This window comes from Treponema parvum (assembly GCF_017893945.1).
Taxonomy (GTDB): Bacteria; Spirochaetota; Spirochaetia; order Treponematales; family Treponemataceae; genus Treponema_D; species Treponema_D parvum_A.
Genome location: NZ_CP054257.1, coordinates 2303862 through 2361532 on the forward strand (window position 1 = coordinate 2303862; position 57671 = coordinate 2361532).

Consider the following 57671-nt stretch of genomic DNA (forward strand, 5'->3'; position numbering starts at 1 on the left):
TCGTTTGAATCCTCTTTAGCCATGGCGATAGCCGTAGGCCCTTTGAGGAATTCCGAAACATTTTCAATTTTAAGACTGTCAAATGCAATCTTTGCAAAATTATTTTTTACGACTTTGAACTGAGAATCTTTTTCACGGAGCTTACCGCGCAACGCTGAAATCTGTTCAACCGTAAGACCGCGATAATCCGTAAAAATAAAATCATTATAGCCTTCAAACGTCTTTTTTGCAGACTCGATCGCCTCAGTCTTTGCAGGCTGAACTTTCTTTGCCCTCATAGCCATAATCACTCTCCTTCCTTATAGTCGACCCATACACCGGGGCTCATAGTCGAACTTACGGAAACGCTCTGAATAAAACCGGCCTTTGCGTCAGAAGGCTTTTTGCGCCAGATTTCGCCTAAAAGCGCCGTGATGTTTTCCGCAAGCTTAGCCGTGTCCATAGAACTCTTACCTACGGCAATGTGAACTACGCCGCCCTTGTCGGCACGGTATTCGGTGCGGCCTTTTTTAAGTTCGCCGATCGCTTGAACGATGTCGTTCGTTACCGTTCCCGTCTTGGGATTAGGCATAAGCCCCTTGCGTCCGAGAACCATACCCAAGCGTCCCACATCTTTCATCATGTCGGGAGTAGCTACGGCAACGTCAAAATCGAGCCAGCCGTCCTTAACCTTATCGATATATTCCTGAGCTCCGGCGTAGGCCGCTCCTGCGTCCAAAGCTTCTTTGGCGCGGTCTTCTTTACAGAACACAAGAACCTTTTTTTCGGCTTTAAACTGATTGGGGAAAACCAGCGTATCCCGAACTGTCTGACCTTTGCCCAAGCGAAGCGAAACGTGCGCCTCTACCGTTTCATCAAATTTTGCGTATCTCAACTCGCCGACTATCTTACAAGCATCGGAAACCGGATATTTTTTTGTAAGATCGTGCTTTGTAAGTGACGCGCGATATTTTTTTCCGTGTTTCATATCAGTGCTCCACCTCTACACCCATACTGCGGGCAGTACCGGCGATAATTTTTTTTGCCGCTTCGATATCGTTCGCATTGATGTCGGGCATCTTTGTTTTTGCGATCTCTTCAAGATCTTTTTTAGAAAGAGTTCCAACTTTGTCGCGAAGGGGATTACCTGAAGCCTTTTCCAGCTTTAACGCTCTTTTGATCAAAACCGCCGCCGGCGGAGTTTTCAAAATAAACGTAAAAGACTTGTCTTGATAGACGGTGATAACGACGGGAATCACAAGCCCTTTTTCCATGGACTTGGTTCTGTCATTAAATTCCTGTACGAATTTAGGCGCATTCACACCGTGAGGGCCCAAAGCGGGACCGATCGGCGGAGCGGGCGTCGCAGAACCTGCAGGACACTGCAGTTTAATGACAGCCGTCACCTTTTTTACAGCCATATATAACTCCTTAAATTGGTATGAATGAATTTAAGATCCCTAACGGGATCCGTCCTTCACTCTAGCGAAACACCTATGTCCGACGGACTTGTGTTTCTCCCAAAATTCGGAAAACGGAATTTCATTCCGTTCTTCAATTTTCAAATCAAACTTTTTCCGCCTGCAAAAGGCTCACTTCAACCGGCGTAGCGCGCCCGAAAATCTGCACCATGACGCGAAGACGGTCTTTTTCGGAATTTACTTCTTCGATCGTGCCGGTAAAGGTTGCAAAAGGGCCGTCCGTAATTTTCACTTGGTCGCCCACGGCAAAACTCTGTTTAACATGAACGGGTTTTTCGCCTTTGATTTCACCGGCCTTTTGAAGCAGATTTTTTGCCTCATCCCCTGAAATAGGCCTGGGGCGCACATCGGGGGGCGTCCCGACAAAGCCGGTCACTCCCTGAACGCGGCGGATTTTGGAACATATGTTTTTCCAGCCGAGATCGGGCAAATCCATTTCCAGCATTATGTAGCCGGGTAAAAATTTATTGCTGCGGGAACGTTTTTTACCGTCTTTTATTTCGACGATCTCTTCAACGGGAACTTTTACATTTGTAAGGACCGCGGGATCTATCTCTTTTGCTTCGAGCATAGACCTGAGCGTGCGTTCTATTTTTCCCTCATAGCCGGTATACGTATGAAGTATATACCATTGTTTAGACATTAATACCCCTATCTCATCACTGCGCGGAATGCAGCCGAAAACCCGGCATCAAGCACGCCCAATAATACTGCAATAATAATCGTAGAGATGATCACAACTTTTACAGAAGCGGTAACATCATCACGGCTGGGCCACACAACTTTTTTAAGCTCTGCGACGCATTCACGTAAAAAACCGCCTACCTTTGCTGCCATATTTTTCCTCAAAAATAAAAAAAATAACAGGCCAGGAAGGACTCGAACCCTCGACACTCGGTTTTGGAGACCGATGCTCTACCAACTGAACTACTGACCTAGGATATATAATCCGCCTTTTGGAAAATTTCCGACGGGCGAACAAATTCAATCTCTATCGTATTTTAACTTCTTTGTGCAAGGTGTGTTTACGCGTAGAAGGACAGTATTTCATCAATTCAAGTTTGCCCTGCAAGTTTTTACGGTTTTTTGTTGTTGTATAGTTGATCCGTTTGCAATCGGTGCATTGCAATCCTATGATCTCTACTGCACCTTTCTTTTTGCTAGCCATAAGCTTCTCCTAAAAAAAATTGATCTTGCGCTCAGCCCCCGTGCGGAATCGAACCGCAGACCTTAACCTTACCATGGTTACGCTCTACCGACTGAGCTACAAGGGCAAACTATTTGGGTTGTCTGAAAAATATACAAAAGACGCTCTCTTATGTCAAGGCTTAAACCGCGCTATCATAAATTGCCTCAAAAACACGTTAAAACACGGTGGTGCAAATCAATATACGGCGGGCAAAACGGTTCACGGCGCACGCCTGGGGCATCGCTCGCGCATACCCAAAAACATAGCGCGCTTTATCCTTAAAGCGCGCTGCATCCCGTCACATAAAACGTCTATCAATCGAGAACGGAATATTATTCCCTAATAGAGACAATAATGTTTAAGTCGCCCTTGATTGGAGCGGCGGGCGAAGAAGCCAAAGCGGCGCCTACCGAAGAACCGGCGGAAGAAGTTGTAGCCTTCGCTTCTCCGGACGATGCGGACGTTGTAGACCCGCCCACCGAAACGGCGGCGGCGGCGGCGACCTGAGACGGAGGAGTGACAGTTCCCGTAGAAGAAACTTCGGCGCTGGTTCCTTCACCTACGGCTACGGCCTTTACGCCGTCCGACGGAGCCGTGCTCACGGAACTCATAACGTCGCCGCCGCCTTCTGCTTCAGGAGCGTCCGCAACTACGGAACTCTGCTGCTGCGAAGGGGGCGTCGGCCATACAGCCCAAGTGCTTCTGGTGCTGTAAACCGTTCCGTCGGAAACGACTCTTCCTTCTGTACCGCGGACGGAAGCCGTCGCAACGGGACTGCGCACCGAAAAGCCCACGCGCTTGTTTTCAGCCGCCCTAACGTTCGCTCTGACGCTTCCCGTATCAAGGAACATCTGCGAAGCTTCGTTTCCGTCTTTTTCCGCAAGCTGTTCGATAGTTATGCGGGAAAGAGGCTCCACTACAAAAACGGAATTTCCGAATTTTATATTCGCTTCGGATTTAAATCCCGTAGAAATGACGTCGCCTTTTTTGATGGAATCTCCGGCCGCCAGAGATTTCCAAGCAGCGCCGTCTTTTACCTGAACTTTGCCGGTTGCGGAAATAACTTTTCCTTCCGTATTCTTGCCGGCGGCCGGAACTGCTTTAGTATCCGCCGCAAAGGCTGTTCCCGCAAAAAATATTCCCAAAACCACGGCAAAAACCGCATTAAAATTCGCTTTTAACATATTTTCCTCCTGGCATTAGAACGACAATGCCGTCTTAAACGTAAATTCAAACGTAGAATTTCCCGATTCCGGAATATATTGCGCTGCGGAACCTGAAAACTGTAAATCGCTTAGAGCCTGCCATAAAACCGTAAATTTCCACTGGGTGCCGTCATAATCGGCGCTCTTTGTCGCGATAAAAAACGAATCCAGAGAGCCCGTTACAAGCAGAGCATCCAGCGGTTTAACCGTAACCATAGGCCCTATTTTTAAAAGATCTTCCCATGTGTGTCCGGCGACGGAAGCGGTAGCCGGTGTAAAAGTCCTAAAGCCCCCCAAAGATCCCTTGTCGCCTGAAGCAAAAGTTCCGTTCAAACTGACCGACGACGAATAAAATCCGGGATACATCATTAGAGAAAACTTTGACAGATTGGACGTTTCCCAATCATTATCCGAATCGAGGCGGCTCACTCCGAATGTCGATGAAAGAATATAAAAAACCTTGCCTTTTACCGGACCGTTTGAAACCGCCGTAAAATACATACGGTTATAAGAATTTTCCATATCGAACGCGCCTAAAAATTCAAAACCCAGCGTTTGCGACTTAAAAATATTCGGGAGCGTGACGGCGGTTTCAAGGATCGCATAAGGATCTTCGCGAACATAAAAATCTTTTTTATCGATCCCGTCGGAGGACTGCATATTGTACAAGGTGGACTTGGCATTTAAAAGCCCCGTATATCCGCCGTAAAAGGTAACTTCCGCAGCCTGCGTTTTTAAATTTGCCATTACGCCGTCAGCCGCCTGAGAAAACACCGTAGCCGACGCATCTGAAATCGCAAATCGCCCGAAATCAAAAACCCCGGATTTAAAAATTCCGAAAAGCTTGTCGGGAAATTCTTTTACAAATTCGGCTTTAAACAGCGACAGATCCAGAACGTCGTCCGTCTTGTCGGTAGAATTGATCCACCTATAATTGTAGTAACCTTCCGCGATAAAATAATTGAGGCCGTCTTCCGACAACGGGATCCTAAGCCACGCGGAAGTATTGAAATCGTTTTTAAGACCGTCTTTAAATTTTTTATCTTCCGTGAAAGTCGACTTTACTTCATCGGAAACGATAGCCCCGTAATCAATTGAAAACACGCTTCCTGCCAAGAGTGCAAACAAAGCGGCGGTAAAAATTCTTTTTTTCATAGCGACCCCTCACTTTCCGCTATTTCGGAGCAGCGCATAAAAATTCTAAGAGCTTCGCGGCCGGAAACTTTTTTTTCAGGATCGTCCGTTCTGGAAAGCAGTTTTCTGGCCTGTAATTCACGGAATGCGTAGCGGTCGGAATGAGTAAGAGAGTACAACAGGCCGCCTTTTATGTTCCACGCTTTAAGACAAAGAGCCGAAAACCGTTTCAAATCGACAGTGTCGTCAGGAGCCGCGGTCACAGACCAAATTCCTTCCTTTTCAAGCTGCGACAGAGCATCTTCGCCGGACGCGTCGTCGTTTATAAGCCCACGCCATGAAGCTGCAAAATAAGCGGCCTGTGCAAAAGTAATTTCTTTTGCAGAGATCGTTTCCGTCATTTTTTCGGCAGACTGTGCAAAAAGGGTAAAATATGCGCCGCAAAAAAGAACCGTAAAAAACAGCATAATCCTTTTCATAATCATCGCACTCCATACTAATTTGTTTAATTTAAAATGACAACACCTCTTTCAGTTTACACCATTATATATTATAGTAAAGAATATGAGTAAACGCAAGAATAGTTCGAATTTTAAATCGCCTGATATCATCGTTGCACTTTGTACAATAATAGTAATAGGCTTTTTGACCCTTATCAACGTATTTGAAAAGATCGAATACAGACTTTACGACGTTATGCTTAAATTCAAGCCCGCGCCGCAAATGCAAGACAAGATGATGCTTGTAAACATTGACGACGAATCGCTTGAACAGATGGGCGCATGGCCGTGGACACGCGACGTTCTTGCAGACGCGCTTATAAGGATGAGGGAACTCGGAGCTTACAGCGCAACGTTCGATATCGAATATCTTTCTCCGTCTCAGATGGGAATAAATCCTTCCATAACTACGACTATACCTGAAAATTTTTCCGAAAACCGAAAAGAGCTTTTGTCGCTCATATACGAACTGTCCGATTCCGTTTCTAAGGGGAAAATTTCATTAAAGGAACTCCCCGATATGACGGACATGCTCGTAAACGAATACATAGATCCCCAACTTGAAACGCTTGAAAGGTCGGTCACGGAGGGCGTTTTCCGTGACAACGACGATTATTTTTCCAAGGCGATCCGATTTTTCGGCAATACGTGGCTTACGATCAACGCGCGCGAAGTTCTCATCCAGGTGGATGAAAAGCTCAAAGATTTTGCAAAAGAGCGTTTTTTGCTTTCGGACGTTACGGATCCCGCCGGGCTTATAGCCGCGGGAAATAAATATCAGGAAAAGGAAGACGATCAAAAAGCGGGGTTTTCACCCGCTCTGTATGAATTTCTTAAAAACGCCCGCGGAGCAGGTTTTACTAACGTCGTCGTAGACTCCGACGGTTCGAGACGGCGGGTGGAATTGTTGCAGGAAAGAGACGGCAAATACATCGCCCAGCTTCTATTCGCTCCTATGCTCAACATGCTCGACACTCAGAGCCTTGTGCGCACAAAAAGGCATCTCATAATAAAAAATGCTCTTTTTCCCGGCGAAACAAAACGGCGCGACATAAAGATTCCCTTGGACAAACACGGCCGCATGCTCATAAACTGGGTAAAGCAGCTTTTTAACGAAAGAGACGGCCACACAGGCGAGCTGGTATATTTTAAAGGCGAACCTGTATATTTTTTAAAATACCTTGACGACTTGGAAAAAAGCTTTACGAACAACCTCCGCACCCTTCTGGATTCCCCTCTTCGCTATGAAAACGGAAAATACTTGGACTATTACGACGGCGCAAAATATCTTTTACAGACATATTCGGAACTTGAACATCTAAAGGCTGAAATCTTTAACGAAACCGCAGACGCTTCCGGGAAAGAACTTACCGCCGAAGATTCTTTAGCCGATCCGAGAATTGAACAGCTTTTTGAAGGACGCAGCATTTTCTTTGAAGAATGCGGACAGTTATTCGACGGCTCATATGAAAAACAGATAATCGACTTTCTTGAAAGCTACCGGACTGAAAAAACAAGCGAAGCGATCGATCAAAACATAGACTGGTTTAAAAACACTTTTGAAGTTTTAAAAACCGATTACGACGAATATCAGCTTACGTTCAAACTTAAAAAAGAAAAATACAACGGATCTTTTTGTCTCATAGGAAATTCGGCTTCGGGCACTACGGATCTCGGCGTTACGCCGTTCGAGCGGCTGTTTCCGAACGTAGGCACGCACGCAAACATATTCAATACGATAATGACCGGCCAGATGATCACACCGCTTAGCTGGGGCTACGGATTTGCAGTGTCGGCGATCTTGCTTATCATAATAATATTTGCAAGCCGTAAAGCGAAGGCTTTTATGCAAAGCCTCATAGGCATAGGCGGATGCATTATTTTTCCGCTTATCAGTTTTTCGATGTTTTCGTTAAAACTGTATTACATTCCCGTGCTAGCTCCGACTTTGGTCATGACAGCAGGGTACATAGCCATAACCATACAGCGATTTTTGCTTTCAGAAAAAGACAAGCGTTTTTTGCGCAATGCGTTTTCAACCTATCTGTCTGAAAGCGTCGTAAATGAAATCGTAAACGATCCTTCAAAGCTCACCCTCGGCGGCGAAGAAAAGAATCTCACCGCGATTTTCACGGACATAAAGGGTTTTTCAACCATTTCCGAACGGGTAACGCCGACCCAGCTAGTTTCGTTTCTGAACAAATATCTTACGCTGTTCAGCGACATTATCCTTGAGCATCAGGGAACGATAGATAAATACGAAGGAGACGCAATTGTAGGATTTTTCGGAGCGCCGGTTTCATTTGAAGACCACGCATGGCGGGCATGTTATTCCGCTATAAGAATGAAACAGGCGGAAAAAATCTTCAATAAAGAAATGACCGAAGCGGGAATAATCTCTTCCGAAATAAATACCCGCATAGGAATAAACACGGGCGCAATGGTCGTGGGCAATATGGGAACGGACAAAAAAATGAACTATACGATGATGGGAAACGCCGTAAACCTTGCCGCGCGGCTTGAAGGCGTAAACAAAGTGTATCACACTTGGATTTTGGTTTCTGAAAGCACTTGGGACGCCGCAAATTCCGGAGAAAATTCGGGCAAGATGATTGCGCGAAGGCTCGACAAGGTGCGCGTAATAGGAATAAATACGCCCGTTCAGCTTTACAACATAGTGGGCTTCACGGAAGAACTTCCTAAAGAAGAAATCGATTCCGTAGAAATTTTCCACAAGGGTTTGGATCTGTATCTGGCTAAAGATTTTGCAAGCGCAAAGAAATTTTTTGATGAAGCGGATGCGATGTTTCCGCAAGACGAGGTTTCAAAAATCTTTTCCGAAAGATGCGACGAAAAGATCAAAACCGGCGTTCCCGACAACTGGGACGGCGTTATGAGCATGACGAGCAAGTAGGATAAGCGCGGGCGGACAAAGGAGTTAGGCAAGGCGGCAGGCAATGTCGGCTGCTCCGGCAAAGCGCAAGGTGCAATAGAACAACAGTAACCCAAGCCGCCTGTGTCGATTGATCTATGCTACCGGTCAACAGGGCTTCCTTTGCAATCGGCAAGCATTGATTCTACTCTTTTCACAAAGGATGAGCCCCAATACTCGCAGAGCATCGAATAGGCTTGGTCATATAATTCGGGGACGACGCACGCGCGGAGCTGCTTGATATTATTGGCAAGATATGAAATACATACTTTTTGAACGGCGGCTCTGTGGCGATCTTCAGGCGGACTTTCTTTAAAAACCGAATACAAAACCGTAAACGCCGAAGCGACGGAGCAGACTCTTTTCCACCTGTCGAGACTTGAAATAAGAGTTTCCGAAGTTATGCCTGTGTCTATATCGTAGCGATATACTTTTTCGTTTATGCCGACATAGCGCTTTGCGTTCATGCAGATAAAATAATAAAGAAGAAAATCTTCACCGGTAGTGCAGTAAAAATTCGGCAAAAGGTTGTATGCATTTTTAAGCGCTTCGGCCTTAAAAAGTTTTCCCCACAAAAAAAACGAATGTTCTCCGTTGCAAAGAAAGTCGTCCGTTATATTTTCCCCTTCAAGAACGCCTTCGTGTATCAGCTCTATCTTTTTAAGAACCGAAAGCCGGCGGTCGTCAGGAAAATTTTCATCATGGATGAGTTCGGCCTTGCCGTGCACAATGTCCGCATCGCAAGACATGGCCGCTTCATAAAGTAAAGAAAGACTTTGTTCGGTAAGAGCGTCGTCCGCATCCAAAAAACAGCAATATTCTCCGGAAGAATTTTCAAAAGCGGTGCGCCTTGCTTGAAAGATGCCTTCGTTTTTTTCATGTTCAATATAGCGTACGCAAAATCCTTTGCGGGAAGCATATTTTTTAGAAAATTTTTCGATTATTTCATTTTCGGAAGAAGAAAAACGGGAGGAATTTGAAAGAGCTCCCTTGCTGCCGTCGTTTAAAATCACCAGTTCTATGGACGGATACGTCTGAGCGGCTACGCTTTCAAGACAGTTCAGAATAGTCTTTTCAGCATTGTAAAAAGGAACGATAACGCTTATCAATGGCAAATTCAAAATATCTCCCTTAAAAAACGACATGCGAGGAAATCTTCAGATTTAGGAGCTGGGCAATTCATGCGCTCTTTGCGCACAATCCAATAAACGAGTTTTCGAAAGAAAACTCGAAGTTAAAAGACGCGGCGCTTATTTAGCGGCGGCTTTTAAACTTTCCTTAAAAAACAACATGCGAGTAAATCTTCAAATCTAAGAGCCGAACGATGTTCTCTCCTAAAGCATAGCATTTTAGACGGTATTTTCAAATCTTGATATTCGACAATAATGTAAGTTGAATTCCGTTTTTATTCAACCGGTGACAGAGGCGGCCGGTAGACCTGCTGTGCAAAGCCCGCGGCGTGCTAGGTCTGCGGCGCATAAGAGAGGCGGCATGAGTACGACGCTATAAACGGCGCCAGCAGCGCGGCACAAGAGCGCTGCCGGATCGGCCGGCAATACAGTATTCGCCGGCAACGTGTCAGCGGTTACGCACAGCCGGCAATACCGTACGGCGTCAGTCAGAGCCGATGCGACCTATTGCCTACAAAGGCTCTAAACGTTTAAAATGCATCATGCATGGGCAGCGCCGGGACGCTGTCTGGACGCTGTATTTTAAAATACTCAGAGGTCAATTTTGAATATCGATACTTTAGTGGAAAGAATTCTTGATTCTTACGATAAATACGGCGGCGTAAACCGCACGGAAACCGAAAATTTCCCGAACAGAGAAAACGTTGTTTTTATTCTTCACGACCTGCAGTGGCTTATTTTTCCGGGATTTAATACGGCGGATTTTATCGAAGGCGAAAATTTGCGTTACGCTGCCGGTCTTCGCGTAAACCGCGTAATTTCAATGCTCACGGCGGAAATAAAAAAAGCTATGGTATATGCGGCGGCAAATAAACGCTGCGAAGATTCCAAGCAGCCGCGCTGTTTTGAACTTGCAGAAAAAACCGCTTTGGCTCTTGTAGATGCCATTCCCGACATACGTAAAGCGATAAATCTTGACGCGCAGGCTATTTTAAACGGCGATCCGGCCGCAAAGAGCATCGAAGAAGTTATACTCTCATATCCAGGGCTTGAAGCAATCTTAATTTACCGGTTGGCGCATTTTCTGTTCAAAAAAGAAGTTCCCATCATCCCAAGAATAATGAGCGAGTACATACACGGGAAAACCGGCATAGACATACATCCCGCAGCGGAAATAGGAGAATCATTTTTTATCGATCACGGCACGGGAATAGTAGTAGGCGAAACGACCGTAATAGGAAAAAACGTCAAACTCTACCAGGGAGTAACGCTCGGCGCCTTAAGCGTGAGCAAGTCCATGAAAAACAAAAAGCGGCATCCCACGATCGAAGACGACGTAACTATTTATTCGGGAGCGACGATTTTAGGCGGAGAGACAATCATAGGCAAGGGATGCACCATAGGCGGTAACACATGGGTCACAAAATCCGTTCCGCCGGGTACTACTTTTTTACAGGAAAAATAGAGCCTCCAAGCAAAGCCGCTGCAAGGAAGCTCTATCGTCCAGCCAAGCTGAACGTTGGAGAGAGTTTATCAGCTTATTTACAAGCTAAGTTAAGGATAACCCCTAAATATGCATAAGTCAAGTTTTTTTAAATATATAAGAATCAGGCCTCTCGACGTCGTAATTTTGGCGATCTTTGCCGCGGTTTTGTTTTTTTCGGTACTCGCGCTGCGCAATACGCCCGAGCGGGATCCCGTTTTAATAATAGATTCGCCGTTCGGTCAATATATTTACGAACTCGACAAAGACAGGGAAGTTAAGATCAAGGGTTTGATCGGAATTTCAGTGATAAAAATTGAAAACGGAAAGGCAAAATTCGATTCGTCTCCGTGTCCCAATCAAACCTGCGTAACCGGCGCTCCGATAAGTAAAAATTTCGAATGGCTGGCCTGCATGCCGAACCAGGTTTTTATTCACATAGAAGACAGGGACGTCCCGCACTCCGGCGGCGCCGGAAAGAAAAACAATTCCTCTTCGAATCGGAGCGGCGGTAAACTCGGCGCTGATAAAGACAAGAATGCGGGAGATGCAAAAAGAGGGGACGGCGTAGACGCTATGTCGTTTTAAAGGCGTCCGGCTGAAGGCGGTCGGTCGATCTATCGAATAAGGACGCCGGCAGCACGGCGCTTTAACTGCGGTGCGAATTCCGTCTATGCGCTGCTGTGCGGTGCGGAGAAAGTTAGAAAAAACCGGAGGAATATGGCAAAAAAATCAAATTCAATCATTTTTTGCTGTTCTGCATGCGGATACACTCACCCTAAATGGCTCGGCCGATGTCCGGAATGCGGCAGCTGGAACACGCTTGAAGAATATATCGAAAGTCCGGCTGCAGGATCGGTTTCAGGCAAAGCAGGCGAGAAGCCGCCTAAAATCAAACCTGTTCCGCTTGAAAACATAAAAACCGAAGACAGAGGGCGGATTTTTACGGGCATAAGCGAATTTGACAGGGTTTTAGGCGGAGGAGCCGCAAAGAGGTCGGCGATTTTAATCGGCGGAGAACCGGGAATAGGAAAATCCACTCTTCTTTTGCAGGCGGCCGCAAAATACGCTGAAAGCTCGGGCGCCAAAACTCTCTATGTCAGCGGAGAAGAATCGGCGTCGCAGATAAAAGACAGAGCCGAAAGGCTCCGCCTAAGAGCTCCTACGGTGGAAATTCTTTGTTCCACAAGGCTTGAAGACATACTTTCCGCCCTTGACAGGACGTCTCCCGTATTCACAATCATAGATTCAATCCAGACCGTAAATTCCTTTGAAGCTGGCGCTATCCCCGGTACTGTAAATCAACTCAAATACTGTGCAAACGAGCTTATCGGCTGGATAAAGGAACGCGACGGCGTAATGATAATGACCGCGCATATCACAAAGGAAGGATCGATAGCGGGGCCGAAATCGCTTGAACACATGGTCGACACCGTGATTTCCTTTGAAGGAATAAACAACGAATTCCGTTTTTTGCGCGCGCAAAAGAACAGGTTCGGTTCCGTCGACGAACTGGGAATACTTTCCATGACCGAAAAAGGCCTTGAAGCTGCGAGAGACCCTGAATCAATGTTTATTACGAAAAGGCAGGGAGAGCAGCCGGCAGGAGTGGCGACGGCAGTGGTATTTGAAGGCAGCCGAGTGTTTTTGGTTGAAATTCAGGCGTTGACAGTTCCCGCAAAAGCCGCAATCACGCGCGTATACAGCGAAAAGATAGATTCAGCACGGGTAAGCCGGATCGCAGCCGTGCTTGAAAAAAGGCTGGGTATAAGATTCTCCGATCAGGACATTTATATAAACGTCGCAGGAGGAATACGGCTTTCCGAAAGCGCCATTGACGCATCCCTGGCGGCGGCGCTTTATTCGGCGCGCACCGACATCGCGGTGCCTGCAAACACCGCTTTATGCGGGGAATTGAGCCTTGCAGGCGAAATACGCCCTGTAAACCGGCTCAGGCAAAGGATAAAGGCGGCGGAAGCCTTGGGGTACACAAAAATCTATGCGCCCGAAAAAGAAGAAGGCGCCTTTGCGGTAGCGACCGTAAAGGACATGGTAAAGGCCTTATTTGGAAAATAAACCGCTCAGCCCCACAAAGGACGCGCCGGCGACAAAGGTTCCGATCGAACTTCCCAAGCTCGATAAAAGAAAGACCAAAAGAACTCTTGAAATCCTGTTTTTATAAATTCCTTTCAAGCTCATTATGTCGGTCTGAATGCTTTCCATGTCGGAAACTTTAGGCTTTCGGACTATAGCCTGTACAAGCCCCGAAACCATTCCTGCTCCTATAAAAGGCGAAAGCGACGTTATGGGCGCGGCAATGCCTGCACAGATTACGGTTAAAGGATGTCCGAACGCAAGAGCGGCGCCCAAGGCGGAAAGAAGAGCGTTCCACAGTATCCATGAACCTACCATGGCCTTGCCCGTATCTATTCCGCCGAATAAAAAACCTGCGGCTATGAGAGCGACTATAACGGAAGGAATTATCCAAGCTAAAACCTTTGCGCTGATTTTTTGCTCCGGAAGCGTTTCAATATCCGTCGTATCGGAAGTTTCCAGCCCGGCGGCAATGGATTCAAGGTGTTTTTGCACTCCGGCAAGATGCCCCGCTCCTATGACGGCAAGAATTTTATTGCCTTCGGCAGTCCAAATGTGCGACGCTAAAAAACGATCTCTTTCGTCTATAAGAACTTCCTTTACAACCGGCATAAATTCCGCAAGTTCCGCCATCATTGAATCCATTTCATTCGATTTTTTTAGCGATTCTATTTGTTCTGCGGAAACTTTTTCGTTTGAAAACGCGCTTGCCAAAAGAGCCGAAACGAGTTTGCTTTTTCCCCAAAGCGAATTTTTAAGCCAGGCACGGCGCAATGTGATGTGTATTGGACGGTCGACCATCGCAACTGGAATATTCATTTCAGAGGCCTTTTCCACCGCAGCTTTCATTTCGTCCCCCGGACGTATACCTATGTTCTGCCCCATTCGGCGCTGAAAAGAAGAAAGAACCAAATTTGCCAGAAGAAGAAATCCTTCTTTCTTTTTTAAAACGCTCACTATGTCCAAATTGCGCCACGAAGACGGATTTATCATTGCTTCATAGCGTTTTTGATCCAATTCCACGGCCACACAATCGGGAGCAATTTTGCTCACGGCATTTTGCACTTCTTCAACGCTTTCCGGTGAAATATGCGCCGTTCCTATCAAAATAAATTCCCGGCCGTTAAGAAAGAGTCTTTTTTCCGTTCTGTTTGTTCCGCTTGCTCCGCCGTCGATTTCACTCATGATTGCATACTCCATTCCGCCAGCCTATATTCAAAAAACAAAGGCGCTTTCATAGCCAAAACTTGAGAATAAAGTTCCGCGGCGGCCGCATCGTTACCCTGCAAGTCGTAAAATAATCCCATGTAATACAAAAATCTGCCGCGCTTGGTATTGCTGTCCTCTTTTTTTATCTGCAAAAGAGCCGCGTTTTCGGCGTTTATTCCCTTTCCGTCATAAAAAAGGCGAACTACCGTGTATTCGACGCTTGACCTATTAAGTTTTTTCATGTGCTTTTCAAGAAAACTTTTGAATTCACCGGTTTTTCCGAGTTTTTTATAGTTGGCGGCGATCATTAATACATAAGAAATATTGTTTTGATTCATCGAAAGCGCTTTTTCGAACGCTTTTAGAGAACCTGCGTAATCTTTTTCATGCCAGGCGAGCATGCCGAGCGATTCGTACGCATAAAAATATTTAGGATTCGTTTCGACGACTTTTTTATAATCCGAATACGCTTCGCTGAGCTTATTCATCTCGTCGTATAAACTTGCTCTGTAAGCATAGGCTAAAAAATAATCGGGTTCAAGCGAAATTGCCTTTGTCCACGCTTCTTCCGCGCCTTTAAGATCCAGCAGCTGCCGCCTATAAGTTCCCAAGCTCAGATATATGTCGTAATTTCGGGCGTCGTATTTTGCAGCTTCTTCAACATATGAAAGCGCTTCGCGGTAACGTTCCTCATCGGCGGATATCTTTCCAAGGTACAAGAGCGCCCAAGGATCGTGAGCGTTTTTTTCAAGGATGCGGTTAAAAGCGCTTTTTGCGTCGTCGGTTTTGGACAAAAAATACGAACTCAGCCCCAGTCCGAACAGAGCGTCTTCATTTTCGGCGTCGCTTAAAAGCGCCTTGTCGTAAAGAGTTTTGGCAAGATTGTAATTGTTTGTTTTCATTGCGTCGCCGGCAAGCTCAATGTTTGCCCGAACGTTGTTCGGATCGGAGGCGATAATTTTTTTGATATATTCCTGCCGTTTGGAACCGCTGTTCGACGTCTTTGCTATCACGAGCAAAAGCTCCAAAACTTCAATATTGCCTGGATCCCGCGCTAAAAGATCTTCCGCCAGATGAGACGCTTCGTCTATTCTTCCTGCGGACAACAAAAGCGAAGACTTTAATATTGAAATTTGTATATTGTCTTCAAGCGACGGAGGGAGAGTTTCAAAGAGTTTTAACGCTTCATCTATCGAGCCTGTCTTTAAAGCGGCCTTAAGTTTTTCCGCAAAGACAACCCCGTCGGATTTTTTTGCGGCTCCGCCGGCGTCTGTAGCGGAGGAAGCTCCGCCGGCAGTATTTGCCGTAAGGCAGCCCGCGCATAAAAATACGGCCGTAAGAGTTAAAATAAGTCTTATTTTTAACTGTTCCTTTTTAAATTTTTTCTTCATCGGTTGAATTTCCTTGTTTCATTAAGTAAACTACGAACAATGTATTCACATCCTATAAAAAAAATCATAGGTCTTCTTGTTCTTTATACCGCTATTATTATCGGTATTTTTATCGTTCAATTTAAAAGCGAATCCGTTTTTTCGGAAAATATAGGAGCGCTCAGGTTCACATTCGCCCAAACGGGAACGCAGCAGAATCCCGTTCTAAAAAACAGTCTGCAGGCGCTGTTCAAAGGACTGCTGATCTATTTTGACGATAAGGATCCCGTCACCGTACGAGAGGCCGGCTCCGATTCGGTAAAAAACATTACACTAATTTCATGGAGCAAGGCAAGTCCCCTTTCATTCGCTCTTCGCTTTACCGAAAATGTTTCGCTCCTGTTTTCCGTTACGGGAACGGGCGACGACGCCGGCATGACTATACAGGCGGATCTTCCGCGCAATATTGAGTCCGTAACGTTAAATTACAAACCCGCCGGCGGATATAACTTTTCAAGAGAATCCGGAGCCGGCGCGTACGGCGTAAAAATAGAAGCAAAAGGCAATAAGTATGTTTTAAGTGCATCGAATATTGGTGAAAATAAAATTTCGCTTAACAAAGGTCAATCGGCGGTAACTTACGCCGTTGTTAAGGACAAAAAGACTTTCTCTTTCGCTTCAGTAGGAAAAACGGCGGCGGCAAGTTCTGCAGCTTATTCGCAAAACATCAAAAAGCTTGAAAACAATATAATCACGCTCTTTAGAGATTCCGTACAGAATAATTCCCCTCAGCCCCTTACGGAACAGAGCGTCGCCGCATACGTTGCGGTTATGGCAAAAAACGGCCAGTACAACGCCGCAATCGACGGTGTTCCCGACCTGTTCAAAAAAGGACAAAAACGCACGTATGTTTCAGCCCCGTACTTTAACACGCTCGAAAGAATGTTCGCCACGCTTCAAATGCAGTTTGACAACACTTCCCGCATGGTAAGCGAGGCCGTCAGAACAAACAGCTGTGAAATATTTTCTCTTCCCTATTTAAGCAATTTTGTAATAAAGAACAACAAACTTCAGGACGTCTGGCAGCTGCTTTCCGTTCCTTCCGCCGTCTTATCTTCCGCAAACGGATCGTCCGCCGTCAGCGCTTCCCAAGCGGCGGGAATCATTTACGTTTACATGAGCTTGATAGATAAATTTCCGGCCTTAGCCGACATGCTCGAAAATTCGATCGAACCATGCCTTTCAATAATTGAACAATCCTGTTCATTGCAGACGCAGGCCAACGGAGAAAAACTCGTCGTATCGGAAAACGGGATTCCCCTTAAACCCGCAGGCGCCGTAAACATCGGTTCCGTCTTGCTCGGTTACGGAACTATGACAAACAACCGTTCTGTAATCGACACGGGATATTCGCTTATAAATTCTTCTTTTGAAGACATTGCGGCGACGGATCTGTACACATATTCGGAAATATATCCGATCCTTGTAAAAGACAATCCGTATTATCCGCATTTTATCTATCTGGGCGAAAACGACTCTCGAACCGTCTGGGCATGGACTTGTGCCGAAAACATTACATACAAAAAAGACGAAGACGGCACGTTTCTTATAGACATTGTTTTTCCGGAAGGACTCACGCATTACGTAATATTCGGCGGTATTCCGGATTTCAGAAAAATTCAAATATACGGTATGGATTTCCGAACCGATCCCAGATTTGAAACGTACAATTCTTCAGGTTACGTTCATTTAAAAGATACCGACATCCTGCTTCTTAAATCGCGGCACAGAAACAACTTGGAAAACGTCAGTATTTTTTACAATAATCCCGTACGAATCGTCCAACCGACGGCGACAGAGAGAGTGAGCGCGGAAAACACCGAAGGGCAAAACGCAAAACCCGCAGACTCTTTTGAAAATTCGGAAGTCAAAGCGAATGAGGCTTCTTATTAAAAATTAAAAATTTAATACCGTTTTCGCTTTTTTTGTGATATACTTAAAGGTAGCTTTTAGAGGAGTACCTGTGAACAGACGTGATTTTCCCAAAATCCATTTTTACGATCAGGATTTTGTAGATATTTATGATAAATCTTGGTCTTGGCTTAACGATTATTGGATAAACCCGGCGACGGAAGAAAAAGATCCGGAAGGTTATTTTATTTATCCCCAGGGAAATTCCTTAATTATCGAACAATTCGAATCCATTTTTTCTTCATTTTTTTTGGTTTATTCGAACCGCAATTATCCTGCAAATCAAAACATAGATTATTTTTACGCCCGCCAGGAAGAAAACGGCGCCATTCGATGGAAGTACGACATAAGGACAAACAAACCCGTTACGGACGAGCAAAACCCTGAAGGCATAGGGATGCCTCTGTTTGCGTGGGCGGAATTTAACCTGTACCATAAATCGGCAAACAAGAGACGTATCCGCGAAATTATGCCCGTCCTTCAAAAGTATATGGACTGGATAATCGGCGCTTTTAAAAAAGAAAACGGGCTTTTTTCCGTTCCGGCGGTTGCAGGCGGTATGTTTAACTCTCCCCGAGGGGGAGTTTTTTACCCTGTAGACTTTAATGCCGCAATGGCAATAAACGCCGCATACATGTCAGCTTTGGGCGATATCTTAAACGACAAGGATTTGAGCTTTCAGTACAAGCGCATGTATTTTTCGCTAAAGACGCGCATTAATTCAATGATGTGGGATAACGTTACCTTATTTTACCATGATCTGGACAGCGAAGAGCACCGCCTTCCTCAAAAGACCATCGCCGGTTTTTGGCCGCTTTTAGCCGAAATGCCCAATGCTGATAAGGCAAACGCTCTTATTTCGCATTTAAACGATCCTAAAACGTTCGGAACAAGCCACCCGTTTCCGTCGCTTTCGGCCGACAGTCCGGACTTTAAAGAATCCGGAGAAGGATTTTGCGGCAGCGTATTCCCTCCGCTGAATTTTATGATAATAAAGGGGCTTGAAAAATACCAAAGATACGACATGGCGCGCGAATGCGCGATCCGCCACCTTTACTATATCTTGGAAGCTCTTCTTCCGAACGATCAAAAAGAAAAAGGCGACGTGTTTGAAGCGTATCTGCCGTGCAAGGAAGGCAAGGCTGTTTTGACCGGCCGTCCAGATTTTCCGCGTGCGCGTTACATGCCTTACGTAGGGCTTTCTACCATAGCATTGATGATAGAAAACATCATAGGGCTTTCGATAAGTCTGCCCAGAAAAACCGTAGACTGGATAATCCCTAATCTTGAAATAATGGGCATTGAAAAACTTTCGCTCAAGAGAAATTTGATCACGATACTGAGCAACAAAAGTCTTCGCGGATGGGAAATTCAAATGGAGAGTGAAAAATTGTATTACTTTACCATAAATATTCTTGACCAAAAAAAGAAAACGTTGCCTATACCTTCGGGTAAGTGTTCAATGCTTATAGACAAGCTGTAGCTTTAAGGAGCAAATATGACATCCCTTGAAGCGGTAATAGAAATCGGCTCTACAGGGATAAGGCTCCTTGTTGCCGAAATAACCGACAGCGGGCAAAGAAACACATTGGACCGTTCCGAAATGCCGGTGTCGCTGGGGCACGATGTTTTTACATCCGGTTCGGTAAGCAGTGAAACGCTTTTACGCTGCATTCAAATTCTTTTAAGATTCCGTGAACAGCTTGTAAGCTGGAACATACAACCGGATAAAACTTCCGTCATTGCAACTAACGCCGTAAGAGAAGCTAAAAACAGAGACCCCTTCGTAGACCGTATTCAGATAAGGACCGGATTCCACGTTCAGATAATAGACGGAATTGAAAATAATCGCCTTACGTATCTTGCGGTAACGGATTGTCTAAAAGGGAGCGCCGCCGTAAATCTTAAAAAAGACGCTATAATTATCGAAGTGGGCGGAGGCTCTACCGAGCTCATGCTCATTGAAAAAGGAAAAATGGCGGGAGCCCACAGTATGCGCATAGGAACCGTGATTGTAGGGCAGCAGCTTCGTTCCATGCTGGGCACTATGGAAGATGCGTACCGCTATATTGAAGAATTTATATTTAACACAAAGGGTTCCCTGGATACCGAACTTGCTCTGCAAAAGATAAAGCAGTTTATAGCCGTAGGCTCGGACGCCCGCATCGCAGCTGCAAATATCGGAGAAAAAATTTCACCTTCTGTGTGGGAATTGGACAGGCAGGTGTTCGACGATTTTGTAGACAAGCTTCAAACATGCACGATCGACGAATGCGCGGCACAGCTTAGAATTTCTTACAGCGACGCGCAATCCTTACAGATAAGTCTTTTGATATACAAGCTGTTTTTAAAATTCACTAATGTAAAAAAGATCCTCGTTGCGGAAACAAGCATACGCGAAGGTCTTATCATTTCAAAAACGGTTCCCGACACGTCCTTGCAGCAGGATTTTTATTCACAGATCACGGCGTCGGCAAAAAATATTCTCAGAAAATATAGGGGAGATGAGAAACACGCTGATTTTGTGCGAAAGATCAGTTTAAAATTTTACGACGAACTTAAAGAGGAAATCGCCCTTCCCAAAAAAGCCCGTCTTCTTTTGGAAATTTCAGCCATACTGCACGACGTCGGCATGTTCATACGCGCTGAAAATCACAACCTTCATTCCCAATACATAATCGCAAATTCCGAAATTTTCGGTTTGGGAAGGGAAGATATAACGATAATCTCTTTGATTGCGCTCTATCACCGTGACAATAAAAAGCCGCAAGACGATAAATATTTTCAAATGCTGCCGAGTTCCGAGCGCATGACGATCTTAAAACTTACGGCGATTTTGCGCATCGCGGACGCCTTGGACAGGAGCCATATGCAAAAATTTACCGATTTTTCCATAAAGACGGACGACGATACAATCACTATAATAACGTCCGGCGATCATAATACCACGCTTGAAAACGTTGCGCTCGCCCAAAAAGCGGATATGTTCGAATCTTTTTTCGGATATAAGATAATTATGATGTAAAATAATCAAAGGGCGACCTGTAAAAACCGCAATTTTTAGAAATTGCTAAACGGAAAACGATTTATGAAAAAAAAGCATAAAATTCCATTTTTTAACCGCGAACTTTCCTGGATAGAATTCAACGCAAGGGTTCTAAAAGAAGCGTGCAGAAAAGATATTCCCGTCATGGAAAAACTTCAGTTTTTAGCCATAGTCTCTTCAAACTTTAACGATTTTTTTCAAATAAGGGTAGCGGCAATAAAGCGGCTTTTAAAAGAAGCTCCCGACATAAAAGACAGCTCCGGTCTCAATCCCAAGGAACTTCTTAAAAAAATTTCACTAAGGTGCCACGAAATTGTTCACGTGCAGCACGACTGTCTTGTAAACGACGTTCTTCCGAGCCTTAAACAAAACGGAATCGAATACGTTCCTCCGTCGGATTTTACCACTTATCAAAAAGCTTTTACAAAACATCTTTTTAACACGCAGATATTCCCTCTTTTAACGCCCTTACGCATAGACACGGAAAATTTTCCGAGCATAAGAAATTTGCAGCTGCACGCGGCTTTTTTGCTTAAACGCATGGAAGGTATTCCGCCTTTGGAAAATATGCCGCAGCCGGAAACGAGCGAACCTTTTATTTCCATCGTGCAAATTCCAAGCGTAATACAGCGCGTAATTCCCTTCGGCGGCAACGATAAGAAAAAATCTTTTTGCCTCCTGGACGATCTTGTGCTGCAATACGGAACTCAGCTGTTCCCCGGTTTTACAGTGGAACAGACCATGCTGTTTAAAATAACCCGCGACGCCGATCTTTCAGTAAACAGCGCGGACAACGATTTTATAGACGCTGTGGAAGAGGCAATCGCTCAAAGACAGTCTTCGTTTGCGGTAAGGCTGCTTTGCACGCAGTCAAGCCGTGATATTTTAAAAGTCCTTTCGGAAAAACTTGAAATAGAAGAAGACGACATATACCAGGTAGGAGGGATTATGGATCCTTCAACCTTGCTGGACATAACTAAGATGGAAAATACGGAAAAACTGCATTATCCGGTATGGCACCATTTTTATTCGGCCGACCTGCCTGCACAAGGCGCCTACTGGGACACTATAAAACAAAAAGACGTCCTGCTGCATTTTCCGTATCAGTCGTATAATCCTGTCATAAAATTCATTTCGGATGCGGCGGACGATCCGGATGTGCTTGCAATCAAGATGACTTTGTATCGGGCGGGTCACGAATCGCCTATAATAGACGCGCTCAAAAGAGCCGCCGACAACGGCAAACAGGTAACCTGCTTTGTAGAACTTATGGCCCGCTTTGACGAGGAGCGCAATATTGCATGGGCTGAACAGCTTGAAAAGGCAAATGTAACGGTGATCTACGGAATAGTAAATTACAAGGTTCACTCAAAAATCCTCATGGTTATGCGCAGGGAAAATTCCGCGATAGTGCGGTACGTTTATCTTTCAACGGGAAATTTTAATCCGAAAACTGCGCGCCAATATTCGGATTTGGGAATTTTGACGGCGAATCCCGAAATTGCCAACGACGCTACGCAATTTTTTAACATAGTTTCAGGGTATTCGGCCATACAAACCATGAACCATATGTCGATGGCGCCTATAAATCTGAAAACAAATATTTTGGCAATGATTCAAAGAGAAATCGAACGCTCTACGCCTGAAAATCCGGGCCTAATCATAGCAAAAATGAACAGTTTATCCCACGAAGAAGTCATAAAAGCCCTGTACAAAGCAAGTCAGGCGGGAGTAAAAATTCTTCTTAACGTGCGGGGAATTTGTATGCTCGTACCCGGCGTAAACAAGATAAGCGAAAACATTACGGTGGTTTCCATAGTGGACAGATATTTGGAGCATTCGCGCATATTCTATTTTAGAAATTCCGGCGCTGAAGAGATTTATATTTCAAGCGCAGATTGGATGCCTAGGAACCTCGACCGTCGTATAGAGCTGATGTTTCCCGTAACCGACAGAACATTGTTTAAAAACATATTTGAAATTTTAAACTTGTATTTTACGGATAACACTCATTCGCACACATTGCTTTCTTCGGGTAAATGGGTGGAAACGAAAAACGGCACTATTTTAAAACATGCGCAAAAAGAGTTGTATTTAAAATATAAAAAGACAGCCGACACAAATACGAAAATTCCGGAAATAGAATTCAGGGCGCGAAGGAAAAATTAAACATACTTTAAAATGCGGCATTGCAGAAAATTTCGATTTTCGAAAATGCCGCATTCGTGCGCTTTTGCGCACAGCTATAATCAGCGACGTTTGCGCAGCAAACTCGCCGTTTAACGAGGCGGCGCAATACAGCCGCCGAAATTAAACATTCCTTAAAATTCAACAGTCGAACAAAATATCAATTTTGGAGACTGTTGAATTAGTGCGCGTGAGAGCACACACGTATATACGCGAGTTTTCCGCAGGGAAACTCGATGTTAAAAGACGCCGCGCCTATTTAGCGGAGGCTTTTAAACATTCTTTTTTATCTGGAACATCTTATCCAAAAAGCGGTGCACGGAATCTATCGCGCCCAAAATCGTATGAGTGTCTTTCATGGAGCCGTTTACTTTTTCAAGCGCCGCAAGGCCTGCGGTAAGCGCCTGAGATTCTTCGCGAACGGCGGCCGTGATTTCGGATAGCGTTTGTCCTGAAGTATTGATTGCGTTGTCGTTATTTGTAAAATTGGTCAAAACGGAATTCAAAGAAACATTAAAACGCAAGATGAGAGAAGTAAATTCATTCATCTGCGTGTTTATTTTTTCCACGGTTTTTTCAAAGGCTTCCGTGCTTTCGGTTATCTGCTTTGCAAAATTCCCCGTCTGAGAAGCCAGGCTGTGCACTTCGTTTGCAATAATCTTAAAACCCGCGCCGAAAGTCCCTGCATGAGCCGCTTCTATCGAAGCGTTTATCGCAAGAACGTTAGTTTTATCCACTACATTTTGTATATCGCCTGTAATCTTTGCAATCTTTTTTGTCTGCTCTTCCAAATCTTTAAATGAAGCGGAAAGAACTTCCGCATCTTTTGAAGTGGATTCTATTTCCTGAATGCGGTCGATTATATCCTTTTTTAAAGCGTTGTTGGCGTTTAATATGCCGCCCATCATGGAATTTATTTGTTCGATATTGTTGGCGGTACCCTTGCTCGAAGCCTGCATCTGCTCAAACGTGCTCACGATGGATTCCAAGCCGCCGCTTACAACCTCTATCGCGTAATTGAGAACTCCCAAAGAATTCATAGTTACGGCGGAAGTAGTAATTCCCTTATTGTATCCTACGGAAATGTTCTGCAACAAGTCTTCGTAATTTTGTATAATCCGTTCATCCATACGAGCGTCAATCCATTAAATCGATACCGCACTTGAGAGCAGAAAGCCAGTCCAAAAACGCATGCATCGCCTCGCCTTTATATATGGCGCCGTGCTGAGGAACAAGCATTTGCGGATCAAGCCTGCGGACTCTGTCGCACCAGCTTTTTACGACGGAATTCGACGCCATATACCGCTTATGAAATCCTTCGATCAACGGAAGGTGGGAAGCGAAATCTTCCACAAAAACGGTTTCATTTCCGTTGTCAAATACGGCTGCCCCTATGTCGCTGGTAAACAGAATACGGGATTTTCTGTCGTATAGGTTGAAATTTCCCGGAGAATGCATAAAGTGAGCGGGAATAAAATCGTACGACGCGCCGTTATCCGTAGTTAAAGTCATCCCTTCATCCTTTATGGGAAGAATTCTCTCGGAATCTACAATGCCGAAATGAGGAAGAAAACGTACCCAAAGCGACGAAATGTATACTTTGGCGTGAGTAATGCCGAGCCACAAAGCGATCCCTGAAGAAACGTCCGGATCTTGGTGCGAATAGAAAATCGTATGAATATTATCCAAAGATATGTATCTGCTTATGGAAGCGATTACGCTTGCAAAAATGTGAACTCCGCCCGGGTCAAGAACAATTCCTTTGCCGTGATCGATGATCAGATACTGCATAGTCTGTATTTCATCATTATGATTGTTTTTGTCTATACCGAGCCATATGAATTTATGGGTTTCATCTTCATATAAAATGCGGCCGTTGGCATCATCGCTGTCTATCATCGTTAATTGCTCGCGTCAAATTCGGTACGCGCACCTGCATAAAACCGCAGCAAACCGCGTCTTCCTTCAACATCGTCTCCTTACTTAATTATTACATAACCGGCATTATTTGTATACACAAGCCGATTACCTAAAAACTACGGGGCTGAAAGCCGGAACGCCGCGGGAAGGATAATGTCCGTGAACGCGGCCGAAACCCCGCCTTGAGCATCTTATTTTCAAAACTCGAAATTGAACCGCAGCAAATACACTCTCATCTCTCTGCAAAAGCGCTTTCTACCCGGATCTATTCCCCTTTGGACATTCCTTCCATGCTCATCTTTTCCATGCGCTCAAGGGCGGACTTCATATTGTTCACCATGAGTATCGGCTGTCCCGTTGCGTCCAAGGTATCGCGCCACATGGAGCCTTCGGGGTCTACTCTCTTTCTCTGCTTTGTTACCATTTTTATCGGCAAATGCACGTATTTGTCGTGAACAAGCCCTACTACCATCTTTGTTTTTCCGGCCATCGCCGCATGAACGGCGTTGTTACCGAGTCGCTCGCAATAGATAGAATCGTTAGCATTTGTTACGGCGGCGCGAATCTGATAGCTGGGATCAATATACTTGAGATTTATGTGGATTTTTTTATTTGTAAAATATGTATTTATTTTGTCTCTCAGGAATGTGCCGAAATCCGCAAGTTTTTTATTGCCCGAATCGTCTTTTTGGTTGGTCGCATTTAAAAGCTCTTGGCCCGCGCCTTCGGCAACCACGATCACCGCATGATGACGCCGTTCAAGACGTTTTTCAAGATTCATCAAAAATCCGTTGGGACCGTCAAGGTCGAAAGGTATTTCGGGAATAAGACAGAAATTTGTTTCATGGCTCGCAAGGGACGTCGCCATGGCGATAAACCCCGATTCCCTTCCCATGAGTTTTAAAAGACCGATACCGTTTATTTGGGAATGCGCTTCCATGTGAATACTGCTCACCGCTTCTCTTGCCTTTTCGACGGCAGTTTCAAATCCGAACGAACGGTCTATAAATTCAATATCGTTGTCAACCGTCTTCGGAACTCCTATTACTGCAACTTTAAGACCGCGTTTTTCAATTTCGCAGGCAATGTCGTAAGCTCCGCGAAGCGTTCCGTCGCCGCCTATAACATAAAGCTGATTTATGTTCAGGCGCTCTATACAGTCTACAATATCGATTACACGGTTTCCGCCGCCCCGACTGGTGCCCAAAAACGAACCGCCTATCTTATGGATTGTATCAACGTTTTCAGGAGTAAGGGGTATCGTGTTAAAAGCGTATTCGCTTAAAAATCCTTTGTAGCCGAACTGAAAACCCATAATGCGACGCACTCCGTAGCGCATGTAAAGACAACGGACGACGGCGCGTATTACGTCATTCAATCCAGGACAAAGACCTCCGCAAGTACATATAGCCGCATTTACGTGAACAGGATCAAAATAAATTTTTTCACGCGGGCCCGCTTTTTGCATAAGGTTATTCGAAGTAAGATCGTCTTCGACTTTGGAATCATAAAAAATATTTATATTCTGCCGTACAAAGGCGGAATCCTTTACATAGTTCGCTCTAAAATCGCCGTGCGTATGCGAAAGTTCGATCGGCGAAGGAACCTTGCATTGTCCCAACTGTTCAATTGTAAAATCATTAAAATGAATGATATCGGCCATCACTGTCTCCTTGGGAAATTTCAACAACAGGATACCCCTATTGCCCCAAATTTTCAATCGTTTGACGGAAATTTGACATAGTTTGGCGGAAATTTTATATCGGTAGACCGGAATTTTAGCATATCGACTTATATTTTATGCGGATTATACTGAAAATTTTTAATTTTATAATTGACAATTTTTAAAATGCGGGTATAGAATAAAACATGTTATGCAAACGTTTGCATAACCCATTCCGGCCATCGGCCAAAATTTTCAGGAGAAAGATTATGGGAAAAAGAACAATTACGGTATTGTTGACAGCACTTTTTACACTCGCTGTATTTGCAAATGGGAAACCCGACTCAGGTTCAGGTACGCCGAAATTCATCACAGTCGGTACGGGAGCTACTGGCGGGGCATTTTATCCTATAGGCGTAGCGGTTGCCTCCGTTATTACAAACAATTTGGATATTGACGCTACGGCGCAGGTTACCGGAGGCGCATTAGAAAATATCGAACTTGTACAAAACAAGACTATCGATCTTGGAATTACTATGGGAAATTCCGCACAGGAAGCCTATGAAAAAAACGGATATACAAATATAAACGCCTTATTCGGCGGGCTTTCAAAAGGTTTTTTCCAGATAGTGGTTATGAATGACAGCCCCATCAAGACTATGAGGGATTTGATCGGACGAAAAGTATGCATGGGTCCTGCCGGCAACGGCGCGATTTCGGTTGCGGAAACCATATGGGGCGCATACGGCTTTAGCATTACCGATGTAAAAGCGACCTATCTTTCATATGACGACGGTATAAGGCAGCTTACCGACGGAAACTGCGATGCGGTTGTAGTTCAGGCGGCAATTCCCTCAGCTGCCATACAAGAGCTGGCGGCGTCTTCAAAAGCATATCGTCTGATTCCTGTAGATGAAAACGTCGCAAAGACGCTTTCGGATAAATACCAATACTTTGGTTACGGAAAATTGCCAAAAGCAATATATCAAAACAATCCTTCGGACACTATGACAATGTATATAATAAACATGATGATCGTCCGCGCAGACTTACCCGAAGATACGGTTTATAATATTACAAAGTCTTTGTTCGAAAATATTGAAACCATAAAAGCTTCTCACAAAGCTGCCAGCGGTATTACGCTAAAGGACGCTGCAAGAACTTCCGTTCCCCTGCATCCGGGTGCACAAAAATATTTTAATGAAGTAAAAGTGAAATAATTATGTTTGACGATAAAATCAGAACAAAGCTCTGTCGTTACGTATTTATCGTTGCGGCGCTATTATACCTTTACACATCGGGCTTCGGTTCCTTTTCAGAAATGACGCATCGCGCTCTGCTTGTTGCAGTATGCGGTTTTTCAGTGTTTTTAAAAAAACCGTTTAAAATCGGTAAGGATAAAAAGCAAAACCTCTTCACACGAATGCTGGATTGGCTTTTTTCCGTAGGATTTACAACTGCATGCATATACATCATGTGTATCTGGAATTCCAGAACCAGCAAAATAGGAGAAGCCCCGCAAACCGATATATGGATGGGAATTTTAATGATTGTGCTGTTGCTCATTGCCTCTTACAAGACAACGGGCTTACCGCTGGTGATTACCTGTATTGTATTTTTGCTATACGCAAAATTCGGCCCGTATTTACCCCGGGTGATCGCACATAGAGGAGAATCTTGGAGCCGAATAGCACAATTTATGTATGTGTCCACAGGAAGTATTTTCGGCATTCCTGTCAGTATAGCCGCCACATACATAATAAGTTTTGTTATTTTTGGAGCCTTTTTGGAACGTTTCGGGGCGGGACAATGGTTTGTAGACATTTCCTATGCCGCAACGGGAAATTACCGCGGCGGTCCTGCAAAGACAAGCGTCATATCCAGCGCGTTAATGGGCATGATCTCAGGTTCTCCGGCGGCAAACGTTGTCACTACCGGAGCGTTTACAATTCCGCTGATGAAACGCATGGGGTACAAGGATTATGAAGCGGCCGCAGTAGAATCGGTCGCATCCACAGGAGGAATGTTTACTCCGCCTATAATGGGCGCTGCGGCATTTTTAATGGCTGAATATTTGAATATCTCATATGCAAGCGTAGCAAAGGCCGCAATCCTTCCGGCTATCCTATACTACATATCAATCTTTTTAGTAGTTGACGCTATCGCAGTAAAAAGCAATCTTCTTGGAATTCCCAAAAATGAGCTTCCTAACGCAAAAAGCATCATGAAGGAAAGAGGGCAACTTTGTATTCCTATTATTCTCGTAATAGCAGGTATAATAATCGGATGGAGCGCAATGAAAGTGGCTTTCTGGGGCACTGTTTCCGTACTTTTGGTTGCCTGTATAAAAAAAGAAACCCGCCCTACTTTAAAAGGTATTCTTGAAGCCTTGGAAAGCAGCATAAAAAATGTTTCCGGCATTGTAATCTCTTGTGCGGCCGCCGGTATAATAGTCGGCGTAATTTCCATGACAGGCCTTGCTACAAAATTAAGTTATACTTTGATCAATATTGCACACGGAAACATTTACATAGCTGCAGTCCTTGTTGCCTTTATTACAATAATCCTCGGATGCGGCATGCCGCCCACGCCTACATACATAATTTTAGCCACAGTTTTAGTCGGTCCTCTTACAAAGATGGGAGCTTCGGCTATCTCAGCTCATATGTTTATATTTATGTTCGCTTCAATAGGCGCTCTTACTCCTCCGGTAGCTATCACAGCGTATACGGCGGCGGCAATTGCAAGATCGGATCCTAATAAGACCGGATACCGCGCATTCCGCATGGGACTTGTAGCTTACATAATCCCGTTTATTTTTCTTCTGAACCCGGCTTTGCTTCTTACGGGGAACTTACCGATTGTGGCTATGGCTGTAATATCGTCGATTATAGGAATTTTTGCACTTACGGGCGCAGTTGAAGGGTATATATTCCGTTCATGGGCAGCTGTATCCAGAATACTTCTTGCCTTAGCGGCCATACTCCTGTTGATCCCCGGGAGCATCACCGATATTATTGGAGCGTTGCTTATACTTATCGCCTTTTTTCTGAGCAAAATCGCAGATACTAAAAAGAGGACATCTTGATGCGCTGTATAGATATGTTTAATCACTACCTTCCGAAGAGCTTTTACGAAAAAATAACAGCTTTGGGAGGTAACGCCCACATGATGACGCGTGCTTCCCGTATGCCCGCAATGAGCGACCTGTCTTACCGCCTGCGTCTTATGGATACGTTTGAGGGTTATCAACAGATTCCGTGCATAGTAAGTCCTAGCGTAGAGCAGCTGGTACCTGAAGACAAGACCGCCGAACTGGCTAGAAGTGCGAACGAATCATTCTATGCGCTTTGTCAAAAATATCCGGATAAATTTCCGTCCTTTGTCGCCGTTCTGCCGTTGGACAACATGGATAAAGCGGCTAAGGAAGCCGAGTTTGCCGTTACTCAGTTAGGCGCCGCCGGTGCGCAGATATTTACAAACCAAGGCGGAGCGGCGATCGACAGCGACGAATTCTACAAACTATATCATGTCCTAGACGATTTGGAAGCAGCTTTATGGGTACATCCGGCTCGAACTCAGAACCAGCCCTACTATAAGAATGAAACGGAAGAACGTTATGAATTGTGGTGGACGATGATGTGGCCCATTGAAACAACTATGGCGGCATCACGTCTTGTTTACTCAGGTATAAATCAAAGGTGTCCTCGCCTAAAAGTAATCCTACATCATGCAGGAGGAATGCTTCCCATGATGGAAGGCAGACTGGAAAACGGACTAAAGCTGTACGGAACTCGTACCGCACAGGACAAAAAGGATTTAACGGAATCCCCGATTAAAGAAAAATGTCAAATCGATGAATTCCGCAGACTGTACGCAGATTGCGCGACATTCGGCAGTAAGGCGGCGATACAATGCGGAATAAATTTTTTCGGGGCGGGACACATGGTATTTGCCAGCGACATGCCGTTTGATCCCGAAGATGGATTCGGGTATGTAAGAAGAACGTTAAACGACATAGCGAATCTTCCTATAACTGAAAAAGAAAAAGACGCGCTTCGCTATACGAACGCACTTAAGATTTTAAAGCGTATTTTTTAAACGGATGACACGATGAACAGAGCAAAAGACGTTGCCCAATTATGCGGCGTTTCCATAAGCACGGTTTCCCGCGTGCTTGCAGGAAAAACTTGCGTAAAAGAAAGCACCCGTAAACGAATATTGGAAGCGGTAGAAAAAACCGGCTACAGGCCGAATATCATGGCGCAAAATCTTAAACTGGGGAAAAACAGCGTCATTGCCATAATAATACCGTCCATTGACAATCTCATCTATCCTCCGCTTGTCCGCGGTATCGAAGACGTTGTAAACGAACAAAACTATATAGTTACCGTTTGCAACACGGACGAAGATGAAGAAAAAGAAACGCATTTTATTAACCGGTTTCTTAACAGAGGTCTGGCAGGCCTGATAGTTGCGACGCTCCGTAAAAAAAGCACACAGATAAAAAAATTTAAAGATAAAAATTTTCCTATTGTGCTTACAAACCGTGCATATGACAAATCGTTCGATACCGTCGTCGTGGACAATCATCAAGCGGCTTACAAAATGATCAACGTGCTGATTTCCGGCGGTTGTAAACACATCGCCTACGCTTCGGCCGATCCCGACCTTTTTTTGTACGAACAGCGCTTTTGCGGCTATAAAGACGCCCTGCAGGACGCTCACATCCCGTTCAAAAAAGAATATGTGATGGAAGACAACGGAGATCCCAATTCTCTTTACGGCAAAACAAAAGACCTGCTGAAAAATCACCCTGAAATTGACGCCGTCGCCGCTTCCAATGACTTTAGAGCGTTCGTCATATCGCAAGCGGTGACGGATATGGGATTTCGCATCCCTCAGGATATTTCTGTGACGGGGTTCGACGGCATCGAAGTAGGCAAATACATGACGCCGTCTTTGACGACGGTATATCAGCCGCTGCGGGAAATGGGCGCATGCGCGGCAAATAGGCTGCTTGAACAAATAAATCACAAAGAGCAGACGGGCTCGTTTCTTCCGCCCGAAACGATAGTTTTACCCACTGAGATCATATTGCGCCAGTCAACCAGATAAGAGTTCAGTTCCGCGAGCAGAAGAATAGCGCATTGCCTTATCGCAGCGCCGATTTTCGCTGAACATCGGCATATTTCACCGCGGAGCTGATAGGTGCATTTATTGCAGATCCAGAGTATTTTTCCATTCCCTCTTGAAGCGCCGTTGTAAAACAGAGTATTTTATTTTACGGAAGGTTTGCAATGATAACGCAAAAACACATAGATTACGTTATGCGCTTTATGTCGTGTATAACGGCCGTAGCTATATTTTCACTTTCGGCACAGGAAAAACTGCCGCTGCCGGGCTCTATTTTGTTTCCGGGATCGGACAAACTTTTACACGCGTTCGCGTTCGGGTGCTTCGCATTTGCTTTTTCATATTGGCTAGATCGCGGAAAATGGGCGGTAAACCCGCACATATGCGTTTTCATAGTCTGCATCGCAGGCGCAGTCTACGGCGTAAGCGATGAAATTCACCAAATATTTGTGCCCGGCCGCGACGCTTCAGTATACGACTGGATCGCCGACTGTGCAGGAACTTTTTCAGCCGCGCTTTTACGCATGAGACTTACGCGGCGCAAATAGAACATGTATGCAAAAAGCTCATAGTCCGTTCATGCAATTTTAAGATAAAATTTGAATTTATAAGGAGCGTTATAGTCATGAACTTATTTTTATGTTCGCATTTTTCAAGCGTCGGATCTATAGTCAAAGAACAGATCTCCGGAAAAAAAGTTGTTTTTATTCCTACCGCATCGCTGCACGAAGGATACACGGGATATGTAGGTTCGGCTCGTAAGTTATTTGAAAAAATAGGCGCGCTGTTGACGGAAATTGATATTTCAACCGAAGAGCTTTCAAAAATAAAAATACTGTTTGAAGATGCCGACGTCATTTATTTTACAGGCGGCAATTCTTTTTTTCTTATCGACCAATTAAGAAAAACCGGAACGGATAAACTTCTCAAACAGCAAATTGAAAAAGGGAAATTGTTTATCGGAGAGTCTGCAGGTGCCATCATATGCGCGCCGACAATTTCTTATATTGAAAAAATGGATCCCGTTCCGAAAGATTATTCGCAAAGCGATTATGCAGGATTAAATCTTATCGATTTTTACATTCTGCCGCATTATCTTACCGCGCCGTTTAAAAAAGTCACGGCGGAAATTATGCAAGAGTTTTCGGAACTTGAAATATGCGCAATCAATAACTCCCAAGCGGTTATTATAAAAGACGGTACAAGAAATATCGTGGCCGTATAAGCGGCGTAAGAACTTGACTCTAACAATTTAGCCTGAATGTTCCGATTTACGCAAAGTCGCTTGTAGAAGTTGTTTACAGGTCGCACATCCGTGAACGACAAAGCCGCCCTAAATTGTAAAATACGGAACCTCGGAATTTGTGCAATTTAATTAAAAACCTGTATAATATCATCTACGGTCGAGGCGAAAAAACCGGAATTGATAAAATAAAAGCGGACGCCCCGCAATATTTCAACCTGCAATATTTCTAAGGAAAACAAATATGATTAAACAAAGCACGGCCAGAATGATTATCGACAGCGCGATGACCATCATTTCGCTTATGCTTTTAGGCGGGAATTATTTTTTCCCGTGGACAGGAGTCCATGAAATTTTGGGGGTGTCGTTGTTCGTCCTGTGGGGCATCCACGTTGCGCTGAACCGCCGCTGGTACGGATCGCTTTTAAAAGGTTCATACCGCCCGATCCGCATTATGCAGTCAACAGTAAACTGCGGCATCCTTGTGTGCGCTCTCTTTTTGATGATAAGCGGCGTCATGCTTTCCCAGCACGTCTTTGTGTTTTTGGGGATCGACTTCGGCGCGAACTTTTCGCGCATAGCGCACCTTTTGGCAAGCCACTGGTATTTTTTGTTTATGTCGCTGCACATCGGCCTGCACGTACAAACGATTGCAATGAAGGAACAAAACGGCACGACCCGGTCTTCCGCGCGGCTCAAATCGATTGCGCTTTATGTGCTGCTTGTTCTTGAAGAGCGCACGGGTACATCGTCCTTCAATCCTGAGCTTTCCGGGCCTAGGGCAACTCATTTTAACGGAAGTTTGTGCAAACCATTTCCCTTGTCTAAAAACACGCATATCAGTATGTTTTAGGCGGAGGTACTACCCTTATGGATGAAAAGAAACGCAAAGTTACCGTAGTGGGAGCGGGCGCTGTGGGTTCGACTTTTGCCTACGCACTGGCGCAAAGCGGTTACGCGGACGAAATTGCGATAACCGATATGAATAAAAATTTTGCCGAAGGACAAGCTCTCGATCTTGTTCAAGGTTTGCCTTTTTTGTCGCAGGTCGACATACACACGGGAGACAAGGCCGACTATGCCGACAGCGACATTGTCGTGGTTACGGCGGGAGCGAAACAGCAGAGCGGCGAAACCCGTATTGATTTATTAAAACGCAATGCCGCTATTATAACCGGCATTGCAAAAGACATTGCCGAAAGCGGCTGCAAGGGCGTCATGCTTATTGTGAGCAACCCTGTGGATATTTTAACGCGGGCGGCACTTTCGGCTTCGGGTTGGGAACGCGGCAGAGTTATAGGCTCCGGAACGGTTTTGGATACCGCCCGTTTTCGCTACACGCTCAGCAAAGAATGCGGCGTCGATGCCCGCAATATTCACGGCTACATTTTGGGCGAACACGGCGACAGTGAATTTGCCGCATGGTCGATGACATCCGTCGGAGGAAGGCGCATAGACGAATATTGCTCAGGCGGCGTATGCAGCTCAGGCCCGTATTTCGACAAAGCGAAAATTCTTGAAGAGGTAAGAAATTCAGCATATCACATTATCGACTACAAAGGTTCAACCTATTATGCAGTCGGCTTGGCTCTCACAAGGATAGCCGGCGCCATTTTGCGAAACGAGCGCAGCATTTTGTCCGTTTCGATGACGCTTGACGGAGAGTTCGGACTTAAAGACGTTTGTTTGAGCGTGCCGTGCGTCGTCGGCAGGAACGGCGCCGAACGGGTTATCGAAGGCGTCCTTCCCCCTGAAGAACAGTCTGCATTGGAAGCAAGCGCAAAGCGGCTCAAAGAAGTCTTTGCCGATATGGGGTAGCAAAAACCGTTCCTGTTTTGCCGCCGGCAGACCCTTGACTTAAACCTAACTTTAACTTGTATATTAAAATGTATGGCATGAAGGCGCGCCGTCGGACGGCAGTGCGTCTTTTAACGGCGAGATGATATTTTCGGAAAGATTCGAAACATCGCAGATTTCTTGCCGCGCTGGCTGCGGAACCTATTCCGACTTTTAACGTGACTTTCGAGCCGGGGTGCAGAAATAACTGGCATATTCATCGCGCAAAAACAGGCGGAGGCCAGCTGTTGATTTGTGTGTACGGCCGCGGCTGGTATCAGGAATGGGGAGAAAAACCGCGGGAACTGCACACGGGCGATATTGTTAATATTCCCGCAAACGTAAAACACTGGCACGGCGCGGCAAAAGATTCGTGGTTTCAGCATATCGCGCAGGAAATTCCCGGAGAAGAAAAACAAAACGAATGGTACGAACCGGTGGATGAAGGTCAATACGTAATACTGCCTTAAAGCGCTTTCATAAATCAGCAGATTGGTTGAAGTCCGCCGTACAAACGGTTCCGCCTTCTTTAACTTTGAGTTTTACCTTTCGGCAAAACATCGCTTAATCGTTTATTAGGAGAAAATTATGGCTAAAAAATTAGTGGCGTTTTTCAGCGCGTCGGGTGTAACGGCTCAAGTTGCGCGTAACTTGGCGGAAGCGGCCGGTGCGGATCTATATGAAATAAAACCTGCCGTTCCCTATACAAAAGCGGATTTGGACTGGATGAACAACCGGTCCCGAAGCAGTGTGGAAATGAAAGATAAATCGTCGAGGCCGGCGATAGAGGACGTTGACGCCCACGTTGCAGATTACGATGTAATTTTTATCGGATTTCCGATTTGGTGGTATATCGCCCCGACGATCATCAACACCTTTCTTGAACGCTATGATTTCAGCGGGAAAAAAATCGTGCTGTTCGCCACATCGGGCGGAAGCGGCTTCGGTAAGGCGGTTGAAAGTTTACAGCCGAGCGCGCCGAAAGCAAAAATCATCGAAGGTAAATTGCTGAACGGGCGGCAGGATAAAGCCGCGCTTGCAAGCTGGGCTTCGCAGTTTTAATAATTTGATCCGATATAAGATCATTTAAACGCTGAAAGGAAAATTTATAAACTATGATAAAAAAGATGATAAGCGTGATCTTCGCCATGTGGTGCGTTGCGGCGATTTGGGCGGCCGATCCGTTTACGGGCGGCGGCAAGGACGCACAGGCAGTCCGGACAGCAAATACGGGCGCGGCGGCAGCTGAAGGAGACACTATGAAAATAACGATTACGGTAAACGGCAAAACGCTCACGGCTTCTTTGTTCGATAATTCTTCCGCCCGTGCGCTGGTCGAATTGCTGCAAAAAGGAGAGGTTACGATCGACATGCACGACTACGGCAATTTTGAAAAAGTCGGCGAACTTCCGGTAACCCTTCCGCGGAACGACCGGCAGATAAGCACGGATTCAGGAGATCTGATTTTATATCAGGGAAAATCCTTTGTTATATACTACGATAAAAATTCGTGGAATTTTACGCCGCTGGGAAAACTGGAAGGAATAGATAAAGCCGAACTTAAAGCCCTGCTCGGCGCTGGCAACGTTACGGCCGTACTGAAGAGAGCAGAGTAATATATAGAAAAACACTCGCAATTTTTGCGAAGAAGAAATTCGCGCTTTGCGCTTGTTGCAAGCCGGCATTGCGCGAAATCACGGTATTTTATATAGGAGAAATGATAAAAAGCGCCGTCTGAAATATCGCCGTCGCTTTTTATCTCGAGTTTGCATGGATGTTTGCGTAAAGTATGTATACGCATCGTTTTGAAAAAAATGAATATGATACATTATATTTTCGTAAACTCGATTATTTATTGCGCTTTCTCAACTGATGTTTGCGAAAGCGCGGAAAAAACTTTTTCGAAAGTTGAAACTTTCTGCAAAAGTTTTTTTAAGAGATTTTATGAAAAAGATTCGTATGTTGACGGCGGCGCTTGCGGTGCTGCTGCCGATTATTACGGTAAACGGCGCTGCAAATCTGTTTGCGCAAACAACGCTTTCCGGTGCAAAAAAGGACGCAAAAATTTTGGTCGCGTATTTTTCCCGCGCAGATGAAAATTACAATGTAGGCGTCATCGAAAAAGGCAACACGCAGATCCTTGCCGAATTTATTGCCGACGAACTGAAGGCGGACACGTTCCGCATTCAAACCGTTACGCCTTATCCCAAAGCGTATAAAGCGTGTACCGACACAGCTATGGCCGAGCAAAAAAAGAAAGCGCGGCCCAAACTTGCCGGAACTCTTCCGAATTTGAGTGAGTACGATATTATCTTTTTGGGCTATCCTATCTGGTGGGGAGACTTACCCATGGCCGTTTACACGTTTTTGGAAGGCGGCGATTTTGCGGGAAAAACGATTATTCCGTTTTGCACGCACGAAGGAAGCGGAGACGCCGGGACGGCGCGGCGCATAGAATCGGCTTGTCCAAAAGCAAAAGTACTGCCTGTTTTTTCCATGCGCGGACAGACGGCGCAAAGATCGCAGGATGCCGCAAAACGCGACACCTTGAAATGGCTAGGCGGCATTAAGCTTAACTAGAAAAGACAAAAGAGGACCTAATGGAATACACGATAGGAGAGACGGCGAAGCGTTTGGGAACGACGCCGTCGGCTTTGCGCTACTATGAAAAAGAAGGGCTTTTGCCCTTTGTTAAGCGGACGAGCAGCGGAAAACGGGTGTCCACGGAAGAAGAGTTGGAATGGCTTTTGATCATAGGCTGTCTAAAAAAAACCGGATTGTCGATCAAGCAGATCCGGGACTTTATAAGACTGGTTCAAAAAGGCGATACGACCATTAAGGAACGGAAAAATCTTTTTTATAAGCAGAGAGAAATAATTGAAAAACAGATTGCCGAATTGGAAGCGAACCGTTCGATTTTAGATTACAAATGCTGGTTTTATGAAACGGCCGAAAAAGCGGGTTCGATCGAAGCGCTTTCCCGATTAGGTGAAAAAGATATTCCGGGCGGTTTACGTTCGGCTTACAAAAAAATCAAAAACGGACACTTGTAATATGAAAAAGACGAACGCAATGAGAATTCTTGACGGACTTAAAATTCCTTATGAAGTAAAAAGCTATGACGACGACGGAGAGCACTATCTGGAACAAGGAGCCGCAGAGCGAATTTCGGAAAAATTGGGGCTTGACGCAAGGTGCGTATTTAAGACGATAGTAATGCGTACGGACACAAAGGAAATCTGTATATTCTGTCAGAACGCATTGCATCAAATAAATTTGAAAAAAGCGCGAGCCGCTTGCGGGGCCTCGGAGGTTTTTCCCGTAAAATCGGAAGAGCTGCTGCCTCTTACAGGTTATGTGCGGGGCGGCTGCACTCCGCTTGGAATGCGTAAAAAATACCGCACGTTTATAGATAAATCCGCGCTTGATTGCAAAAAGATCTGCATTTCCGCAGGAATTCGCGGCGAACAGATTATCCTTTCTCCACATGACCTGATAAGAGTCGCCGATGCGCAATGCGTCGACTTGATTTTGGAAAGTTCCTGATTTTCGGCTTGACACGGCACGAGCCTAAAACCGTACCTCTAAGTTTTTCTTTATTCGGTACGGCAGGCAAAGCACATCTGCTAAATTTTTCTTGACCTTATACTTAGTATAAACTTTACAATAATATCCGACGGGCGGCGTTATGAATAAGAGCGCCGAAAGTCGGCCTCTGTAACAGTCCGCCTGAACAAAAGTTCTTATGGGGGTAAGTATGGGTCAACAGAAAATTCGTGTAGTACAGTACGGATGCGGCAAGATGAGCAAGTGGACGCTGCGCTACTTGTATGAAAACGGCGCCGAAATCGTCGGCGCGATCGACGTCAATCCCGCCGTCGTCGGAAAAGACGTAGGCGAATATGCGGGCTTGGGATTCCCGATCGGAGTGGTTATCAGCGACGATGCCGACAAAGTGCTTGACGAATGCGACGCGGACATCGCCGTTATGACGCTGTTCAGCTTTATGCGCGACATGTATCCGCACATGGAAAAATGCGCGAAGCGCGGCATAAACATAATCACAACCTGTGAAGAAGCGATTTATCCGTGGACAACCGCCTCTGCAATCACAAATAAACTCGATAAATTGGCAAAAGAAAACGGATGCACAATAGTCGGCGCGGGAATGCAGGATATCTATTGGATAAACATGATTGCCTGTGTGGCAGGCGGCGTTCATACAATCAAAAAGATTGAAGGTGCCGTAAGCTATAACGTGGAAGATTACGGACTCGCCCTTGCAAAAGCGCACGGAGTCGGATTGACCACTGCCGAATTCGAAGCGCAGATAGCGCATCCTGAAACGCTCGAACCGTCGTACGTGTGGAATTCGAACGAATGTCTGTGCAACAAGATGGGATGGACGATCAAATCGCAGTCGCAAAAATGCGTGCCGTATTTTTATGATACCGATCTGTATTCCGATACGCTCGGAAAGACGATACCGAAAGGCAACTGCATCGGCATGAGCGCAGTCGTAACGACTGAAACATTCCAGGGACCGATCATTGAAACTCAGTGCATCGGCAAAGTGTACGGAAAAGACGACGGCGACATGTGCGACTGGAAAATACTCGGCGAACCCGACACGACATTCTTTGTCAAAAAACCTGCGACGGTTGAACACACATGCGCAACGATCGTAAACAGAATTCCGAGCGTGCTGGAAGCGCCGCCCGGCTATGTAACGGTAGATCTGCTTCGTCCGCTTGAATATCTGTCCTACCCGATGCATCTGTATGTAAACTGAATGTCGGCCGTATTTTGAAATCAGTGCGGCGGTTTCCCGCCAATGCGGAAACCGCCGCAGTCAGCCACGCATCCGATCGGCGCGTGCAGGTTACTTACACCTTAAACTTTCCGACTTCTTCCGCCAGGCTCTGAATGCTCTCCTTATTTTTTTGGGTGGCCGTGTTTACTTCCTGCACGGCGTTGTTTATCTGAATGGCGCCTGCAGCCATCTCGTTCATGCTCTCCGTGATAACTCTTGTAAGCTCTTCCAGTTTTCTCATCTCTTGAGCGACCCCTTCCCCTCCTTTAAGCATCTCCTCAGAGCCCTGTTTTACCTCTATCGTTACGGTATTTATGTCTCTGATTGCGGTAAGTATTTCCTTACTGCCGTTTTCCTGTTCTTGCATGGCTTCCGTTACGCGGTCGCTCATCGATTTTGCCTGCTCGGCAAGGCTAAAAATAGTATTGAACTTTTCTTCCGCCGTCTTAGACGAGTTAGACAGAGCTTCAATTTCACCTGAGAGATTTTTAAGAGTGTTGGTTATCGTTTTACCGTGTTCTGCAGAATCTTCGGCTAGCTTTCTTATTTCGTCTGCGACGACTGCAAAGCCCTTTCCTGCATCCCCTGCGTGAGCGGCTTCGATCGCGGCGTTCATTGCAAGTAAATTTGTCTGTGAAGCTATGTTTTGAATAACAGTACTCGCTTCAATTAAGCTGCCGGATTCTTCTGCGATCTTTTGAGTTATGCTGTTTGCACTGACGACGGTGCTTTTACCGTCGGCCGTAGCGTCGGCAAGAGTTTTAATTACGCTATCGTTTTTTTCAAGAGTCTGTCCTATGGACGCTATGTTGCCTACCATCTGTTCTATTGCAGAAGAAGACTCTGTTACGCTTGCAGCCTGATTTTCGATACTTGAGTTCAATTGGTTTATCGTGCGGACTATTTCTTCGATCGTAGCGGCGGTTTCCGTAACGCTTGCGGATTGTGTCAGAGCCTGCTGTTTTACGCCGTCGATGTTAGCGCTGATTTCGTGTACCGCGCTTGCAGTTTCGGTCATGTCGGCAGCCAGAGTATTACCTATCTCTTCCATAACGCTGCTGTTTTTGCCTACCGTTTTAATTGATGAGCCGATTTTAGCTATGGTTTGATTAAAATATTCAGCCATGTCGGTAATTTCATCGTTACCGGTTACGCCTAGGTGCACCGTTAAATCTCCTTCGCCCTGAGCAATGTCTTTTAAGGCTCCTACGGCGACGGATATCGGTTTTACGATTTTACGGGCGACAAAATACACGACAATCAGTGCGATAGCCAAGACAATTACACCGATAGTTATAAGCGAAACGCACAATGCGTTTACGGCACCCATAAACTCTTCTTCAGGAGCGTTAATGATAATTGTCCAATCGGTTGTCTTCATCGTAGCGTAAGAAGCGATCTTACGAACGCCGTTATATTCATAAAAGCCGACCGACGGTTCATCGATTTCTATCGCCGTTTTTTCGAAGTCTGCAAGGGATTTATAACTTGCGTCGGTTTTTGCCATCCCCAGTACATTCTCCATACTTTGTACTCGATTAAAATCTTTCACTGCAACGGTAGTTCCCGTAAGTCCCAAAATGCAACAATAACCTGTTTTGCCTACGACAATATCTTCAACTTCTTTAGAAAGATTGGAGGCTTCGACGGTAGCAAGCAAAACGTCCGTTATTTTGTGATCGTAATTGTAGATGGGAACTGCAAACACGATGATAAATACCCCGTCCAAGCGGGAAACGAGCGGCTCTGAAACAAAGTTTTTTCCTTGCGATGCTGCAATAAAAAAATCTCGTTGAGAAACATCCAGTATTTGTCCGTCGGCTGTGTGCCGTTTTCCGTTCATGTCGGCTAAATCCATCCTGTGAATTTTGTCGTTGAACGCCGCTTCTTCTTTTAAATAAGCTATTTTTTCCCTGTACGAAACGCCGGGATCCAGCAGAATGGGGGAACGGGCTACTCCTTCGAAAAATTGAAAAAAAGCGTTCACTCGCCCGTCGACAATTTCAGCCGTATCGGTTGCCTTATCGATAAGATGTGTTTCCACTTTTTCAATGACCGCTTTGCGGGCCGAAAGGACTGCGAGTAAAATTTCAACCGCCGATGACAGGGCGATTAAAAGTCCGAAAACAATGATGAGTTTGTAACGTAAGGAAAATCTCTTTTTCATATAATGCCTCCAAAACAAGAATTCCTAATATTTGTAAATGATTGTTATTTAAATTTGCGTATGCGTATTTCGCCTTGGTCGTCTGATATGTGACGATATTGAATGGGTTTTTCTTTTGTATTTACAGAGCTTGTACTAAAAGATTTCCGTTCGGTGATAGAAAGACAAGAATTGATAAGGTCTTTGTTTTTTGATAAAAGCTCCTGATATTTTGCAAGAAGATCGCTGTATTTATAAGCTAGGTTCTGATAACTTTGTAATAAGCGGTTACAAGAAGAAATTAAATCGTCATAATTCTTTACCGTACTATCTACAGTAATGGGCTCATTTTTCGGGGGGGGGGGGGGGTAAATAGTCTACATAATAACGCATAAAATTTCAATGATATTCTCCTATTTTCTATAATAATATAATCACATGATTTGTAATATGAAAAGGAAAATCTTTTTATTTTTTATGACGATTTTTTTGTTTACAAAGTTTTCGGCGCGATCTGTTTTTATGCAGGGCTCGCCATTCCATAGCAACAATGCGGTGCATGTACAACGCGAATATTACAATTGTTAAACGGTGTAACTATATCTCTCAGCGTACTACTTAATACTTCATTTATCATGGTTTGATATTTTACATTATTTTTCTTTGCCGACGCTTTAAAAAATGCAACACTTTCGCTGTCCAGCTATCCTAGAGCGAAAACAGGTCGTTTAAACCTTCCGACATCGTCGGATGCGTGTAGATAAAATCGCGAAGCGCCGTATACGGCAGATTGTTGTCCATGGCGAGCTTTATCGCATTGATGATTTCATGGGATTCCGCGCAAAAGAGCGCGGCGCCTAAAATCAAACCGGTTTTATTGTCGATGAGCGCTTTGAGCATGCCTTCGCTCTTTTTCAAAACTTTCGCTTTCGGGACAGCCGCCGCATTCATTTTCACAACGCGGTAATCGAGTTTTTTCGCGTCCGCTTCTTTTTCCCCGATCCCTGCTTTGGAATACGGCGGGTCGATAAAAACCGAATACGTAAAAGCGCCCCTGTTTTTTGTCGTACGATATTTTGTTCCGTACATATCCGATAAAATTATCCGCGAATCGTCAAGCGAAATATACGTAAACTGCAGATTGCCGCATACGTCTCCCGCCGCCCAGATATTCGGAGCGGAAGTCCGCAAATGCTCGTCCGCCGCGATCGCGCCTTTTTCAGTGAGCGCAATGCCCGCTTTTTCCGCGTGCAGCGCATCGACATTCGGCCGCCGGCCGACCGCCAAAAGCACGGCGTCTCCTGCAAGGCTGCATTTTTTCCCGTCTTTTATATAAGTGAGATTTGCGCCGTCGATGCGTTCCGTTTGCGCAGCGGTGATAATCTTAACGCCTTTGCTTTCAAGCGCGCTCCTGATACTCTGTGCAATGTCTTCGTCTTCTCTAGGAAGAAATGTATCTTCCCGCTGCACGATCGTTACCTTTGAACCGAAGTTCGCATACATCGAAGAAAATTCCAAACCGATATATCCGCCGCCGATGACGGTCAACCGCTCCGGCAGTTCGGTTAAGTCCATGATACTTTCAGAAACGTAGACATGAGGATTGTTTTCCGTCCGTAAAGCGGGCGGGATAAACGGATACGACCCCGTGTCGATGACGAACTTTTTCGCTTCAAGCGGCCGTATTTTTCCGTCGGGACCGGTCACTTCGACGGAAGCAGCATTTAAAAATGAAGCCGTGCCGTCTATGACGTCCACGCCCGATTCGATCAGTTTATTGTAATTGGCTGTCCGCAGCGCGCCGGTCAGCATATTTTTATTTTCAACCGCAGTTTTATAGTATTGCCTTTGCAGCGCAAAATTTTCTTCGGGAGCAAGAGCCGCCTCGGTGATCAGCCGTTTCGAGGGAATACAGCCGACGTTAATGCACGTGCCGCCGTACATAGCCGAATCTTTTTCAACGAGGGCGACGCTCTCTCCTTTTTTCGATAATGCTGCGGCAAGCGTCTTTCCGGCTTTACCGAAGCCGATGATAAGTGTATCGTATGTTTTCATAATGGAAACATTATATGTGTTTTAATGAAAAATAAACAGCGTTGCGGCCGGCAAAACGCGCCGTAAAAGCAGTGCAAAAGCGGAACGCTGCAAGCCGTAACGGAGCGGAGCATGCGCAGAACGCAAACGTGCATTCGCGGCGCGCGGGGAGTATGCGGCGAGGCGCGTACACATCGGCTAAGCGCATCTACATTCGACCGCTGTGCGAGGGGACATAGCAAACGCGCGAAGCACAAACTCTCAACAGTGCGCGCATACACAAACAACATTTTTTATGCTACACTTAAAACATGCCGTTGCTCGTTTTAAATAATTTGCCGTGGTTTTGGCTCATCATCGTAATCCTCTGCATTGTCATAGAATCGCTTACAATGACGCTGACGACGATTTGGTTTGCCTGCGGAGCTTTTGCGATGATTTTTTTGTCGCTCGCACCGCTTCCGTTTAAGTGGCAGCTTTTTATCTTCGTTGCGGTTTCGCTTTTGCTTCTGATTTTTACGCGGCCTCTTGCGGCAAAGAAATTTGCAAAAAAAACGCCTACCAATGCGGACAGACTTATAGGTAAAAAAACTCTCGCCGTGCAGCGCATAACGGAATTTGAAAAGGGCGCGGTAAAGGTGGGAGACGTTGTATGGACCGCGCGATCGGAAAACGGAGATACTATCGAAAAAGGCGCCGAATGTAAAATCGTGCGGCTTGAAGGCAATACCGCCGTTGTGAAAAAAATTGGAGGAATGATAAAAAGCACCGTCTGAATGGCCGTTGCTAAAGTCCGGAGACGAAAAACGCCGAAGCGTTTTTCTTTTATTGGAGACACTTGCGATTTCTGCGCATTGCTCGAAATCGCAGCGTTTTTTTTTTGGAAACTGAAATTTGCTCGAAGCTTCGCTGCAGGTTCCTGCAAAAGTTTTTATGGAGGAGAAACATGAATTTTTATGTTGTCATAGCGTTGGTTATTGTGGTGATGATTCTTATCATCACGAATATTCAAATCGTTCCGCAGGCGAGAGCCTTTGTGCTTGAGCGGCTCGGCACTTATATTACGACTTGGCAGACCGGGCTCCATGTAAAGGCGCCGTTTATAGACCGCGTCGCAAACAGGGTGTCTCTTAAAGAGCGTGTGCTCGATTTTCCGCCGCAGCCTGTCATTACAAAAGACAACGTTACGATGAAAATAGACACCGTCGTTTACATGCAGATTACAGATGCGAAGCTCTACACCTACGGCGTTGAAAACCCCATGCTTGCGATCGAAAATTTAAGCGCGACCACGCTGCGCAATATCATCGGAGAATTGGACTTGGATGCGACGCTTACGAGCCGCGACGTCATCAACACGAAGATGCGTTCTATACTCGATGAAGCGACCGATCCGTGGGGTATCAAAGTAAACCGCGTTGAGGTAAAAAACATCATGCCGCCTGAAGCGATCCGCGAAGCGATGGAAAAGCAGATGAGGGCGGAACGCGAACGCCGGGAAAAGATCTTGATCGCCGAGGGACAAAAACAATCCGAAATTCTCGTTGCCGAAGGCCAAAAACAGGCGCGCATCCTTGAAGCCGAGGCGCAAAAGCAGGCTATGATTCTTCACGCGGAAGCTGAAAAAGAAGCGCAGATACGTAAGGCCGAAGGCGAAGCTCAGGCCATCCGCGAAGTGCAGCAGGCTACTGCCGCCGGTTTGCAGATGATAAAAGACGTTCACATAGACGAAGCCGTCGTCAAACTTCGCAGCCTTGAAACGCTTGAAAAAGCGGCGAACGGACAGGCTACAAAGATCATAGTTCCTGCGGATTTTCAAAATCTTGCGGGCGTGGTGTCGGCCGTGAGCGAAATAGGCAAAAAGTAAAAATGCAATATGTACGCGCCTAAGACGGAACCGCTGTCGATCAGAGCTTATCACCGTATATTATCGCCCGAATCGCCTGATTTTATTGGCGATTACATACGGCTCCCGATCTTACAGCGGCTTTCAGGTGTAGGACTTTTATGCGGCACCGATTGGACGCCTCTTTACCGAAACAGATTTTATTATTCCCGGCTTGATCACAGTGTCGGCGTGGCTCTTATACTTTGGCATTTTACACACGACAAAATACAGACGCTGGCCGGTCTTTTGCACGACGTTTCGACACCGGCTTTCAGCCATGTTGCGGATTTCAGAAACGGCGACGCGCTCACACAGGAATCGACTGAAAGCATAAATGCCGAAATGATAAAAAGCGATAAAGAACTATGCGTCCGCCTTCATGCCGACGGCATTCCGCCTGAAAGCGTAGCCAACTATCACATTTATCCTCTGGCGGACAATAAGCTGCCTCGCCTTTCTGCGGACAGACTGGAATACATGTTTCCTTCAGGCGCCGCTCTTGAAGGAAGCTGGAATCTTTTTGAAATTGCAAAAACGTACAACGATATCGTTCCCTGCGTAAATGAAGACGGAGAAGCCGAGCTTGGATTTAAGACAAAAAAAATTGCGGAAACATATTGCAAAAAATTCTGCCGCACGGGGCATCTTTTGCAGCTGAACGAAAACAAGCTCGCTCTGCAGCTCCTTGCTGAAATTATCGATAAGGCCATAGCGCTCGGCTTGCTTAAGGAAAGCGATTGCTACGAAAAAACGGAACGCGAGATTATTTTGCGCATGGATTCATATCTTAATCCCGGCCTTGATTCCTATGCGGCAAAAAAAGCCGGACAGCCGCCTAAATGCAGAGCCGGTAAACTCTCGCACGACGCCTTCATTCGTGAGCCCGCCGATTTTTCGCACAAGCTTTCCCGAATGGAAGAATTTATTAAACTCTACCGCACGTTCCGAAAGATGACGCGCATCAAACATACTGAAAAAGAGCTTCCGAATCATTTTTGTGTGTCCCTTGACGTAAAAAAACGATATATAGACCCGCTTGTTTTATGCGGCGGATCGGGAACCGGCGGCACGTGCAATGCAAAACGCCTTAGCTGCATTTCAAAAAAAGCGGCAAAGCTCATAGAAAACTTTCTTTTATGGCGCGACACAAAATACGGGTGCGTCAAATATGTTTAACCGCGAGTTTTCAAAAAAACTCGCATATAGCGTGCGCGCATGCGCATAATTTCGGCCGCTGAATTTTAAGGAGGCGATATGGAAAATTATTTGACGATCGGGCAAATGGCAAAGCTTAATCGCATTTCCGAACAGACGCTGCGCCTTTATGAAAAAAAAGGACTTTTAGTTCCTGCGGCAAGGGACGAATTGTCCGGCTACCGCTTTTACGATATACGCCAAAGCGCCGTTTTGGACATGATCCGCTATATGAAGGCGCTCGGAATGAATCTTAAAGAGATCAAGATGCAGCTCAACGAAAAAGATATGTACTGTATGCATGAGATCCTGTTGCAGCGGCAAAATCAGATAGACAGAGCTATAGCGGATTTGAAATGCCAGCGGCGCGCAGTGCAGCGCACGCTTGAAAGTTTTGAGCGTTACAGTTATGCGCCGCCCGACGGAACGATCATTCTTGAGTATATCGGAAAGCGTTTTCTGTACATCGTCGACTCGGGAATAAACGTATACGACCACGATTTGGGCACTTACGAAAAGATGCTGCGGGATTTGAAAAACGAATTGGAAACGCACTGTCTTCCGCAGACATATTTTTACAATGCCGGAACTGTTTTACGAAAAGAAAATTTATTGAAAAAAAATTTTTATTCGTCGGAAGTGTTTGTCTTTGTCGACCGGCAATTCGTTCCCGAAGAATTTATCACTGTGTTAAATCCCGGCATGTATCTATGCATCTATTGCGACAATTTTTATAAAGAAAAGGACTATATAAACCGCCTTCTTGAAGAAATACACAAACGGCGTTACGTCATTTCAGGGGACTATCTTTGTGAAGAGATTTCCGACATCGCTATGGCATGGAAAAACGAGCGGGACTTGTTTTTACGCCTGCAAATTCCTATTGCGTTCGAGGCCGGATAAAAAAGCTATGCCGGCACGGCCTTAACCGCCGCCTGCAGGGCAGCCGGTTCATTCCGACGTACCCGACGGAACAGTTGTCGCGGAAATCCCGCGGCAATTTTACACCTGTAAGCCCGCGCAAATGCTGCCCACCACCATTCGTCAGGCGGCCGCAGCGCCTTGCAACGAGCACAAAGCATGCGGGTGCAACGTTCACGTACAAACGGCAGAACGCCGCATGACAGGAAGTTCGTCTGATACTTGATTTTTTTTATATTTGAACTTATGCTTTAACAGTGGGATTTCCCACCGACAAGGAGGGATTATGCCGGCAACGACCGTAAGATCCTATGACACAAAGATAGACTCAAAAAAAAGAATAACATTGCGAAACGTATTATACGAATACTTCCATGTAGAAGAATATGACGACGGAAGAATTTTGCTTGAACCTCGTGAACTTACAAAGCCCTTTCAAGTTTCAGAAAATACTCTGAAAATGATGGATTCAAGCATGAAAAATTTCAATAAAGGGCTCGTTTCAGAACCTGTTGATTTTTCTTCATACGAGACTATTGAGTAATGTTCAATATCAGAATGGGAATTCCCGAAATGAAAGAATTTTGGGACGATTTGGAAAAGAAAGTCAAAGCTGGTATTGCTAAAAAAAATGAAGTTGTTTTGTTCGAAAAATTGGTCAGCTGCTTTAAGAAACTTTCATCCGACCCGAAATATCCCGGACTTTGCACACATGATATTGAAGCACTGACGAAACGATATGAAAAAAGAGTTTGGCAGTCATATTTGGAAAACGCTAAACCTGCCGCCGGTAGAATTTTCTGGGTGTATGGTCCAAATAAATCCGATATTACGATAATCGGACTCGAGCCGCATCCGAACGATAAAAAAGATGCTTATCGGAAAATAACGCTTTCGGGCATGGACAATAGGGATAAGTAGCGCGCCCAAGAGTTTTTACGCTGAAGCCATGCCGGCCGCAGCGCCTTGCAACGAGCACAAAGCGTGCGGAGTGCAACGTTCACGTACAAACGGCAGAACGCCGCACGCGCGCTGCAAAAATGTACGCGCATAAAAAAATAAAAAACTTGCATTCTGATATATTAGTATGTTATTATAGTCTGTAAGAGAAACGCTTATGCAAATGAAACGACTTACCGCCTCGGATCAGATATATGAGATATTGCGCTCGCAGATCCTTTTTTTGGAATTGAAACCCGGCGAAGATCTGAATATGCAAAAACTCCTTACACAGACGGGCATGAGCCGTTCTCCTCTACGAGATGCGCTTTTAAGACTGCAAAAAGATAATCTCGTCGAAATTTTCCCGCAAAGGGGATCCCGCATATCAAAAATTAACCTTAAGCAGGTGGAAGTCGAACGTTTTATGCGCTTAACGATGGAACTTGCCGTAGTCCCGTCGTTTGCGGAAATTTGCGCGAAGGAACATCTGTTTAAAATGCGCACGGCGATCGAATCCCAAAAAATCGCGCTGGAAAACAAAGATTACGCAGGATTTTTAAATAACGACGATTCGTTTCACAAAATAATATTTATTGAAACGGGAATGGAGCGCTTGTGGAATATTTCCCAAAACCAATCGGGCAATTACAGGCGCATACGCTTTTTATCGGGCAACATTCCCGGAGTTTTAAATAAAATTTTAGACGAGCACGAAATGATAATGGAAGCTTTTTCAAAAAAAGACGGCAAAAAAGCATTGGAGCTTGAAAAAGCGCATCTTACCAAACTGCTCACGGAATTGGATATTATGATCGAAAAATATCCCGACTATTTTGAAGCCTGATTACACTAATTTTAATCTAATTTAAATTTTGTTTAAGGAGGAGGAATTTAATGACTTTATCGAAAGAAAGCATCAAAGATCGAAGCTCATGGGAAGCAAAAAAATATTTTGTGCCCGCCTTTGATCACGAAAAAATGGTTTCTGCAACAAAAAAGGCGCCCGTATGGGTACATTTCGGAGCGGGGAATATTTTCCGCGGATTTTCCGCCGTTTTAATGCAAACTTTGCTTGACAAGGGCGAAACGGAAAAAGGAATTATCGTAGGCGAAGGCTTCGACTACGACATCATAGACAAAATCTACACGCCCTACGACAATATTTCGCTGTTGGTAACGCTCAACGCAGACGGCAGCATAAGCAAAAAGATTGTAGCGTCAATAGCCGAAGCATGGAAATGCGATTCTTCATTTAAAAAAGAATGGGATTCGTTCAAAGAAGTTTTTGCAAATACGTCTTTGCAAATGGTAACATTTACAATTACGGAAAAAGGCTATGCGCTGGGTCAAGGAAATAATTTTTTTCCGTTTGTGACTGCAGACTTTGAAGCGGGACCCGAAGGTAAGCTTAACAGCATGATGAGCAAGATAACCGCACTTGTCTATCATCGCTTTAAAACATGCAAAACGCCCGTCGCCTTAGTCAGCACGGACAACTGTTCGCACAACGGCGAAAAACTGCAAAATGCGGTTCTAACCGTCGCAAAAAAATGGGTTGAAAAGAAATTTTGCGAAAAAGAATTTATTTCTTATCTTGAAAAAAACGTTTCTTTTCCCTGGTCGATGATCGATAAGATAACTCCTCGTCCGGACGCTTCCGTAAAAGCTATGCTTGAAAAAGACGGGTTTGACGATACGGAAGTCGTAGTTACAGGGAAAAACACTTATATCGCGCCCTTTGTAAATGCCGAAAAACCCGAATATCTTGTCATCGAAGACAATTTTCCGAACGGACGGCCGCCGCTTGAAAAAGCCGGCGTATATTTTACCGACAGAGATACCGTAAACAAAGTTGAAAAAATGAAGGTCTGCACCTGTTTAAATCCTCTGCACACCTGCCTTGCAGTTTACGGATGCCTTTTGGGCTATACCCTCATCGCCGACGAAATGAAAGATCCCGTGCTCAACAAGATGGTCAACATCATAGGCTATAAAGAAGGAATGCCTGTAGTCGTGAATCCCAAAATTCTCGATCCTAAGAAGTTTATAAAAGAAGTTCTCGAAGAGCGCATTCCAAATCCGTTTATGCCCGACACGCCCCAGCGCATCGCGACGGATACGAGCCAAAAACTGTCCATACGCTTCGGAGAAACCATAAAGGCGTATCTTGCGGATAAAAAACTTAACGTAAAGGACTTAAAACTTATTCCGCTTGTTTTTGCAGGCTGGCTGCGCTACCTTCTTGCCGTGGACGACGAAGGAAAGCCTTTTACCCCTTCCAGCGATCCGCGCCTTGAATCCTCGCAAAAATACCTTGAAGGTATAAAACTTTCAAGCAAAGGTCCGTTTGACAAAGCTCTCAAGCCCTTGCTGAGCGACGAAACCTTGTTCGGCGTAGACCTTTACAAGGCCGGTTTGGCTGACACCGTAACCGGATATTTTGCGGAACTTGTGGCAGGTCCGGGAGCTGTCAGAAAAACCCTTGAAAAATATGTAAAATAAGTTTCCCGCCTGAATTTAGCCTTGTTGAATTTAAGGCTGAATTTAGGCCGGATCGCAAAAACTGCACATGTGCCGTCTGCCGCAGCGGGTTTGCCCCGCAGTACCGGGCGGTGCTGCGGCAATGCGTCGAGAGAAATCAAAAAATCAAAGCAAAATGGAAAGCGCACTTTATCTTATTCCCGTAACGCTGGGACAAACGCCTTACGAAAAAGTTTTTCCCCCTTATAATCACGACATAATAACAGGCATAAAGCATTTTATAGTCGAAAACGTACGCTCCGCCTGCAAATTTCTTTCAAGGGTGGACAAGTGCGTCCGCACAGAAAACCTTGTCTTTTATGAGCTCAGCGAACACACCCGTAAAAATTCGATTCAAGACTATCTTGATCCTCTTGTAAACGGGCAGCCGATGGGGCTCATAAGCGAAGCAGGCTGTCCCGGCGTTGCGGATCCGGGTGCGGATATTATAGAAATAGCTCATAAAAAAAACTTAAAAGTCGTTCCGCTTGTAGGGCCGTCGTCAATTCTTATGGCGCTCATGGCAAGCGGTTTTAGCGGGCAAAATTTTGCATTTAACGGATATTTGCCCGTTAAGGCTCCCGAGCGGGAAGCGAAGCTTAGGCAGCTTGAACACCGCGCATACAAGGAAGGGCAAACTCAGATATTTATTGAAACCCCGTACCGCAACAGACAAATGATGCAGTCGATCCTTAGCGTGTGCTCCCCTTCTACAAAGGTTTGTGTCGCAGCGGGAATTACCTGCCCTGAAGAATATGTAAAAACAAAAACCGCAGCCGAATGGAAAAAAACAAAACTGCCTGAAATAGACAGAGTGCCGGCCGTCTTTCTCTTATACAAATGACTTTCAGATCACTGTAAACCGTTCGATCTATAATAATGGCGCAGCCGCACGGGACGTGCGGCTTACCGTTAGATTGTCGGCATTAAGGATTAAAACTGCTTCCATTCATAACAGTAGTTGAAAAACCTATTCCGGAAAACGAGTAAACACTTTCAAAGCTTTCGCTTTCAAGATCCACTATGACTACGCGGTCTTTTTGCACCATGGTGCCCTTACCGAAACCTTTTTTATTTTCATAAATTGAGCCGTCGTCCGCTATCCATATCTTTTTTGATTTTAAAGCGAGTATTTTCTGCGGTCCGAAAAAACCCCTGTTTTCATCGCTGGGCCACTGACCGTAGAAGTTTTGGAAATGGTCAAAGACAAGGGGAGGAGTCAATTCATATGTCCAGCCCAAGGTGTCTTTTTTACCGAAACTTTCGGCGGGGGGTAACGTGCCGTTCATGAGATCCAATTTAACCTTTAACAGTGCGCCTGAGGACACATAGTTACTGTTAGGACTAGGTTCATACCCAATACGGGATTCGTAGGTATAAGAAAACAGAATATACATTTCGTTTTCGTGTATGCGCACGTCTGTAACCCTAGGTGATCCCTTGAGATTAAGAGGTTTTTGGATAAAAGAGTGTGGGTTGCTCGGATCATCCTGTATCGAAATTTCTGAGACAACCTCAAGCCCGTAGCCGCCGGCTCCGAGCTGGATTGGTGACGACTGCGACTCAAGTTGGATCTTCAACCCATTGTTTTCTCGAGTAATTTTATATGTTGTGATTTTAAAAAACGTAGGTTGAGGTTGTGGAGGGACTGAAGGATCATATTGTACCGTATACAAAAACCTTGAACCGTCATCTCCTGCGTTTGAAACCGCAATAAATCCGTTGGCGGGGAATGTGAAACCCGCAACCGGAGTGCTCGATGTAATTTCTTTTGCTACCAATCTTCCGTGATCATTTGGATCAGAAGGATCACAAAAATACAGGCCGCCGTCGACCATAAATAAAATATTGTCTTCGGAACAGTAAATATAACTTACAGATCCTGAAGGTAAGCCGTTTATTTTTTCTGCCAATCTAACGTGATTGTACCCTGACGCGGCGGGGAAAAAGTAGCCATTTGTGTATAAATTTCTTGCCGCATCAAATTCCATGTTAAGGTATTTAGGAAGATCAGTTGCCTCAATATCCGTTTTTTGAAATTTCGGTAAACCTAGCGACCTTACCGCAGTATCTGCTACGTACAGTTCGATATCACATTTTTCATGGGTACCGCTCCTATATTTCCTATAATCCCACAGAACAATCGGCGGGGTGGTATACATGGGAAAGGCTGCGTTTGTGGTTTTTCCCGCTGAAACTCGGACTGTAATGCTGCCGTACGCAAGGCGGGCTCTGCCGTCGTATGCGGATCCCCTTATTGTATAGGTTCCTTCTTCTATATCTGAAAAAGTAACCGAAGATCCGGCGGCTGCGGTTTGCTCCGCTATCACGACGCCGTCTTTGCTTAAAGTTACGGTATAGGTTTTAATATCATCCGTGTTTACCGCAAGCCTTGAAGCTCCTGCGGCGCTCCTTCCCGTCTGCGGCGAAGCTTCCGGCAAAACAACCCTTAAAGACCCGTTCCCCGAGCTGTTTTCAATTCCCAAAGCCTGAAACAAATTGCTGCACGATGTAAAAAGCAAAAAAACGGCCGTCACAAAAACCGTAATAAGAATAGGCTTTTTCATAAAATACCTCCAAAACAATATTTTACGCCTTTACGCCTGCAAAACATATTAAAAACGGCGCCGATCGCCAAACCAAGACGCAGACAAAGGCTTTCTATCGGTATACCGATAAATTATAGCCCAAATACAAATTTTTTTCAATTATTGCGTTGGCTGCGTTGGCTGCTTCTTCACATCTCACTGCAATGTCAGTATCATAATCATATTCCGACAATAACATATTCATCACCTCCCGTGATTTTCGTTGTAAATAGTCTCTTAAAATGTCTTTTTGTATGCATTCTTTTATTGCGTTTTCAAAGCCGTGCTCTTTGTCAAGCGCAGTGTTGCGGCGCACGGCTTCTACAAACATACTGTATTCTTCCAACGGTCTGCAAGTACGATGATTTTGTTATCGATCAGGCACGACACGTCGTTGGAGAGCTTTGTATACATCGCCTGTTCGAGTTTGAGAGGCTTCAGTTCGGTTGAGCTGTCGAGGTGTGTGCCGTGCAGGAAGTAAACACGGCCACCAAAAAAATAAGGAGAGCATTCAGAGCTTGGCGGAAGAAGTTGGAAAGTTTAAGGTGTAAGTAACCTGCACGCGCCGGTCGGGTGCGGCAATTGGCCGCGCCGAGGAACAAAAATTTCAGCAACGTTACACACATAGCGCGCGCAAAACGAGTGCGGCGGCTCCTTGTTCCAAGTAGCGCTCCCCGTCGTCGTCATAGCTTTTTACTTCATAAGGAATTTTAAGGCCGTCAAGAATTCTCATTGCGTTCGTCTTTTTCATATCCTGAATACTACAAGTTAAAGTACGGTTTAAGTCAAGGGTTTGTTGACATCAAATAAGAAATCTTTATCTTTTCCAGTTTTCCAATTTCAATAGCGGAATATTTTTAAAATGCTTTGTGTTGTTCGTTACTAAAATCAAGTCATTGTAAATTGCCGTAGCGGCAATACATAAATCCATATCTTCTATTCGTATTGCTTTTGCATACATTTTTGCTTTTATATCCGCAAAAATTTCCATAACACCGACATTCAATTCTTCAATGGGATAGATTTCACGAATGCGATTTACTTTTATCATATTTTTTTGTTCATTCTGTGAACGTTTTGCGCCGAATACAAGCTCTGCATACGTAATCATCGAAATGGAAATAGGAATATTTTTGTTTTCCTCGAATTTAGACAATATCGTTTTGTCGCCTCGCAGTGCAAATATTATGATGTCGGTATCAATCAAATATGCCATCTAAAGCCTCAAACCTTGGTGAATTGCGACGGGATGTTCTTATGTCGTCAATAATTTCTTCTGCGCTTCTTGCATCTTCCCATGAGCCTGAAAGTTTTAAAAATTCTTCCGTGGCATTTTTTGTTTTTACAGGAACGGAAGTAAAATAATTTTGTAAAATATTAACGACTTGCTGACTGATTGAACGGTTATCGCGTTTTGCAGCAAATTTTAATCTGTCGTATAAGCGGTCATCCATATCACGGACCTGTAATATTGCCATACCATACCCCTGTGTATAGTATATGACGACCTGCATGAAAAATCAATCAAATTTCATCATTTCGTTTTTTTCATTTTCGACGCCGGTAATTCATCATACATCGCGTTAAACAAGCCCGTTATAAATGCTTTGTCCTCAATTCCGTCTACTAAAAACATTTCTTTTGCGCCCGGGTACGGCAATTCGTAAGAAGCGTTCGGCATATACGTAAGCGCCGCAGGAACCGTAAAAATTATCAGGAGAGGTAGTTTAATTATACCTTGATTATGTTTCTTTTATCATCTTCAATAATGACCGCTTGGGAGTTGTTGATAGCGCATATTTCAAGCGTCGGAAAAGCTTGCATAATTTGTTCCGTAACTTTTTTGAACGGCGGAGCCGACACTTGAAAAATGTGAACACAAAAATAAACGCATGGTTTGCAGTCTCCTTTGTATAACGCTCCCCATAATATCATAAGTAGCAGCGGTTGTCAGGATAAAGTTTTCAGGCCGTATTTTTTATAATTTGCAACCTGCGTGTCAACGGATAAAAAATAATAATCGGATTTTATCGATTGCCAAATCATAATGCGATCAAACGGATCTTTGTGTTCTATCGGTAATTTGTAAAAACTAATTAACTCATCATTTTTTAATGACCTGCATTTTAAAAAACTGTTTTTTACTTCTTCATAGAATTCTTCAGGTTTCATTCCTTTTAAAGATAATTTTCCCATATTATATTTTATTGCGATTTCCCATAAACTGGCCTGACTGTAAAAAACCTCATTTTCATCCGCCAATAGTTTTGGATAAACGGAAGGAGATATTTTACTTGTATCGATAAAAGCCCATAATAAATAATGCGTATCCAATAGAATTTTCATATATTAATAAGCTCTTCATCGGACATAGCCCAATTTTCGCTGAATTCGACTTTTACCTTCCCTTCCAGTGTACCGAGTTTTCGTGCTTTTATTTTTTTATATTCTTCGATCGGAACAATTACAGCTATGGTTTCCTGTTTTCGACCGAACGCAATACCGACTTCGCTTCCCGATTCCACTTCTTTTAAAAGCGCAGAGAAATTCGCTCGTACTTTTGCTACCGGTAATGTTTTCATACAAATACAATACTATTTGCGTACAATATGGTCAAGTTGTACATATATATTAGATACTCTCCCGGTAAATTCAAAACAATGCTGGTCGATACGGCAGAAAAGTTGGAATCGCCGCTCGGATTTATTGCATTGCTCATTCAGTTACTGCGTTACATGGGTCGTCTTACAAAAGATCGGCACCTTATAACCTTGTCCAGCAAGCAAAACCAACGCATAGCGATCCCGGCTGTTGTCTAGGCAGAATACTTTCTTTCTTTTTCTGTACATCGCTTCGCACAGCAGAAAAAACATGAATAAATTCGAAAAAATGTCACAAACACAGATTAAGCAAATGTTAGGATGACTGCCTTTCGGACAGCAAAGCGAATCCCTCTCCTACGAAGAACATAGGATATTACCCCCTCCGCACGAATAAAGCTGTATGTATTAACGTCTTATTTTAAGCGTTATAAATAAATAGAAAATTTTTTATTAATAAATATGCCAACAAATATACCAACATATTTGCCAATATTTGTCTTTTGTGTTATATTATTAATGGAGATTTATCTATGAATGCAGTAAATTCAATTAATATATTAGATTCCATAATTCCTATAAGCCGTTTTAATAAAGGTGAGGCGAATAGAATATTTACAGAAGTTAAAAATGACGGAATAAAAATCGTTGTAAAAAATAATACTCCGGAATGTGTTTTGATAAGTCCTAAAGACTATCAAGCGCTAATTGAGCAATATGAAGACGCTTTATTGATGGCTGAGGCAAACAATAGATTATCAAATAATGTAGTGTATATTTCACATAATGATATTCTAAGCGATTTAAACATAAATGAACAAGTCCTAGAAAACATTGATGTCGAATTGGAGTAATCAATGTGGAAAATATTATACCATCCAGAGGCAAAACAAGAACTAAAAAAATTAGATGGATCACAACAAAAAATAGTATTAAAAGCAATAATCAAGGTTGCACAAAATCCTGAGTCTAATATGAAAGGCGGTTATGGTAAACCGCTTGGAAATAAAGGTGGAAATAATTTAAGTGGATTATTCAAGATTAAACTAAAAGGATTAGGATTAAGAATAGTTTATAAGTTAGAACAAGAGGCTTTAGATAATATAATGAAAATCATTGTGATTTCCGTGCGAGAAGCAATGAAGTATATGAAATTGCAGCAAAAAGGGAGTCAAGATAAGCAGCGGGAGAAAAACAATGAAAAATAGAACAAATTATGATTTACGAGTTGCATGGAAAAATACCTCAAAATAGAAGTTTTATTTATTCTGAAGATATTCTGACGAGTACTGTCTTTGGAAATATAAGATATTTTAA

60 protein-coding genes, 2 tRNA genes and 2 pseudogenes (2 of these 64 cut by a window edge) are annotated in these 57671 nt (G+C 44.6%); 36 read left to right on the top strand and 28 right to left on the bottom strand.

Features of this window, described 5'->3' with window-relative positions; all coding sequences use genetic code 11:
- The 11 genes from rplJ to HRI96_RS10205 all read right to left on the bottom strand — a co-directional run.
- A protein-coding gene (gene rplJ, locus HRI96_RS10155; RefSeq protein ID WP_210117245.1) for a 50S ribosomal protein L10 crosses the window boundary here: on the bottom strand, positions 1–284 show its beginning. 391 nt of this gene lie to the left of the window's left edge; only the first 284 of its 675 coding nucleotides appear in the window; the start codon lies at positions 282–284; its stop codon lies beyond the left edge, outside the window.
- 2 nt (positions 285–286) lie between these two features.
- Positions 287–967, bottom strand: a complete 681-nt coding sequence (gene rplA / locus HRI96_RS10160; protein ID WP_210117246.1) for a 50S ribosomal protein L1 — start codon at positions 965–967, stop codon at positions 287–289.
- Position 968: 1 nt separating this feature from the next.
- Complete coding sequence (gene rplK / locus HRI96_RS10165; protein ID WP_210117247.1) at positions 969–1400, bottom strand: 50S ribosomal protein L11; 432 nt, start codon at positions 1398–1400, stop codon at positions 969–971.
- A 145-nt stretch (positions 1401–1545) separates the two neighbouring features.
- A complete protein-coding gene (gene nusG, locus HRI96_RS10170) occupies positions 1546–2103 on the bottom strand; it encodes a transcription termination/antitermination protein NusG (RefSeq protein WP_210117248.1) in 558 nt (185 codons plus the stop codon).
- An 8-nt stretch (positions 2104–2111) separates the two neighbouring features.
- Positions 2112–2297, bottom strand: a complete 186-nt coding sequence (secE, locus tag HRI96_RS10175; RefSeq protein WP_210117249.1) for a preprotein translocase subunit SecE — start codon at positions 2295–2297, stop codon at positions 2112–2114.
- Between the two features lie 27 nt (positions 2298–2324).
- A tRNA-Trp gene (locus tag HRI96_RS10180) sits at positions 2325–2397 on the bottom strand.
- A 54-nt stretch (positions 2398–2451) separates the two neighbouring features.
- Positions 2452–2628, bottom strand: a complete 177-nt coding sequence (rpmG, locus tag HRI96_RS10185; protein ID WP_210117250.1) for a 50S ribosomal protein L33 — start codon at positions 2626–2628, stop codon at positions 2452–2454.
- A gap of 33 nt (positions 2629–2661) precedes the next feature.
- Positions 2662–2734 (bottom strand) — tRNA-Thr (locus HRI96_RS10190).
- Between the two features lie 247 nt (positions 2735–2981).
- On the bottom strand, positions 2982–3833 hold the full coding sequence (locus HRI96_RS10195; RefSeq protein ID WP_210117251.1) for a FecR family protein: 852 nt from the start codon (positions 3831–3833) through the stop codon (positions 2982–2984).
- 15 nt (positions 3834–3848) lie between these two features.
- Positions 3849–5009, bottom strand: a complete 1161-nt coding sequence (locus HRI96_RS10200; RefSeq protein WP_210117252.1) for a hypothetical protein — start codon at positions 5007–5009, stop codon at positions 3849–3851.
- A complete protein-coding gene (locus HRI96_RS10205) occupies positions 5006–5467 on the bottom strand; it encodes a hypothetical protein (protein WP_210117253.1) in 462 nt (153 codons plus the stop codon). Before HRI96_RS10205 ends, HRI96_RS10200 begins: the two co-directional genes overlap by 4 nt.
- Before the next feature lie 85 nt (positions 5468–5552).
- Between HRI96_RS10205 and HRI96_RS10210 the strand changes: the two genes are divergently transcribed.
- Positions 5553–8402, top strand: coding sequence for a CHASE2 domain-containing protein (locus HRI96_RS10210; RefSeq protein ID WP_210117254.1), 2850 nt, complete (start codon positions 5553–5555; stop codon positions 8400–8402).
- A 119-nt stretch (positions 8403–8521) separates the two neighbouring features.
- Here HRI96_RS10210 and HRI96_RS10215 read toward each other — a convergent pair whose 3' ends face one another.
- Positions 8522–9541 (bottom strand): glycosyltransferase family 2 protein, encoded by a 1020-nt coding sequence (locus HRI96_RS10215; protein WP_210117255.1) that lies wholly within the window; start codon positions 9539–9541, stop codon positions 8522–8524.
- A 613-nt stretch (positions 9542–10154) separates the two neighbouring features.
- Between HRI96_RS10215 and epsC the strand changes: the two genes are divergently transcribed.
- The 3 genes from epsC (at position 10155) to radA (ending at position 13109) form a co-directional block, all read left to right on the top strand.
- Positions 10155–11015 carry a serine O-acetyltransferase EpsC gene (gene epsC, locus HRI96_RS10220; RefSeq protein WP_210117256.1) on the top strand — a complete coding sequence of 287 codons (861 nt, stop codon included), beginning with the start codon at positions 10155–10157 and terminating at the stop codon, positions 11013–11015.
- A 108-nt stretch (positions 11016–11123) separates the two neighbouring features.
- Positions 11124–11621 (top strand): NusG domain II-containing protein, encoded by a 498-nt coding sequence (locus HRI96_RS10225; protein WP_210117257.1) that lies wholly within the window; start codon positions 11124–11126, stop codon positions 11619–11621.
- 132 nt (positions 11622–11753) lie between these two features.
- A complete protein-coding gene (radA, locus tag HRI96_RS10230) occupies positions 11754–13109 on the top strand; it encodes a DNA repair protein RadA (RefSeq protein WP_210117258.1) in 1356 nt (451 codons plus the stop codon).
- Here the strand turns inward: radA and HRI96_RS10235 are convergent.
- Together HRI96_RS10235 and HRI96_RS10240 are read right to left on the bottom strand one after the other, a co-directional pair.
- On the bottom strand, positions 13095–14312 hold the full coding sequence (locus tag HRI96_RS10235; protein WP_210117259.1) for a TraB/GumN family protein: 1218 nt from the start codon (positions 14310–14312) through the stop codon (positions 13095–13097). The genes radA and HRI96_RS10235 overlap by 15 nt on opposite strands.
- Positions 14309–15727 (bottom strand): tetratricopeptide repeat protein, encoded by a 1419-nt coding sequence (locus HRI96_RS10240; protein ID WP_210117260.1) that lies wholly within the window; start codon positions 15725–15727, stop codon positions 14309–14311. The genes HRI96_RS10235 and HRI96_RS10240 overlap by 4 nt, the downstream gene beginning before the upstream one ends.
- Before the next feature lie 39 nt (positions 15728–15766).
- Between HRI96_RS10240 and HRI96_RS10245 the strand changes: the two genes are divergently transcribed.
- The 4 genes from HRI96_RS10245 (at position 15767) to ppk1 (ending at position 22892) form a co-directional block, all read left to right on the top strand.
- On the top strand, positions 15767–17659 hold the full coding sequence (locus tag HRI96_RS10245; RefSeq protein WP_210117261.1) for a hypothetical protein: 1893 nt from the start codon (positions 15767–15769) through the stop codon (positions 17657–17659).
- 70 nt (positions 17660–17729) lie between these two features.
- Positions 17730–19160: an MGH1-like glycoside hydrolase domain-containing protein gene (locus tag HRI96_RS10250; RefSeq protein ID WP_210117262.1), complete on the top strand. Its 1431-nt coding sequence runs from the start codon at positions 17730–17732 to the stop codon at positions 19158–19160.
- A gap of 15 nt (positions 19161–19175) precedes the next feature.
- Positions 19176–20702: a Ppx/GppA phosphatase family protein gene (locus HRI96_RS10255; RefSeq protein ID WP_210117263.1), complete on the top strand. Its 1527-nt coding sequence runs from the start codon at positions 19176–19178 to the stop codon at positions 20700–20702.
- A gap of 63 nt (positions 20703–20765) precedes the next feature.
- Positions 20766–22892 (top strand): polyphosphate kinase 1, encoded by a 2127-nt coding sequence (gene ppk1 / locus HRI96_RS10260; RefSeq protein WP_210117264.1) that lies wholly within the window; start codon positions 20766–20768, stop codon positions 22890–22892.
- A 290-nt stretch (positions 22893–23182) separates the two neighbouring features.
- On the opposite strand, the gene HRI96_RS10265 is transcribed toward ppk1, so the two are convergent.
- The 3 genes from HRI96_RS10265 to HRI96_RS10275 form a co-directional block, all read right to left on the bottom strand.
- Positions 23183–24040 (bottom strand): methyl-accepting chemotaxis protein, encoded by an 858-nt coding sequence (locus HRI96_RS10265; RefSeq protein ID WP_210117265.1) that lies wholly within the window; start codon positions 24038–24040, stop codon positions 23183–23185.
- Between the two features lie 7 nt (positions 24041–24047).
- Positions 24048–24806 carry an oxygen-binding di-iron domain-containing protein gene (locus tag HRI96_RS10270; RefSeq protein ID WP_210118691.1) on the bottom strand — a complete coding sequence of 253 codons (759 nt, stop codon included), beginning with the start codon at positions 24804–24806 and terminating at the stop codon, positions 24048–24050.
- Positions 24807–25095: 289 nt separating this feature from the next.
- Positions 25096–26493 (bottom strand): ATP-dependent 6-phosphofructokinase, encoded by a 1398-nt coding sequence (locus HRI96_RS10275; RefSeq protein ID WP_210117266.1) that lies wholly within the window; start codon positions 26491–26493, stop codon positions 25096–25098.
- A gap of 269 nt (positions 26494–26762) precedes the next feature.
- Here HRI96_RS10275 and HRI96_RS10280 point away from each other — a divergent pair, with 269 nt between their 5' ends.
- The 15 genes from HRI96_RS10280 to HRI96_RS10350 all read left to right on the top strand — a co-directional run bounded on the left by HRI96_RS10280 (position 26763) and on the right by HRI96_RS10350 (position 39500).
- Positions 26763–27713: a TAXI family TRAP transporter solute-binding subunit gene (locus HRI96_RS10280; protein WP_210117267.1), complete on the top strand. Its 951-nt coding sequence runs from the start codon at positions 26763–26765 to the stop codon at positions 27711–27713.
- Between the two features lie 2 nt (positions 27714–27715).
- On the top strand, positions 27716–29581 hold the full coding sequence (locus tag HRI96_RS10285) for a TRAP transporter permease (RefSeq protein WP_210117268.1): 1866 nt from the start codon (positions 27716–27718) through the stop codon (positions 29579–29581).
- A gap of 80 nt (positions 29582–29661) precedes the next feature.
- On the top strand, positions 29662–30594 hold the full coding sequence (locus HRI96_RS10290; RefSeq protein ID WP_210117269.1) for an amidohydrolase family protein: 933 nt from the start codon (positions 29662–29664) through the stop codon (positions 30592–30594).
- Positions 30595–30606: 12 nt separating this feature from the next.
- On the top strand, positions 30607–31611 hold the full coding sequence (locus HRI96_RS10295) for a LacI family DNA-binding transcriptional regulator (RefSeq protein WP_210117270.1): 1005 nt from the start codon (positions 30607–30609) through the stop codon (positions 31609–31611).
- Positions 31612–31793: 182 nt separating this feature from the next.
- The gene (locus HRI96_RS10300; protein WP_210117271.1) at positions 31794–32177 is read left to right on the top strand and encodes a VanZ family protein; all 384 of its coding nucleotides are present in this window, start codon (positions 31794–31796) and stop codon (positions 32175–32177) included.
- A 77-nt stretch (positions 32178–32254) separates the two neighbouring features.
- On the top strand, positions 32255–32854 hold the full coding sequence (locus tag HRI96_RS10305) for a Type 1 glutamine amidotransferase-like domain-containing protein (RefSeq protein WP_210117272.1): 600 nt from the start codon (positions 32255–32257) through the stop codon (positions 32852–32854).
- A 262-nt stretch (positions 32855–33116) separates the two neighbouring features.
- Positions 33117–33725 carry a DUF4405 domain-containing protein gene (locus HRI96_RS10310; protein WP_210117273.1) on the top strand — a complete coding sequence of 203 codons (609 nt, stop codon included), beginning with the start codon at positions 33117–33119 and terminating at the stop codon, positions 33723–33725.
- A 17-nt stretch (positions 33726–33742) separates the two neighbouring features.
- Entirely contained in the window at positions 33743–34690 is a 948-nt protein-coding gene (locus HRI96_RS10315) for an L-lactate dehydrogenase (RefSeq protein WP_210117274.1), read from the top strand.
- A 197-nt stretch (positions 34691–34887) separates the two neighbouring features.
- Positions 34888–35178: a cupin domain-containing protein gene (locus HRI96_RS10320; protein WP_256729221.1), complete on the top strand. Its 291-nt coding sequence runs from the start codon at positions 34888–34890 to the stop codon at positions 35176–35178.
- A 118-nt stretch (positions 35179–35296) separates the two neighbouring features.
- Positions 35297–35770: a flavodoxin gene (locus HRI96_RS10325; protein ID WP_210117275.1), complete on the top strand. Its 474-nt coding sequence runs from the start codon at positions 35297–35299 to the stop codon at positions 35768–35770.
- Positions 35771–35823: 53 nt separating this feature from the next.
- Positions 35824–36324, top strand: coding sequence for a cyclophilin-like fold protein (locus tag HRI96_RS10330; RefSeq protein ID WP_256729222.1), 501 nt, complete (start codon positions 35824–35826; stop codon positions 36322–36324).
- 328 nt (positions 36325–36652) lie between these two features.
- A complete protein-coding gene (locus tag HRI96_RS10335; protein WP_256729223.1) occupies positions 36653–37288 on the top strand; it encodes a flavodoxin in 636 nt (211 codons plus the stop codon).
- Between the two features lie 20 nt (positions 37289–37308).
- Complete coding sequence (locus HRI96_RS10340; protein WP_210117276.1) at positions 37309–37761, top strand: MerR family transcriptional regulator; 453 nt, start codon at positions 37309–37311, stop codon at positions 37759–37761.
- Position 37762: 1 nt separating this feature from the next.
- The gene (locus HRI96_RS10345) at positions 37763–38254 is read left to right on the top strand and encodes an aminoacyl-tRNA deacylase (protein WP_210117277.1); all 492 of its coding nucleotides are present in this window, start codon (positions 37763–37765) and stop codon (positions 38252–38254) included.
- A 211-nt stretch (positions 38255–38465) separates the two neighbouring features.
- Entirely contained in the window at positions 38466–39500 is a 1035-nt protein-coding gene (locus tag HRI96_RS10350; protein ID WP_210117278.1) for an NAD(P)H-dependent amine dehydrogenase family protein, read from the top strand.
- Between the two features lie 94 nt (positions 39501–39594).
- Here the strand turns inward: HRI96_RS10350 and HRI96_RS10355 are convergent, their stop codons facing one another.
- The 3 genes from HRI96_RS10355 to HRI96_RS10365 form a co-directional block, all read right to left on the bottom strand.
- Positions 39595–41688 carry a methyl-accepting chemotaxis protein gene (locus HRI96_RS10355; protein WP_210117279.1) on the bottom strand — a complete coding sequence of 698 codons (2094 nt, stop codon included), beginning with the start codon at positions 41686–41688 and terminating at the stop codon, positions 39595–39597.
- 499 nt (positions 41689–42187) lie between these two features.
- Complete coding sequence (locus tag HRI96_RS10360; RefSeq protein ID WP_256729332.1) at positions 42188–42370, bottom strand: BrnA antitoxin family protein; 183 nt, start codon at positions 42368–42370, stop codon at positions 42188–42190.
- A 5-nt stretch (positions 42371–42375) separates the two neighbouring features.
- Entirely contained in the window at positions 42376–43722 is a 1347-nt protein-coding gene (locus tag HRI96_RS10365) for an FAD-dependent oxidoreductase (protein ID WP_210117280.1), read from the bottom strand.
- A gap of 290 nt (positions 43723–44012) precedes the next feature.
- On the opposite strand from HRI96_RS10365, the gene HRI96_RS10370 reads away from it, so the two are divergent.
- From HRI96_RS10370 to HRI96_RS10410, 9 genes are all read left to right on the top strand, one after another.
- On the top strand, positions 44013–44477 hold the full coding sequence (locus HRI96_RS10370) for an NfeD family protein (protein WP_210117281.1): 465 nt from the start codon (positions 44013–44015) through the stop codon (positions 44475–44477).
- Positions 44478–44647: 170 nt separating this feature from the next.
- On the top strand, positions 44648–45568 hold the full coding sequence (locus tag HRI96_RS10375; RefSeq protein ID WP_210117282.1) for an SPFH domain-containing protein: 921 nt from the start codon (positions 44648–44650) through the stop codon (positions 45566–45568).
- A gap of 9 nt (positions 45569–45577) precedes the next feature.
- Complete coding sequence (locus HRI96_RS10380; RefSeq protein ID WP_210117283.1) at positions 45578–46765, top strand: HD domain-containing protein; 1188 nt, start codon at positions 45578–45580, stop codon at positions 46763–46765.
- A 78-nt stretch (positions 46766–46843) separates the two neighbouring features.
- Positions 46844–47686 carry a MerR family transcriptional regulator gene (locus tag HRI96_RS10385; protein WP_210117284.1) on the top strand — a complete coding sequence of 281 codons (843 nt, stop codon included), beginning with the start codon at positions 46844–46846 and terminating at the stop codon, positions 47684–47686.
- A gap of 304 nt (positions 47687–47990) precedes the next feature.
- Positions 47991–48248 carry a hypothetical protein gene (locus HRI96_RS10390; RefSeq protein ID WP_210117285.1) on the top strand — a complete coding sequence of 86 codons (258 nt, stop codon included), beginning with the start codon at positions 47991–47993 and terminating at the stop codon, positions 48246–48248.
- Positions 48248–48625, top strand: coding sequence for a hypothetical protein (locus HRI96_RS10395; protein WP_210117286.1), 378 nt, complete (start codon positions 48248–48250; stop codon positions 48623–48625). Before HRI96_RS10390 ends, HRI96_RS10395 begins: the two co-directional genes overlap by 1 nt.
- Before the next feature lie 196 nt (positions 48626–48821).
- Entirely contained in the window at positions 48822–49490 is a 669-nt protein-coding gene (locus HRI96_RS10400; protein ID WP_210117287.1) for a GntR family transcriptional regulator, read from the top strand.
- 50 nt (positions 49491–49540) lie between these two features.
- Positions 49541–51148 (top strand): mannitol dehydrogenase family protein, encoded by a 1608-nt coding sequence (locus HRI96_RS10405; RefSeq protein WP_210117288.1) that lies wholly within the window; start codon positions 49541–49543, stop codon positions 51146–51148.
- Between the two features lie 154 nt (positions 51149–51302).
- The gene (locus HRI96_RS10410; RefSeq protein ID WP_210117289.1) at positions 51303–52010 is read left to right on the top strand and encodes an SAM-dependent methyltransferase; all 708 of its coding nucleotides are present in this window, start codon (positions 51303–51305) and stop codon (positions 52008–52010) included.
- Positions 52011–52092: 82 nt separating this feature from the next.
- Here the strand turns inward: HRI96_RS10410 and HRI96_RS10415 are convergent, their stop codons facing one another.
- The 6 genes and pseudogenes from HRI96_RS10415 to HRI96_RS11795 all read right to left on the bottom strand — a co-directional run.
- Entirely contained in the window at positions 52093–53733 is a 1641-nt protein-coding gene (locus tag HRI96_RS10415; protein WP_210117290.1) for a hypothetical protein, read from the bottom strand.
- A gap of 163 nt (positions 53734–53896) precedes the next feature.
- Positions 53897–54112, bottom strand: a pseudogene (locus tag HRI96_RS10420) (hypothetical protein); the annotation flags it as partial.
- Between the two features lie 258 nt (positions 54113–54370).
- Positions 54371–54505 carry a YbaK/EbsC family protein gene (locus HRI96_RS10425; RefSeq protein ID WP_256729224.1) on the bottom strand — a complete coding sequence of 45 codons (135 nt, stop codon included), beginning with the start codon at positions 54503–54505 and terminating at the stop codon, positions 54371–54373.
- Between the two features lie 66 nt (positions 54506–54571).
- Entirely contained in the window at positions 54572–54970 is a 399-nt protein-coding gene (locus HRI96_RS10430; RefSeq protein WP_210117291.1) for a type II toxin-antitoxin system VapC family toxin, read from the bottom strand.
- The gene (locus tag HRI96_RS10435) at positions 54954–55232 is read right to left on the bottom strand and encodes an antitoxin (protein WP_210117292.1); all 279 of its coding nucleotides are present in this window, start codon (positions 55230–55232) and stop codon (positions 54954–54956) included. Before HRI96_RS10435 ends, HRI96_RS10430 begins: the two co-directional genes overlap by 17 nt.
- Before the next feature lie 56 nt (positions 55233–55288).
- Positions 55289–55447, bottom strand: a pseudogene (locus HRI96_RS11795) (TfoX/Sxy family protein); the annotation flags it as partial.
- 51 nt (positions 55448–55498) lie between these two features.
- Here HRI96_RS11795 and HRI96_RS11800 point away from each other — a divergent pair.
- Entirely contained in the window at positions 55499–55621 is a 123-nt protein-coding gene (locus HRI96_RS11800) for a hypothetical protein (protein ID WP_256729225.1), read from the top strand.
- A gap of 83 nt (positions 55622–55704) precedes the next feature.
- Here the strand turns inward: HRI96_RS11800 and HRI96_RS10440 are convergent, their stop codons facing one another.
- Together HRI96_RS10440 and HRI96_RS10445 are read right to left on the bottom strand one after the other, a co-directional pair.
- Positions 55705–56100 (bottom strand): type II toxin-antitoxin system VapC family toxin, encoded by a 396-nt coding sequence (locus tag HRI96_RS10440; RefSeq protein ID WP_210117293.1) that lies wholly within the window; start codon positions 56098–56100, stop codon positions 55705–55707.
- Entirely contained in the window at positions 56097–56336 is a 240-nt protein-coding gene (locus HRI96_RS10445) for a type II toxin-antitoxin system Phd/YefM family antitoxin (protein WP_210117294.1), read from the bottom strand. The genes HRI96_RS10440 and HRI96_RS10445 overlap by 4 nt, the downstream gene beginning before the upstream one ends.
- 551 nt (positions 56337–56887) lie before the next feature.
- Between HRI96_RS10445 and HRI96_RS10450 the strand changes: the two genes are divergently transcribed.
- The 3 genes in view from HRI96_RS10450 to HRI96_RS10460 are tightly spaced (at most 8 nt apart) and all read left to right on the top strand, a layout consistent with a single transcriptional unit that may run on beyond the window.
- Positions 56888–57208, top strand: a complete 321-nt coding sequence (locus tag HRI96_RS10450) for a type II toxin-antitoxin system Phd/YefM family antitoxin (protein WP_210117295.1) — start codon at positions 56888–56890, stop codon at positions 57206–57208.
- A gap of 3 nt (positions 57209–57211) precedes the next feature.
- Positions 57212–57562 carry a type II toxin-antitoxin system RelE family toxin gene (locus tag HRI96_RS10455; RefSeq protein WP_256729226.1) on the top strand — a complete coding sequence of 117 codons (351 nt, stop codon included), beginning with the start codon at positions 57212–57214 and terminating at the stop codon, positions 57560–57562.
- Between the two features lie 8 nt (positions 57563–57570).
- Positions 57571–57671 carry the beginning of a hypothetical protein gene (locus HRI96_RS10460; protein WP_210117296.1) on the top strand. The gene runs 460 nt beyond the window's last position, so 101 of the gene's 561 nt are visible here — the first part of the coding sequence; the start codon lies at positions 57571–57573; the stop codon falls past the right edge of the window.

Bases quoted from the DNA above. Each gene is read 5' to 3' on its own strand.
- HRI96_RS10310 (WP_210117273.1), top strand. From the start codon at position 33,117: ATGATTAAACAAAGCACGGCCAGAATGATTATCGACAGCGCGATGACC.
- rplK (WP_210117247.1), bottom strand. From the start codon at position 1,400: ATGGCTGTAAAAAAGGTGACGGCTGTCATTAAACTGCAGTGTCCTGCA.
- HRI96_RS10410 (WP_210117289.1), top strand. From the start codon at position 51,303: ATGGAAAGCGCACTTTATCTTATTCCCGTAACGCTGGGACAAACGCCT.
- HRI96_RS10315 (WP_210117274.1), top strand. From the start codon at position 33,743: ATGGATGAAAAGAAACGCAAAGTTACCGTAGTGGGAGCGGGCGCTGTG.
- HRI96_RS10445 (WP_210117294.1), bottom strand. From the start codon at position 56,336: ATGAAAACATTACCGGTAGCAAAAGTACGAGCGAATTTCTCTGCGCTT.
- secE (WP_210117249.1), bottom strand. From the start codon at position 2,297: ATGGCAGCAAAGGTAGGCGGTTTTTTACGTGAATGCGTCGCAGAGCTT.
- HRI96_RS10285 (WP_210117268.1), top strand. From the start codon at position 27,716: ATGTTTGACGATAAAATCAGAACAAAGCTCTGTCGTTACGTATTTATC.
- HRI96_RS10265 (WP_210117265.1), bottom strand. From the start codon at position 24,040: ATGGATGAACGGATTATACAAAATTACGAAGACTTGTTGCAGAACATT.
- radA (WP_210117258.1), top strand. From the start codon at position 11,754: ATGGCAAAAAAATCAAATTCAATCATTTTTTGCTGTTCTGCATGCGGA.
- HRI96_RS10415 (WP_210117290.1), bottom strand. From the start codon at position 53,733: ATGAAAAAGCCTATTCTTATTACGGTTTTTGTGACGGCCGTTTTTTTG.
- HRI96_RS10425 (WP_256729224.1), bottom strand. From the start codon at position 54,505: ATGAAAAAGACGAACGCAATGAGAATTCTTGACGGCCTTAAAATTCCT.
- HRI96_RS10280 (WP_210117267.1), top strand. From the start codon at position 26,763: ATGGGAAAAAGAACAATTACGGTATTGTTGACAGCACTTTTTACACTC.
- HRI96_RS10255 (WP_210117263.1), top strand. From the start codon at position 19,176: ATGACATCCCTTGAAGCGGTAATAGAAATCGGCTCTACAGGGATAAGG.
- HRI96_RS10355 (WP_210117279.1), bottom strand. From the start codon at position 41,688: ATGAAAAAGAGATTTTCCTTACGTTACAAACTCATCATTGTTTTCGGA.
- HRI96_RS10290 (WP_210117269.1), top strand. From the start codon at position 29,662: ATGATGACGCGTGCTTCCCGTATGCCCGCAATGAGCGACCTGTCTTAC.
- rpmG (WP_210117250.1), bottom strand. From the start codon at position 2,628: ATGGCTAGCAAAAAGAAAGGTGCAGTAGAGATCATAGGATTGCAATGC.
- HRI96_RS10295 (WP_210117270.1), top strand. From the start codon at position 30,607: ATGAACAGAGCAAAAGACGTTGCCCAATTATGCGGCGTTTCCATAAGC.
- HRI96_RS10195 (WP_210117251.1), bottom strand. From the start codon at position 3,833: ATGTTAAAAGCGAATTTTAATGCGGTTTTTGCCGTGGTTTTGGGAATA.
- HRI96_RS10430 (WP_210117291.1), bottom strand. From the start codon at position 54,970: ATGGCATATTTGATTGATACCGACATCATAATATTTGCACTGCGAGGC.
- HRI96_RS10405 (WP_210117288.1), top strand. From the start codon at position 49,541: ATGACTTTATCGAAAGAAAGCATCAAAGATCGAAGCTCATGGGAAGCA.
- HRI96_RS10455 (WP_256729226.1), top strand. From the start codon at position 57,212: ATGTGGAAAATATTATACCATCCAGAGGCAAAACAAGAACTAAAAAAA.
- HRI96_RS10350 (WP_210117278.1), top strand. From the start codon at position 38,466: ATGGGTCAACAGAAAATTCGTGTAGTACAGTACGGATGCGGCAAGATG.
- HRI96_RS10330 (WP_256729222.1), top strand. From the start codon at position 35,824: ATGATAAAAAAGATGATAAGCGTGATCTTCGCCATGTGGTGCGTTGCG.
- HRI96_RS10225 (WP_210117257.1), top strand. From the start codon at position 11,124: ATGCATAAGTCAAGTTTTTTTAAATATATAAGAATCAGGCCTCTCGAC.
- rplA (WP_210117246.1), bottom strand. From the start codon at position 967: ATGAAACACGGAAAAAAATATCGCGCGTCACTTACAAAGCACGATCTT.
- HRI96_RS10235 (WP_210117259.1), bottom strand. From the start codon at position 14,312: ATGAGTGAAATCGACGGCGGAGCAAGCGGAACAAACAGAACGGAAAAA.
- HRI96_RS10210 (WP_210117254.1), top strand. From the start codon at position 5,553: ATGAGTAAACGCAAGAATAGTTCGAATTTTAAATCGCCTGATATCATC.
- HRI96_RS10305 (WP_210117272.1), top strand. From the start codon at position 32,255: ATGAACTTATTTTTATGTTCGCATTTTTCAAGCGTCGGATCTATAGTC.
- HRI96_RS10345 (WP_210117277.1), top strand. From the start codon at position 37,763: ATGAAAAAGACGAACGCAATGAGAATTCTTGACGGACTTAAAATTCCT.
- HRI96_RS10375 (WP_210117282.1), top strand. From the start codon at position 44,648: ATGAATTTTTATGTTGTCATAGCGTTGGTTATTGTGGTGATGATTCTT.
- HRI96_RS10435 (WP_210117292.1), bottom strand. From the start codon at position 55,232: ATGGCAATATTACAGGTCCGTGATATGGATGACCGCTTATACGACAGA.
- HRI96_RS10205 (WP_210117253.1), bottom strand. From the start codon at position 5,467: ATGAAAAGGATTATGCTGTTTTTTACGGTTCTTTTTTGCGGCGCATAT.
- HRI96_RS10380 (WP_210117283.1), top strand. From the start codon at position 45,578: ATGTACGCGCCTAAGACGGAACCGCTGTCGATCAGAGCTTATCACCGT.
- HRI96_RS10365 (WP_210117280.1), bottom strand. From the start codon at position 43,722: ATGAAAACATACGATACACTTATCATCGGCTTCGGTAAAGCCGGAAAG.
- HRI96_RS11800 (WP_256729225.1), top strand. From the start codon at position 55,499: ATGTTTCTTTTATCATCTTCAATAATGACCGCTTGGGAGTTGTTGATA.
- HRI96_RS10240 (WP_210117260.1), bottom strand. From the start codon at position 15,727: ATGAAGAAAAAATTTAAAAAGGAACAGTTAAAAATAAGACTTATTTTA.
- HRI96_RS10440 (WP_210117293.1), bottom strand. From the start codon at position 56,100: ATGAAAATTCTATTGGATACGCATTATTTATTATGGGCTTTTATCGAT.
- HRI96_RS10385 (WP_210117284.1), top strand. From the start codon at position 46,844: ATGGAAAATTATTTGACGATCGGGCAAATGGCAAAGCTTAATCGCATT.
- HRI96_RS10390 (WP_210117285.1), top strand. From the start codon at position 47,991: ATGCCGGCAACGACCGTAAGATCCTATGACACAAAGATAGACTCAAAA.
- HRI96_RS10325 (WP_210117275.1), top strand. From the start codon at position 35,297: ATGGCTAAAAAATTAGTGGCGTTTTTCAGCGCGTCGGGTGTAACGGCT.
- HRI96_RS10300 (WP_210117271.1), top strand. From the start codon at position 31,794: ATGATAACGCAAAAACACATAGATTACGTTATGCGCTTTATGTCGTGT.
- HRI96_RS10275 (WP_210117266.1), bottom strand. From the start codon at position 26,493: ATGGCCGATATCATTCATTTTAATGATTTTACAATTGAACAGTTGGGA.
- HRI96_RS10370 (WP_210117281.1), top strand. From the start codon at position 44,013: ATGCCGTTGCTCGTTTTAAATAATTTGCCGTGGTTTTGGCTCATCATC.
- HRI96_RS10200 (WP_210117252.1), bottom strand. From the start codon at position 5,009: ATGAAAAAAAGAATTTTTACCGCCGCTTTGTTTGCACTCTTGGCAGGA.
- HRI96_RS10395 (WP_210117286.1), top strand. From the start codon at position 48,248: ATGTTCAATATCAGAATGGGAATTCCCGAAATGAAAGAATTTTGGGAC.
- HRI96_RS10450 (WP_210117295.1), top strand. From the start codon at position 56,888: ATGAATGCAGTAAATTCAATTAATATATTAGATTCCATAATTCCTATA.
- HRI96_RS10340 (WP_210117276.1), top strand. From the start codon at position 37,309: ATGGAATACACGATAGGAGAGACGGCGAAGCGTTTGGGAACGACGCCG.
- ppk1 (WP_210117264.1), top strand. From the start codon at position 20,766: ATGAAAAAAAAGCATAAAATTCCATTTTTTAACCGCGAACTTTCCTGG.
- HRI96_RS10400 (WP_210117287.1), top strand. From the start codon at position 48,822: ATGCAAATGAAACGACTTACCGCCTCGGATCAGATATATGAGATATTG.
- HRI96_RS10245 (WP_210117261.1), top strand. From the start codon at position 15,767: ATGTATTCACATCCTATAAAAAAAATCATAGGTCTTCTTGTTCTTTAT.
- nusG (WP_210117248.1), bottom strand. From the start codon at position 2,103: ATGTCTAAACAATGGTATATACTTCATACGTATACCGGCTATGAGGGA.
- HRI96_RS10335 (WP_256729223.1), top strand. From the start codon at position 36,653: ATGAAAAAGATTCGTATGTTGACGGCGGCGCTTGCGGTGCTGCTGCCG.